Source organism: Pseudomonas sp. GW822-FHT05A08 (assembly GCF_058800485.1).
In genome coordinates this window covers 1698540-1755618 of sequence record NZ_CM179511.1, presented here as the reverse complement: position 1 = coordinate 1755618, position 57079 = coordinate 1698540, and the positions used below count along the sequence as shown (strand labels likewise).

50 protein-coding genes (2 of these 50 only partly in view) are annotated in these 57079 nt (G+C 63.6%); 17 read left to right on the top strand and 33 right to left on the bottom strand.

Translation table 11 applies throughout. From position 1 onward, the window contains the following. From AC3RCP_RS07955 to AC3RCP_RS07940, 4 genes are all read right to left on the bottom strand, one after another. Nucleotides 1-687, bottom strand: the 5' portion of a protein-coding gene (locus AC3RCP_RS07955) for a class I SAM-dependent methyltransferase (protein WP_492569508.1). Its footprint begins 531 nt before the window's first position; only the first 687 of its 1218 coding nucleotides appear in the window; the start codon lies at nt 685-687; the stop codon falls past the left edge of the window. 237 nt (nt 688-924) lie between these two features. Then, nucleotides 925-1542, bottom strand: coding sequence for a TPM domain-containing protein (locus AC3RCP_RS07950; RefSeq protein WP_007927435.1), 618 nt, complete (start codon nt 1540-1542; stop codon nt 925-927). 29 nt (nt 1543-1571) lie between these two features. Next, nucleotides 1572-2336 (bottom strand): TPM domain-containing protein, encoded by a 765-nt coding sequence (locus AC3RCP_RS07945; protein ID WP_492569506.1) that lies wholly within the window; start codon nt 2334-2336, stop codon nt 1572-1574. A 73-nt stretch (nt 2337-2409) separates the two neighbouring features. Next, complete coding sequence (locus AC3RCP_RS07940; RefSeq protein WP_007927437.1) at nt 2410-3018, bottom strand: LemA family protein; 609 nt, start codon at nt 3016-3018, stop codon at nt 2410-2412. A 254-nt stretch (nt 3019-3272) separates the two neighbouring features. On the opposite strand from AC3RCP_RS07940, the gene bglX reads away from it, so the two are divergent. Beyond that, nucleotides 3273-5594 (top strand): beta-glucosidase BglX, encoded by a 2322-nt coding sequence (bglX, locus tag AC3RCP_RS07935; protein WP_492569504.1) that lies wholly within the window; start codon nt 3273-3275, stop codon nt 5592-5594. A 138-nt stretch (nt 5595-5732) separates the two neighbouring features. Here the strand turns inward: bglX and AC3RCP_RS07930 are convergent, their stop codons facing one another. The 9 genes from AC3RCP_RS07930 to AC3RCP_RS07890 form a co-directional block, all read right to left on the bottom strand. Next, a complete protein-coding gene (locus AC3RCP_RS07930) occupies nt 5733-6890 on the bottom strand; it encodes a phospholipase D-like domain-containing protein (RefSeq protein WP_492569503.1) in 1158 nt (385 codons plus the stop codon). Nucleotide 6891: 1 nt separating this feature from the next. Further along, nucleotides 6892-7482, bottom strand: a complete 591-nt coding sequence (locus AC3RCP_RS07925) for a YceI family protein (protein ID WP_009042522.1) — start codon at nt 7480-7482, stop codon at nt 6892-6894. Nucleotides 7483-7667: 185 nt separating this feature from the next. Continuing rightward, entirely contained in the window at nt 7668-8435 is a 768-nt protein-coding gene (locus tag AC3RCP_RS07920) for an IclR family transcriptional regulator (RefSeq protein ID WP_007927441.1), read from the bottom strand. Nucleotides 8436-8521: 86 nt separating this feature from the next. Then, on the bottom strand, nt 8522-9979 hold the full coding sequence (locus AC3RCP_RS07915; protein WP_492569502.1) for an amidase: 1458 nt from the start codon (nt 9977-9979) through the stop codon (nt 8522-8524). Beyond that, the gene (locus AC3RCP_RS07910) at nt 9979-11289 is read right to left on the bottom strand and encodes a citrate-proton symporter (protein ID WP_101337052.1); all 1311 of its coding nucleotides are present in this window, start codon (nt 11287-11289) and stop codon (nt 9979-9981) included. The genes AC3RCP_RS07915 and AC3RCP_RS07910 overlap by 1 nt, the downstream gene beginning before the upstream one ends. Before the next feature lie 108 nt (nt 11290-11397). Further along, nucleotides 11398-12573 carry a M20 aminoacylase family protein gene (locus tag AC3RCP_RS07905; RefSeq protein WP_492569500.1) on the bottom strand — a complete coding sequence of 392 codons (1176 nt, stop codon included), beginning with the start codon at nt 12571-12573 and terminating at the stop codon, nt 11398-11400. 212 nt (nt 12574-12785) lie between these two features. Then, a complete protein-coding gene (locus AC3RCP_RS07900; protein WP_101337050.1) occupies nt 12786-13115 on the bottom strand; it encodes an amidase in 330 nt (109 codons plus the stop codon). After that, nucleotides 13112-14209, bottom strand: coding sequence for a serine hydrolase domain-containing protein (locus AC3RCP_RS07895; RefSeq protein ID WP_101337049.1), 1098 nt, complete (start codon nt 14207-14209; stop codon nt 13112-13114). The genes AC3RCP_RS07900 and AC3RCP_RS07895 overlap by 4 nt, the downstream gene beginning before the upstream one ends. 89 nt (nt 14210-14298) lie before the next feature. Beyond that, a complete protein-coding gene (locus tag AC3RCP_RS07890; protein ID WP_492569498.1) occupies nt 14299-15174 on the bottom strand; it encodes an acyl-CoA dehydrogenase family protein in 876 nt (291 codons plus the stop codon). Between the two features lie 140 nt (nt 15175-15314). Here AC3RCP_RS07890 and olsB point away from each other — a divergent pair, with 140 nt between their 5' ends. Together olsB and AC3RCP_RS07880 are read left to right on the top strand one after the other, a co-directional pair. After that, nucleotides 15315-16070, top strand: a complete 756-nt coding sequence (gene olsB, locus AC3RCP_RS07885; RefSeq protein WP_007926556.1) for an L-ornithine N(alpha)-acyltransferase — start codon at nt 15315-15317, stop codon at nt 16068-16070. After that, entirely contained in the window at nt 16070-16864 is a 795-nt protein-coding gene (locus AC3RCP_RS07880; RefSeq protein WP_101337047.1) for a lysophospholipid acyltransferase family protein, read from the top strand. Before olsB ends, AC3RCP_RS07880 begins: the two co-directional genes overlap by 1 nt. A gap of 27 nt (nt 16865-16891) precedes the next feature. Here the strand turns inward: AC3RCP_RS07880 and AC3RCP_RS07875 are convergent, their stop codons facing one another. Further along, nucleotides 16892-17473, bottom strand: coding sequence for an acyl carrier protein phosphodiesterase (locus tag AC3RCP_RS07875; RefSeq protein ID WP_007926560.1), 582 nt, complete (start codon nt 17471-17473; stop codon nt 16892-16894). A gap of 153 nt (nt 17474-17626) precedes the next feature. Between AC3RCP_RS07875 and AC3RCP_RS07870 the strand changes: the two genes are divergently transcribed. The 3 genes from AC3RCP_RS07870 to AC3RCP_RS07860 are packed head-to-tail and all read left to right on the top strand — an operon-like array spanning nt 17627 to nt 20199. Further along, on the top strand, nt 17627-17941 hold the full coding sequence (locus tag AC3RCP_RS07870) for an ArsR/SmtB family transcription factor (RefSeq protein ID WP_007926562.1): 315 nt from the start codon (nt 17627-17629) through the stop codon (nt 17939-17941). A gap of 13 nt (nt 17942-17954) precedes the next feature. Beyond that, nucleotides 17955-19121: an MFS transporter gene (locus AC3RCP_RS07865; protein ID WP_007926564.1), complete on the top strand. Its 1167-nt coding sequence runs from the start codon at nt 17955-17957 to the stop codon at nt 19119-19121. Between the two features lie 28 nt (nt 19122-19149). Further along, nucleotides 19150-20199, top strand: a complete 1050-nt coding sequence (locus AC3RCP_RS07860; RefSeq protein WP_492569495.1) for an alkene reductase — start codon at nt 19150-19152, stop codon at nt 20197-20199. 77 nt (nt 20200-20276) lie between these two features. Here the strand turns inward: AC3RCP_RS07860 and AC3RCP_RS07855 are convergent, their stop codons facing one another. Continuing rightward, a complete protein-coding gene (locus AC3RCP_RS07855) occupies nt 20277-21164 on the bottom strand; it encodes a DMT family transporter (RefSeq protein ID WP_101337046.1) in 888 nt (295 codons plus the stop codon). A gap of 162 nt (nt 21165-21326) precedes the next feature. After that, nucleotides 21327-21959 carry an efflux system transcriptional repressor EmhR gene (gene emhR / locus AC3RCP_RS07850; protein ID WP_101337045.1) on the bottom strand — a complete coding sequence of 211 codons (633 nt, stop codon included), beginning with the start codon at nt 21957-21959 and terminating at the stop codon, nt 21327-21329. A 264-nt stretch (nt 21960-22223) separates the two neighbouring features. On the opposite strand from emhR, the gene emhA reads away from it, so the two are divergent. The 4 genes from emhA (at nt 22224) to AC3RCP_RS07830 (ending at nt 29553) form a co-directional block, all read left to right on the top strand. Further along, complete coding sequence (gene emhA / locus AC3RCP_RS07845) at nt 22224-23381, top strand: efflux RND transporter periplasmic adaptor subunit EmhA (protein WP_009047413.1); 1158 nt, start codon at nt 22224-22226, stop codon at nt 23379-23381. Nucleotides 23382-23384: 3 nt separating this feature from the next. Continuing rightward, a complete protein-coding gene (gene emhB, locus AC3RCP_RS07840) occupies nt 23385-26531 on the top strand; it encodes an efflux RND transporter permease subunit EmhB (protein WP_101337044.1) in 3147 nt (1048 codons plus the stop codon). After that, nucleotides 26528-27988 (top strand): AdeC/AdeK/OprM family multidrug efflux complex outer membrane factor, encoded by a 1461-nt coding sequence (gene adeC, locus AC3RCP_RS07835; protein WP_053259877.1) that lies wholly within the window; start codon nt 26528-26530, stop codon nt 27986-27988. The genes emhB and adeC overlap by 4 nt, the downstream gene beginning before the upstream one ends. Nucleotides 27989-28287: 299 nt before the next feature. Beyond that, nucleotides 28288-29553, top strand: a complete 1266-nt coding sequence (locus tag AC3RCP_RS07830; RefSeq protein WP_101337043.1) for an OprD family porin — start codon at nt 28288-28290, stop codon at nt 29551-29553. Between the two features lie 223 nt (nt 29554-29776). Here the strand turns inward: AC3RCP_RS07830 and pcaC are convergent, their stop codons facing one another. The 11 genes from pcaC to pcaR all read right to left on the bottom strand — a co-directional run bounded on the left by pcaC (nt 29777) and on the right by pcaR (nt 40782). Then, nucleotides 29777-30169 (bottom strand): 4-carboxymuconolactone decarboxylase, encoded by a 393-nt coding sequence (gene pcaC / locus AC3RCP_RS07825; protein ID WP_007926582.1) that lies wholly within the window; start codon nt 30167-30169, stop codon nt 29777-29779. Nucleotides 30170-30179: 10 nt separating this feature from the next. Then, complete coding sequence (pcaD, locus tag AC3RCP_RS07820; protein ID WP_101337042.1) at nt 30180-30980, bottom strand: 3-oxoadipate enol-lactonase; 801 nt, start codon at nt 30978-30980, stop codon at nt 30180-30182. 11 nt (nt 30981-30991) lie between these two features. Beyond that, the gene (locus tag AC3RCP_RS07815) at nt 30992-32356 is read right to left on the bottom strand and encodes a 3-carboxy-cis,cis-muconate cycloisomerase (RefSeq protein ID WP_492569492.1); all 1365 of its coding nucleotides are present in this window, start codon (nt 32354-32356) and stop codon (nt 30992-30994) included. A gap of 47 nt (nt 32357-32403) precedes the next feature. Further along, the gene (locus tag AC3RCP_RS07810; RefSeq protein WP_492569490.1) at nt 32404-33699 is read right to left on the bottom strand and encodes an MFS family transporter; all 1296 of its coding nucleotides are present in this window, start codon (nt 33697-33699) and stop codon (nt 32404-32406) included. A 130-nt stretch (nt 33700-33829) separates the two neighbouring features. After that, the gene (gene pcaG / locus AC3RCP_RS07805; protein WP_150049365.1) at nt 33830-34396 is read right to left on the bottom strand and encodes a protocatechuate 3,4-dioxygenase subunit alpha; all 567 of its coding nucleotides are present in this window, start codon (nt 34394-34396) and stop codon (nt 33830-33832) included. Nucleotide 34397: 1 nt separating this feature from the next. After that, nucleotides 34398-35102 (bottom strand): protocatechuate 3,4-dioxygenase subunit beta, encoded by a 705-nt coding sequence (pcaH, locus tag AC3RCP_RS07800; protein WP_007926590.1) that lies wholly within the window; start codon nt 35100-35102, stop codon nt 34398-34400. 29 nt (nt 35103-35131) lie between these two features. Then, the gene (gene pcaF / locus AC3RCP_RS07795) at nt 35132-36337 is read right to left on the bottom strand and encodes a 3-oxoadipyl-CoA thiolase (protein ID WP_492569765.1); all 1206 of its coding nucleotides are present in this window, start codon (nt 36335-36337) and stop codon (nt 35132-35134) included. Further along, the gene (locus AC3RCP_RS07790) at nt 36334-37116 is read right to left on the bottom strand and encodes a CoA-transferase subunit beta (RefSeq protein WP_172833204.1); all 783 of its coding nucleotides are present in this window, start codon (nt 37114-37116) and stop codon (nt 36334-36336) included. Before AC3RCP_RS07790 ends, pcaF begins: the two co-directional genes overlap by 4 nt. Beyond that, a complete protein-coding gene (locus AC3RCP_RS07785) occupies nt 37113-37970 on the bottom strand; it encodes a CoA transferase subunit A (RefSeq protein ID WP_009042497.1) in 858 nt (285 codons plus the stop codon). Before AC3RCP_RS07785 ends, AC3RCP_RS07790 begins: the two co-directional genes overlap by 4 nt. Before the next feature lie 312 nt (nt 37971-38282). Further along, the gene (gene pcaK, locus AC3RCP_RS07780) at nt 38283-39629 is read right to left on the bottom strand and encodes a 4-hydroxybenzoate transporter PcaK (RefSeq protein ID WP_492569488.1); all 1347 of its coding nucleotides are present in this window, start codon (nt 39627-39629) and stop codon (nt 38283-38285) included. 310 nt (nt 39630-39939) lie between these two features. Beyond that, nucleotides 39940-40782, bottom strand: a complete 843-nt coding sequence (gene pcaR, locus AC3RCP_RS07775; protein WP_007926599.1) for a pca regulon transcriptional regulator PcaR — start codon at nt 40780-40782, stop codon at nt 39940-39942. Between the two features lie 626 nt (nt 40783-41408). Here pcaR and AC3RCP_RS07770 point away from each other — a divergent pair. Both AC3RCP_RS07770 and AC3RCP_RS07765 read left to right on the top strand, forming a co-directional pair. Beyond that, on the top strand, nt 41409-41609 hold the full coding sequence (locus AC3RCP_RS07770; protein ID WP_009042495.1) for a hypothetical protein: 201 nt from the start codon (nt 41409-41411) through the stop codon (nt 41607-41609). Between the two features lie 353 nt (nt 41610-41962). Further along, on the top strand, nt 41963-43438 hold the full coding sequence (locus AC3RCP_RS07765) for an inorganic phosphate transporter (protein ID WP_007926602.1): 1476 nt from the start codon (nt 41963-41965) through the stop codon (nt 43436-43438). A gap of 152 nt (nt 43439-43590) precedes the next feature. Here the strand turns inward: AC3RCP_RS07765 and ccoM are convergent, their stop codons facing one another. The 3 genes from ccoM to AC3RCP_RS07750 all read right to left on the bottom strand — a co-directional run bounded on the left by ccoM (nt 43591) and on the right by AC3RCP_RS07750 (nt 44584). Beyond that, nucleotides 43591-43707 (bottom strand): cytochrome c oxidase subunit CcoM, encoded by a 117-nt coding sequence (ccoM, locus tag AC3RCP_RS07760; protein WP_007926603.1) that lies wholly within the window; start codon nt 43705-43707, stop codon nt 43591-43593. A gap of 145 nt (nt 43708-43852) precedes the next feature. Then, on the bottom strand, nt 43853-44026 hold the full coding sequence (locus AC3RCP_RS07755) for a hypothetical protein (RefSeq protein ID WP_007926604.1): 174 nt from the start codon (nt 44024-44026) through the stop codon (nt 43853-43855). Between the two features lie 210 nt (nt 44027-44236). Next, entirely contained in the window at nt 44237-44584 is a 348-nt protein-coding gene (locus AC3RCP_RS07750) for an aspartate-semialdehyde dehydrogenase (RefSeq protein ID WP_492569487.1), read from the bottom strand. A 219-nt stretch (nt 44585-44803) separates the two neighbouring features. Between AC3RCP_RS07750 and rapA the strand changes: the two genes are divergently transcribed. Beyond that, a complete protein-coding gene (gene rapA / locus AC3RCP_RS07745; protein WP_492569486.1) occupies nt 44804-47650 on the top strand; it encodes an RNA polymerase-associated protein RapA in 2847 nt (948 codons plus the stop codon). 77 nt (nt 47651-47727) lie between these two features. Here rapA and AC3RCP_RS07740 read toward each other — a convergent pair whose 3' ends face one another. Beyond that, entirely contained in the window at nt 47728-49074 is a 1347-nt protein-coding gene (locus AC3RCP_RS07740) for a spinster family MFS transporter (protein WP_492569484.1), read from the bottom strand. Between the two features lie 337 nt (nt 49075-49411). Here AC3RCP_RS07740 and AC3RCP_RS07735 point away from each other — a divergent pair, with 337 nt between their 5' ends. After that, the gene (locus tag AC3RCP_RS07735) at nt 49412-49771 is read left to right on the top strand and encodes a YkgJ family cysteine cluster protein (protein ID WP_007926609.1); all 360 of its coding nucleotides are present in this window, start codon (nt 49412-49414) and stop codon (nt 49769-49771) included. A gap of 143 nt (nt 49772-49914) precedes the next feature. Next, a complete protein-coding gene (locus AC3RCP_RS07730; RefSeq protein ID WP_492569482.1) occupies nt 49915-52203 on the top strand; it encodes a putative bifunctional diguanylate cyclase/phosphodiesterase in 2289 nt (762 codons plus the stop codon). On the opposite strand, the gene AC3RCP_RS07725 is transcribed toward AC3RCP_RS07730, so the two are convergent. Beyond that, complete coding sequence (locus AC3RCP_RS07725; RefSeq protein ID WP_492569481.1) at nt 52094-52990, bottom strand: NAD(P)-dependent oxidoreductase; 897 nt, start codon at nt 52988-52990, stop codon at nt 52094-52096. The two genes, AC3RCP_RS07730 and AC3RCP_RS07725, sit on opposite strands and share 110 nt — an antisense overlap. 192 nt (nt 52991-53182) lie before the next feature. Between AC3RCP_RS07725 and AC3RCP_RS07720 the strand changes: the two genes are divergently transcribed. After that, complete coding sequence (locus tag AC3RCP_RS07720) at nt 53183-55366, top strand: hypothetical protein (protein ID WP_150049353.1); 2184 nt, start codon at nt 53183-53185, stop codon at nt 55364-55366. A 268-nt stretch (nt 55367-55634) separates the two neighbouring features. Here the strand turns inward: AC3RCP_RS07720 and AC3RCP_RS07715 are convergent, their stop codons facing one another. Then, complete coding sequence (locus AC3RCP_RS07715; RefSeq protein WP_009042488.1) at nt 55635-55946, bottom strand: DUF2288 domain-containing protein; 312 nt, start codon at nt 55944-55946, stop codon at nt 55635-55637. A gap of 339 nt (nt 55947-56285) precedes the next feature. Between AC3RCP_RS07715 and AC3RCP_RS07710 the strand changes: the two genes are divergently transcribed. After that, nucleotides 56286-57079 carry the 5' portion of a branched-chain amino acid ABC transporter substrate-binding protein gene (locus AC3RCP_RS07710; RefSeq protein ID WP_007926614.1) on the top strand. It continues 334 nt past the right edge of the window, so 794 of the gene's 1128 nt are visible here — the first part of the coding sequence; the start codon lies at nt 56286-56288; its stop codon lies beyond the right edge, outside the window.

Genomic DNA, 57079 nt, shown 5'->3' with positions numbered 1-57079 from the left:
CAGCTCCACGCCGGTCACCTGCCCTTGCGCCTGCAAGGTGTTGCACAGGTAGTCGTGGATGGCGAAGGTCAGGTAGCCCTTGCCGGAGCCGAAGTCCGCCACCCGCACCGGCTGTTGCAGATCGATCGGCGACGAGCTCAGCGCATGGCTGAAAACCTCGATGAACTTGTTGATCTGCTTCCACTTGCGTGACATCGCCGGGATCAGTTCGTGCTGCTTGTTGGTCACCCCCAGGTCGGTGAGGAACGGCCGGCTCAGCTCCAGGTAGCGATTCTTTTCGCGGTTGTGCTCGGCGGACGGCACTTCGCGCTGCTGCTGGGCCTTGCCCTTGAACAGCGAACTCTTGCCCTTCTTGCTGTATTCGAGCTGCACCTCATCGGTGAGCGACAGCAGGTGCGCGTTCTTGAACGACGCCGGCAGCAGCCCGGCGATCAGCGCCACGCCTTCATCGAGGGGGAAGTTCTTGGTGATGTCGCGGGTCTTGTAGCGGTAGACGAAGGACAGGCACGGCTGCTCCTTGACCGTCAGTTGCTTGATGATCAGCCGCTGCAAATCCGCCTCGGCCCCCACATGCTTGGCCAGCACCAGTTTGATAAAGGCGTTCTGCGCCAGGCTGGTTTCCAGCAATTCGAGAAACTGGGCGTGATGATCCGGCGCGAGGCTGGCGGGGGTTGCGGTTGCAGACATGTAAAAGGTGCCTCGGGCGATGCGGGGTGTGAATCGGGGAATGGCGGGTATTTTAGGGGGGATGGCCCGCCGGGGCACGGAGTTATTTACCCGACGGCGCAGAATTCCAGGCGATGGGGCCTCCTGTAGCCGCTGCCGAAGGCTGCGATCGGCCGAAAGGCCGTGGCGCTCTCAAGATCGCTGGAGGTCCTGCGGACCTTGCGCAGCCTACGGCAGCGGCTACAGGGATGGGGGAAATCAGGCCAGGACCACCAGGCGGTTGGGCAGTTCGTTGCGCACATGGGTCACCGGCACATGCACCTTAAGCAGTTCGCCGCAGGCCTCGATGCAGTTGATGAAGCCTTGCAGGGTCTGCCCCTGCTTCACCTGCTGGGTGAAGGCCTGGACGATGGCGTCCCAGGTCTTGTCGTCGAGGCGCCTGGAAATGCCCTCGTCCACCAGGATTTCCACATAGCGCTCGGCTTCGCAGACGAAGATCAGCATCCCGGTGCTGCCGACGGTGTGGTGCAGGTTCTGTTCGAGAAACTGGCGGCGGGCCAGGTTCGAGGCGCGCCAGTGGCGTACCGAGCGCGGAATCAGGCGGGTGGTGATCCGCGGGATGCGAAACACTAGGCAGAGCACGATAAAGGTCACCCATTGCACCAGCAGCAACAGGTGCATGCTCATCCAGCCGGTGGCGTAATGCACCACGCCCGGCACGATCAGCGCCAGCAGGCTGGCCCAGAGCAACGGGATATAGGCGTAGTCGTCGGCGCGGGCGGCCAGCACGGTGACCAGTTCGGCATCGGTCTGCTGTTCGACCCGGGCGATCGCCTCGGCGACCTGCCGTTGTTCGTACTCACTCAGTAGTGCCATGTCTTCCCATACTCATCGATTATTGTTAGTCACCAGCCGCCTGACGATCCGCCGCCGCCAAAACTACCACCGCCGCCGCTGAAGCCCCCACCGCCTCCGCCGCCAAAGCCTCCGCCACCCAAACCGCCCCCGCCGAAGCCTCCGGAACCGCCACGCCCGCCGCCACCGCTGGGCAGGATGCCAAGCAACTGGCAGACGAAGATCGTCACGATAAACAGCAGCACCAGGAACACCAGGGCGCCGGGATGCCGCTCGAAAAACTCACTGCCACGCTCGCCGCCACCGTCATAGGCAGCGCTCGGTTCGTCCAGCGGATTGCCGCCCAGCACCAGCAGCATGGCCGATACGCCATCGCTGATGCCCTTGCTGAAATGGCCGGCCTTGAAGGCCGGGGTGATGACCTGGTTGATGATCACCGAACTTTGCGCGTCGGTCAGGCGATCTTCCAGGCCGTAACCGACTTCGATGCGCAGCTTGCGATCATCGCGGGCGACGATCAACAAGGCGCCGTTGTTCTTGTCCTTCTGGCCGATGCCCCAGTAGCGCCCCAGCTGATAGCCGAAGTCCTCGATGCTGGTGCCTTGCAGGTCCGGCAGGGTCACGACCACCACCTGCTCGCCGGTGGACTGTTCGTGGGAGGCCAGCTCCTGGGTCAGTTGCTGGCGCACCGCCGGCTCGATCATCTGGGCGTTGTCCACCACCCGCCCACTCAGCGCCGGGAACTTCAGCTCGGCCTGGGCCGTTATCGCAAACACCCAGAGCAACAGCACCACACCCACTCTCAACACGCGCATTGGAACCTCATCCGTGGTAACGCCGGGGCGGATCCCGCGGCCGCTCGCGCGATCCGCGGGTAGCCGCGGCTGATCAGAACTTCACTTCTGGGGCTTTGTCGGCGTCGGGGCTGGTGGCCTCGAAGGTCTCGCGCACCGGCAGGTTGCTGTACATCACGCTGTGCCACAGGCGGCCGGGGAAGGTACGGATCTCGGTGTTGTACTTCTGCACCGCGAGGATGAAATCGCGACGCGCCACGGCGATGCGGTTCTCGGTGCCTTCGAGCTGCGACTGCAGGGCCAGGAAGTTCTGGTTGGCCTTGAGGTCCGGATACCGCTCGGACACCACCATCAAACGGCTCAAGGCGCCGGTCAGCTGGTCCTGGGCCTGCTGGAACTGCTTGAGTTTTTCCGGGTTGTCCAGGGTGCTGGCATCGACCTGGATCGACGTCGCCTTGGCCCGCGCCTCGATCACCGCGGTCAGGGTCTCCTGTTCGTGCTTGGCGTAGCCCTTGACCGTTTCCACCAGGTTGGGGATCAGGTCGGCGCGACGCTGGTACTGGTTCTGGACCTGCCCCCAGGCCGCCTTGGCCTGTTCGTCGAGGGTCGGGATGTTGTTGATCCCGCAGCCGCTGAGCAGGCTGCCAAGCAGCAGCAATGCCATCACGGGCCAGCTTGAGCGAAGGCTCTGTCGTACGTTCATGGTGGTGACGCTCCTTGCAACCTAGGGGATGGAACCTGTAACCCTTTGAATCGAGTGCATCGGGCATAATCTGCCGCCACCACTGGATTGCATCGGGCCAATCGGCTAAAAGATGCCCAGCGCGAAAAAGAGTTCAGAAGTGTGCTGCATTTATCCGAACAACAATAGTCGTTCCTTTATTAGCCGCTCTCCCAATTTTCGGCCGCTCGACGCGTACTGATCGCGTCTGTCTTAGGCCCTAGAGAACAATATTCATGAAGAAGCTGTGTTTGCTGGGTTTGCTGATCAACCTGGCCAGTCACCCTGCCCTCGCCGCCACCACGCCGGTATCGGCCCAGGAAAAACCCTTTTCGGACGCGGTCCTGCAGAACAAGGACGCTTTCATCGACAACCTGCTCAAGCAGATGACCCTGGATGAAAAGATCGGCCAGTTGCGCCTGATCAGCATCGGTCCGGAAATGCCCCGCGAGCTGATCCGCAAGGAAATCGCCGCCGGGCGCATCGGCGGCACCTTCAACTCCATCTCCCGCCCGGAAAACCGGCCGATGCAGGACGCGGCCATGCGCAGCCGGCTGAAGATCCCGATGTTCTTCGCCTATGACGTGATCCACGGCCACCGCACGATCTTCCCGATCCCCCTGGCCCTGGCGTCGAGCTGGGACATGGACGCCATCGGCCGCTCCGGGCGCATCGCCGCCCAGGAAGCCAGCGCCGACAGCCTGGACATCACCTTCGCGCCAATGGTCGACATCTCCCGCGACCCACGCTGGGGCCGCACCTCCGAAGGCTTCGGCGAAGACACCTACCTGGTCTCGCGCATCGCCAAGGTCATGGTCAAGGCCTACCAGGGCGACAGCCCGAAGAACGCCGACAGCATCATGGCCAGCGTCAAGCACTTCGCCCTGTACGGCGCGGTGGAAGGCGGTCGCGACTACAACGTCGTCGACATGAGCCCGGTGAAGATGTACCAGGACTACCTGCCGCCCTACCGCGCCGCAATCGACGCCGGTGCCGGCGGGGTAATGGTGGCGTTGAACTCGATCAACGGCGTGCCGGCCACCTCCAACACCTGGCTGATGAACGACCTGCTGCGCAAGGAGTGGGGCTTCAAGGGCCTGGCGGTGAGCGACCACGGCGCCATCGTCGAGCTGATGCGCCATGGCGTCGCCAAGGACGGCCGCGAAGCCGCCAAGCTGGCGATCAAGGCCGGCATCGACATGAGCATGAACGACTCGCTGTACGCCAAGGAGCTGCCGGGACTGATCAAGTCCGGCGACGTCAGCCAGCGCGACCTGGACAACGCCGTGCGCGAAGTGCTGGCCGCCAAGTACGACATGGGCCTGTTCGCCAACCCGTACCTGCGTATCGGCAAGGCCGAGCAAGACCCGGCCGACACCAACGCCGAAAGCCGCCTGCACCGCAGCGATGCCCGCGATGTGGCGCGCCGCAGCCTGGTGCTGCTGAAGAACGCCAATGAAACCCTGCCGCTGAAAAAGGCCGGCAAGATCGCCCTGGTCGGTCCGCTGGCCAAGGCGCCGATCGACATGATGGGCAGTTGGGCCGCCGCCGGCGTACCGGCGCAATCGGTCACCCTGTTCGACGGCATGAGCCGCGCCCTGGGCGACCAGGCGCAGCTGATCTACGCCCGTGGCTCGAACATCACCGCCGACAAGGCGGTGGTCGACTACCTGAACTTCCTCAACTTCGATGCCCCGGAAGTGGTGGACGACCCGCGCCCGGCCCAGCAGTTGATCGACGAAGCGGTGAAGGCCGCGCAGCAGGCTGACGTGGTGGTGGCGGCGGTAGGCGAATCGCGGGGCATGTCCCACGAATCCTCCAGCCGTACCGACCTGCACATCCCGGCCAGCCAGCGCGAGCTGATCAAGGCCCTCAAGGCCACCGGCAAGCCGCTGGTACTGGTATTGATGAATGGCCGGCCGCTGGCGCTGCTCGACGAGAACGAACAGGCCGACGCGATCCTGGAAACCTGGTTCAGCGGCACCGAAGGCGGCAACGCCATCGCCGACGTGCTGTTCGGCGACTACAACCCGTCCGGCAAGCTGCCGATCACCTTCCCACGTTCGGTGGGGCAGATCCCGACCTACTACAACCACCTGACCATTGGCCGGCCGTTCACCCCGGGCAAGCCAGGCAACTACACCTCGCAGTATTTCGACGACACCACCGGTCCCCTGTTTCCGTTCGGTTATGGCCTGAGCTACACCACCTTCAGCCTGTCGGACATGGCCCTGTCGTCGACCACGTTGAACAAGAGCGGCAAGCTCGACGCCAGCGTGACCCTGAAAAATACCGGCAAGCGCGACGGTGAAACCGTGGTGCAGCTGTATATCCAGGATGTCGCCGGCTCCATGATCCGCCCGATCAAGGAACTGAAAAACTTCCAGAAAGTGCAGCTCAAGGCCGGCGAACAGAAGGTGATCCACTTCAGCATCAGCGAAGACGACCTGAAGTTCTACAACGCCCAGCTCAAGTACGCCGCGGAACCGGGCGAGTTCAAGGTCGAGATCGGCCTGGACTCCCGGGACGTCAAGCAACAGAGCTTCGAACTGCTGTAACCCTCCCCCTCGGCCTCGCTCCTGCCCCCCCATGTAGGAGCGAGGCTTGCCCACGATAGCGATTCTGCTGACACACCGCGTTGCCCGTATCGCCAGCAAGCTTGGCTCCTACAGAAGCCAAAGCCGCGCCGGGCCGGGTCAGTCGCGGCGATTGAGCAGGTTGACCACCAGCCGGTCCACCCAGCCCCAGATCCGTTGCTTGATCCGCCGCCACAGCGGGCGGTTTTTCCAGGCTTCTAGGCTGACTTCCTGGCTCTGGTCGAAGTCGGCGAGGAAGCTTGCAAGCACCGCATCGGTGAGCGGCAGGTCGAGGGCTTCGAGGTTGGCCTCGAGGTTGAAACGCAGGTTCCAGTGATCGAAGTTGCACGAGCCGATGCTCACCCAATCGTCGATCAGCACCATCTTCAGGTGCAGGAAACGCGGCTGGTATTCGAAGATCTTCACCCCGGCCCGCAGCAGGCGCGGGTAATAACGATGCCCGGCATAACGCACCGACGGGTGATCGGTGCGTGGCCCGGTCAGCAGCAGGCGCACGTCCACCCCGCGTCCGGCAGCGCGGCGCAGTGAGCGGCGGACCTTCCAGGTCGGCAGGAAATACGGGGTCGCCAGCCAGATTCGCCGGTGCCCGCTGTTCAGCGCGCGCACCAGCGATTGCAGAATGTCCCGGTGTTGCCGGGCGTCGGCATAGGCCACCCGGCCCATGCCCTCGCCCTGGGCCGGCACCCGCGGCAGGCGTGGCAGACCGAAGTTCGACGCCGGCTTCCAGGCGGTGCGATAGCGGTTGGCGATCCACTGCCGGTCGAACAGCATCTGCCAGTCGAGCACCAGCGGGCCGCTGATCTCCACCATGACTTCATGCCAGTCGCAGCTGTCTTGCAGCGGGTTCCAGAATTCATCGGTCACCCCGGTGCCGCCGACCACCGCCAGTTCCTGATCCACCAGCAACAGTTTGCGGTGGTCGCGATACAGGTTGCGCACCCCGCGACGCCAGCTCAGGCGATTGTAGAAGCGCAGTTCGACCCCGGCGCCCGTCAGGCGCTGGCGCAGACCCAGGGTGAAGGCCAGGCTGCCGTAGTCGTCGAACAGGCAACGCACCCGCACCCCGCGCTCGGCGGCCTGGGTCAGGGCCTGGACCATGGCCTCGGCGCAGGCGCCCGCCTCCACCAGGTACAGCTCCAGTTCCACCTGCTCACGGGCCCGGGCGATCGCCACCAGCATCCGCGGGAAAAAACTCGGACCGTCGATCAGCAACTCGAAGCGATTGCCTTCACGCCAGGGAAAGACCGCGCCCGCCATATCAGCGCGCCGTGAAGATCAGCACCGCACCCACCGGCACCGACAGACTGATCGCCGACAGGCCGGCCGCCTTGCGCAAGGTTTCGAGCCCCGGCACCAGGTCGAAATCGGCGGCGTTGAGCACCAGCGGCTCCAGGGTCACCACCTGGAAACGCCGATCGTCCAGGCGCGTGGCCAGGAGCTCGGCGCTATATTCGTGCTGTTTGCCGTGCAGGGTGACATTGACCGGCAAACGCAATTCGATCTGCGCGCCGGGCGCCAGGTCGTTGATCGGGCGCAGGTTGATCTGTGCGTTGATCAGGGCATCCGGATGCCGCTCGATTTCGAACAGCTCCTTGCGCATGCGCTCGTCGCGCAGCGGAATCCCGCTGTTGATCGAGTCCAGCTCGACTTCCAGCTGCGCCATGCCCTTGGCGTCGACCTTGCCGTGCAGGACCAGGAAGCGCTGGACTTCGGAAACATTGGCGTTTTTGGTGGTGACGAACGACAGGCGCGAGGACTCGTTGTCCAGGTACCAGTTGGCCTGGGCCGGCCAGGCCGCGCAGGCCAGCAGCAAAGCGCCCAGGGCTTTGGGGAAAGAAGCGTTGAACATGGAAGACTCATGGGGTCGAGAAATCTGAGCCGAACCTTAACCGGCCCGCGCGCGCTTGCAAACAGCGACCAGCCCCGAACGGTGAATTCCGTAGCCGCTGGCGCAGGCTGCGAAAGGTCCGCAGGACCTCCTGCGCCCGCGAGAATGTCACGGCCGTGCCGGCCGATTGCAGCCTGCGGCAGCGGCTACAGGCTGCGCTCGACATCGTGGACAGTCGCCGCGAGGCTGTCCAGGTGCAAACTCAGCACCCGCTCCACCGGCGCCTGGTCCATCGGCCAGTGCAGGGCCATGCTGCCCACCAGCCGGCCCTGGTCACGAATCGGCAAGGCCACGGCGCGGATCAGGAACGGCAGCCGCACCGGGTACTCCCAATAACCTTCGGTGCGCTGGCCGAAACCCTGATGCTGGGATTGCTCGCAGGCGCGGTACTGGTCCTCCTGGGGCACCCGCTCGCGGACGGCCAGGCGCTGGACCTGCTCGTGATCCAGCTCGGCCAGGCACGCCTTGCCCATCGCCGAATGGAACAGGCTCGAATAGTGGCCGACGATCTGACAGTTATGCGGATAACGCTTGCGCAGCACCGCCGGGATCGAACTTTCCATGACCTCCAGGCGCTCGCCGTCGAAACACGACAGGTCGACCACCAACCCGGTGCGCTCGCTCAACGCCTGCAACCAGGGCGCGGCGCGCTCCACCAGTTGCCGCTTGAAGCGTTGCTGCTGGTCGCCGAACAGCCGCCTGGCGCACAGCCGGTAACGCCGGTCGCTCAGGCCGCGATAGATCCAGCCCTGCTCCTGCAACGTCAGGAGCATGCGCGACACCGTGGCCTTGGGCAGCGCCGTCAGGTAGTGCAGTTCCTCCAGGCCCAGGGCCTGGTGCTGGCCCAGCAGTTCGACGATCGCCAACGCCCGTTCGACCGAACGCACACTGCCGGTTTCTACCTTGCTGGCCATATGCCGACCTCCCTGATAAGCGGATGGATGAGCGTTTTACGCAGCAAGATGCGGGCCCGATAAACCCGCACACCCCGGTTCGAGGGTTACAACGGATGACCCGGCGGCCGGCGCCTGACCCACTGCGTCAGTTGTTCGTGGGCATGACCGAGCTGCAACACCGCCCGGTCGGCCTGGGCCGGGCCGATGATCTGCACGCCCATGGGCAAGCCCGCCGGGTTGAAGCCGACCGGCACGCTGAGGCTCGGCAGGCCGGCCAGGGTCGGGCCGATCACCACTTCCATCCAGCGATGGTAAGTGTCCATTTCCCGCCCTCCGACAAGGCGCGGCCAAGGCACCCCTGCATCGAAAGGGAACACTTGGGCGCTGGGCAACAGCAGGAAATCGTAACGTTCGAACAGGCGCTCCAGGGCCCGGTACCAGTCGCTGCGAATCTGCGAGGCCTGGTAGACATCCGCCGCGCTCAGGCGCAGCCCGCCCTCGACTTCCCACTGCGCCTCGGGCTTGAGCAGTTGGCGCTTCTGCGGGTCGGCATACAGCGGCCCCAGGTTGCCCTGGACCAGCCAATGCCGGTGCACCAGCCAGCACTGCCACAGCGCCGCCATGGAAAACGCCGGCTGGCAGGCCTCGACCTCGCAGCCCAACTGGCGAAAATCCCCCAGCGCCGACTCGCACAGCGCCAGCACGCCATCGTCCATGGCCAGATAGCCGTCGTAGTCCCCCAGCCAGCCCAGGCGCGTGCCGCGAAAGTCCCGCTGCAAAGGCTCGTTGAAGATCGCCGGGTCGTCCTTGAGCGACAAGGGCACCCGCGAGTCGTACCCGGCCTGAGTGGCCAGCAGGCGCGCGATATCGACCACGCTGCGGCCCATCGGGCCCTCGGTGGCCAGTTGCTGGACGAACAGCTCCGGCGCCGGGCCGTGGGGCACCCGGCCCTGAGACGGGCGCAGGCCGAAGACATTGTTGAAGGCCGCCGGGTTGCGCAACGAGCCCATCATGTCGCTGCCATCGGCCACCGGCAGCATGCGCAGCGCCAGGGCCACCGCCGCCCCGCCACTGCTGCCGCCGGCATTCAACGTCGGGTCGTAGGCATTGCCGGTGGTGCCGAACACCTTGTTGTAGGTCTGCGAGCCCAGGCCGAACTCCGGCACGTTGCTCTTGCCGACGATGATCGCCCCGCTGGCCCGGACCCGCTCCACGCAGATGGCGTCATGGGCCGGGATCTGTTCGGCGAACAGCGGCGAGCCCAGGGTCGTGCGCAGCCCGGCGGTGGCCGCCAGGTCCTTGATTGCCTGGGGCATGCCGTGCATCCAGCCCAGGGACTGGCCCCGGTCCAGATGGCGGTCGCGCGCCTCGGCCTCGGCCAGCAGTACCTGGCGCTCGCGCAACGACACCAGGGCATTGACCCGGGGGTTGCAGCGCTCGATCCGGTCCAGGTAGGCCGACATCACTTCGCGGCAGGAAAACCTGCGGGCGTGGATCGCCCGGGACAGCTCGACGGCGCCCAGCTCGACAATGGGTCCAAGGTCTTGTATTGCGATATCCATCAAGGCTTCACCCCGAAATTCAGTGTGCTCGGTTTCTTCTCTTTGGGTGCCTCATGCAGGCAATAAGTGCCCAGCAGCGTCAACACGCAGGCAAACAAGACATAAAACGCCGGGGCCACCGGGGTGCCCAGCACCTTGCTGAGCCAGGTCACGATCAGCGGGGCGAAGCCGCCGAAGACCATGACCGCCACGTTGTAGGCCACCGATACCCCGGTGGAACGCACCTGCACCGGGAACTGTTCGGCCAGTGCCGTCGGCGCCGGGCCGAAGAAGCCGCCGATGGCGCTGCACAGCAGCACCTGCATCACCAGCAGCCGCTCGATCGAGGGCGCCGCGGCGACCCAGACATACAGCGGGTACACCATGACGAAAAACGCCAGGGTGAAGGCCAGCAATACCGGGCGCCGCCCCAGCCGGTCCGACAGAGCGCCGGACAATGGAATCACCACCGTCATCAGCGCCACCGCGAACATCTGCACCAGCAACACCTGGTCCAGCGGCAAGCCGAGGTTCTTGTGGGCGAAGGTCGGCATGTTCACCAGCACCACGTAGAACGACACCGTCGCCCCGCAGGCCAGGCCCATGGACACCAGGATGCTGCGCCGGTGCTCGCGCAGCACCTGCATCAGGCCCGGGCCGTTGCCGCGCACCTGCCTGCGAGCCTCGACGAAGGCTTCCGGCTCCTCCATGTACTTGCGGATCCACAGGCCCACCGGGCCGATCAGCAAGCCGATGACGAACGGCAGGCGCCAGCCCCACAGATCGAGGTCCTCGGGCGAGAACAGATGGGTGACCAACGCCACCATCGCCGCCCCGGAGAACACCGCCAGGCATTGCCCGACCAATTGCCAGGAGCCATACAGGCCCTTGCGGTGCGCCGGCGCGCTTTCCACCAGGAAGGCCGTGGCGCTGGCGTATTCGCCGCCGGTGGCGAAGCCCTGCAGCATCCGCGCGACCACGATCATCAGCGGCGCGCCCATGCCGATGGCCGCGTAGTTGGGGGCAAAGGCGATCAGGGCGATGGAGACGGTCATCAGGCGGATGATCAGTTGCATGGCGGCCTTGCGGCCTTTGCGGTCGGAATACATGCCCAGCAGGATGCCGCCCACCGGGCGCATGAAAAAGCCCACGCCGAAGGTGGCCAGGGCCATCAGCAACGAGGCGTATTCGTCGTCGGAGGGAAAAAACTGCCGGGCGATGATGCTGGCCAGAAAGCCGTAGACGATGAAGTCGTACCACTCCAGGGCGTTGCCGATCACCGCGGCGACCACTTGCCGGGTACGCGAAACACTGGAACTCGAGGTGTGCATGAGCGCTGTCCTTCTATTCTTGTCGGGCCTCTCGGGTAACGAGTCGGGCCCTTATGGGAAGTGCCGGGCGCCACGGCGCCCGATTCAGCGGCAGAAGAAAGGGAAAACTCAGGCCGGCTCGAGCCAGCTCTCGGCCAGCGCGGCCCAATAGGCGGCGCCGGTCAGCAGGATATCGTCGTTGAAGTCGTAGCCGGGGTTGTGGACCATCGGCCGGGACAGGCCGTTGCCGATGAACAGGTAGCTGCCGGGGCAGCGTTGCAGCATCCAGGCGAAGTCTTCACTGCCCATCAGCTTGCGCGTATTGCCGTCGACCGCCTGCTCGCCCAGCAGCGCCACCCCGACCTGGCGGGCGAATTCGGTCTGCTCCGGGCTGTTGACCAGCACCGGATAGGCCGGGCGGTGTTCGATGCTGGCCGAGCAGCCAAAGCTCTGGGCCTGGGTGTGGATGATCGCCTTGACCCGTTCGAGCATCTGCTCGCGCACCGGCGCGTTCAGCGCCCGCAGGCTCAGGCGCAGCAGCGCCTGTTGCGGGATGACGTTGGCCGCCTCGCCGGCCTGCAGCGCACCGACCGTCACCACCACCGCCTCCTGGGCATCGATGTTGCGCGCCACCACGGTTTGCAAGGCCATCACCACACTGGCCGCCGCCACCAGCGGGTCGACCGTCAGGTGCGGCATCGAGCCATGCCCGCCCACGCCTTCAAGGGTCACGGTGAGCAGGTCCTGGGAGGCCATCATCGGCCCTTCACGAAAGCCCAGGTGACCGGCCGGCAGCCCCGGCATGTTGTGCATGCCGAACAGCGCATCACAGGGGAAACGCTCCAGCAGGCCGTCGGCGAGCATCGCTTCGGCGCCGCCCTGGCCTTCTTCGGCCGGCTGGAAAATCAGGGTCAGGGTGCCGTCGAACTGGCGCGTGGCCGCCAGGTAACGCGCCGCGCCGAGGAGCATGGCGGTGTGGCCGTCGTGCCCGCAGGCATGCATGCAACCGCGGTGGCGGCTGCTGTAGGCCACGCCGCTGTTCTCGATGATCGGCAAGGCGTCCATGTCGGCGCGCAGGCCAAGCCTGCGCGGGCTATTGCCATTGCGCAGCACAGCGACCACGCCGGTCTTGCCGATACCGCTATGCACTTGGTAACCCCACTCCTCCAGGGAGCGGGCGACCAGCGCCGAGGTGCGGTTCTCCTCGAAACCGAGCTCGGGATGGGCGTGGATGTCCTGGCGCACGGCGCGCAGGTCGCTGGCGACGTCGTCGAGCCAGGCAAAGATATGCGGGAAACGGGTCATGACGTATCTCCTCGGGCCGGGTGTAATCCCGTTCTTTTTTCGGAGCGTCTCACGGTGCGGCAAGGCGTGATCGCGGCGTGCCCTCAGATAACCGCGAGCCGTCGCCCGCGACAATCAAATGTGGTTCCACAGGGTGGAACCTTGTGTGGGGAGCCAATAAGCATGGGGCTGGAAGCCCCGGGAAAGGATTACCGATCTTTACGCGGTGCCGTTCAGGGTTCCAGTCGACAGCCCTGGCGTTCGCCCAGCCAGACCGCGCTGTGGCTGCGTCCCAGGCCGCTGGCGCTGACCCGCTTGTGCTCGGCATCGTCCTGCAGGCTTTTCAGTGGCAGGTACTGCTGCACATAACCTTCGCAGTACTCGGCGGCGTTGTGCATCACGTACCGGCAGGAGCAGTACTCCTTGGCGCTGTAGGCGCTGAGGATGTCCGGGAAGGCCCGCAGGGCGACCCGCTCACTCCAGCCCCAGCCGAGCAAGACCAACAGCGCCAGCAACAGCAGGCCGGCAAAGGGATGGCGCAGGAGCCATGGATGCCGGCTCATGGCTGCACCTGCCGGGCGAAGGCCGCCTGGGCCAGCTTGAGCAATGTGTTGTGGCTATAGCTGCCGTCGCGGTCGTCGGCATAACGCACGATCACCAGCCCGGCGCTGGGGATCACGTACAACGCCTGCCCCCAATGCCCCAGTGCCGCGAAGGTATCGGCTGGCGCATCCGGCCAGGGCGGCGGAGCTCCGCCAACGGCGCGGTTGAGCCACCAATGGCCGCCAGGCACCAACTCGTCCTGATTGGCCTGATAACCGGCGAACGGCGTGCGATTGAACTCGACCCAGTCCCTGGGCAGCAACTGGCGCTCGCCCCAACGCCCGTCGCGCAGCATCAACAAACCGACCCGCGCCAGATCGCGGGCAGTGAGGTAGGCATAGGAGGAACCGACGAAGGTGCCGGTGGCGTCGCTTTCCCACACGGCGTGGGTAATGCCCAGGGGCTCGAACAGCGCCTGCCACGGGTAATCGGCATAACGCTGGGCGCCCAGCATGCCTTTCAGGGCCGCCGACAGCAGGTTGCTGTCGCCGCTGGAATAGCGAAACACCTGCCCCGGCGGGCTGAAGGCCGGGTGCTCGGCGGTAAAGCTCGCCATATCGCCGTGGCCGCGGGTGTAGAGCATGGCCACCACCGAGGACTTGAGGGGCGCGTACTCGTAATCCTCCTGCCAGTCCAGGCCCGAGGCCCAGTGCAGCAGGTCGGCCATGCGGATATCCGGGTGCTGGCGCAACGCCGGAAGAAAGCGGACGGCCTTGTCCTGCAACTGGAAACGCCCTTCGCCATAGGCCACGCCCAGCACCGCGGCCAACAGGCTCTTGCTGATGGACCAGGTCAGGTGCGGGGTGTCGGCGTTGGTCGGGCCGGCGTAACGCTCATAGATCAACTGGCCGTCGCGGATCACCAGCAAGGCGTCGCTGCGGATGCCCAGGCGGGTCGCGTCGTTGCGGGGGGCGAAGGCATAGGCCTCCAATGCCTCAAGGGCCGGGCCGCTGGCCGCGGGGCCCTTGCTCCATTGCGCGCCGGGCCAGTTCTCGGCCCAGGCGGGTGGGAGCATCAACAGCAACGCAAGCAGCAGGGTCGAGCCTTTGAGCATGGCGGGAACTCGGGCAAGGGAACCCGCTGAGGGTAGACCAGGGAGATGACAGTTTTTGTCCGGCCGGCGCTCCCGCGACTCCCTTCTATTTATAGAGCCAGCGCCTTGGCCAGGCGTTTGCTCCGCGCCCCCGCCGCCAGGTCCAGCACCGCCCGATCGCGCTTCCACAATTCTGCCCATTGCGGCGGGCCATCGGCAAAGGCCTGCTCAAGGGCCGGTTTGAGCCCGTCAAACTGGGCGAACAGGCCACCCAGCAACACATGCCCGCTGCCCAGCGAGGGGTTCTGCCGGCTGACTTCCGCGCAACCGGCGAGCAAGGCCAGCAATTGCAGGAGCAGGGTCTGCGGCCAGTCGTTGTCCTGGCCGACGCCATACAGCCAGGCGGTCATGGCGCTGAGTACATAGATGTCTTCCAGGGTGCGGAAGGGTTTGACGTAGGCATCCCAACCGTCGCCCGCCAACAGCTCGCACAGGGCGTTATCCAGTTGCAGGCGGCCGTGGCTGATGTCCGGCATCAGCGGGATCGCCGGCAGCTTGTCGACCTTGACCCCGGGCTCGCCAGCATGGACCACCGCCAGGCTCAGGCGCGGCGACTCGCCTGGCGCTTCGCAGCGGGCGGCGATCAGCAGCCAGTCGGCGGCATCGCCGGCGGTGACAAAATCCTTGCGCCCGTTCAGGTGCAGGTCCTGCAGGCGGGTCTGCATGTCGGCCGGGCGCAGGCTGCGCTGCTCGGTGGCGCACAGCGCACCCAGGCTCAGCGGCGCGCTGGGCCAGAGCATGCGCAAGGCCGCCTGGTAGCCCACCAGGAAGGCCAGACCCGGGGTGGCCATCAACCGTCCGCCGCGCACCGCCAGTTCGAAGGGCGTCACTGGCCCCAGCTCCTCCAACAACGCGGCATAACCTTCGGCCAGGTCCAGGTGGGCGGGCAGTCGGCGACGGCTGTGCAGCAGGGCTTGCCAGGGCATAAGCGGGTCCTCAGGGGCTGTCATATAAGCATCACCAAAGCTTCATGGCGATGACACCGGGGCTACATAGCCTGACTTTGCACAACAAAGTCGATCGGCTGCAACCCAAGGCGGGTCAGTGGCCCGCACGGAGATTCACAATGACTCAGATCGCCCGCATCAGCGACACCGGCAATGAACGCCGCCTGCAAGCCGAGCGCCTGGTGGGCGCCGCGGCCCTGCAAGAAGCCCAGGCCCTGCGCTTCAACGTCTTCAGCGGCGAGTTCAACGCCAAACTGAAAGGCGCGGAACTGGGTCTGGACATGGATGACTATGATGTCCACTGCAGCCACATCGGCGTGCGTGACTTGAACAGCGGCCGCCTGGTCGCCACCACCCGCCTGCTCGACCACCAGGCCGCCAGCAGCCTGGGGCGCTTCTACAGCGAAGAAGAATTCAGCCTGCACGGCCTGGTCCAGCTCAAGGGCCCGATCCTCGAGATCGGCCGGACCTGCGTCGACCCGGCCTACCGCAACGGCGGCACCATCGCCGTGCTCTGGGGCGAGCTGGCCGAAGTGCTCAACCAGGGCGGCTACAGCTACCTGATGGGCTGCGCCAGTATCCCGATGCAGGACGGCGGCGTGCAGGCCCACGCGATCATGCAGCGCCTGCGCGAACGCTACCTGTGCACCGAGCACCTGCGCGCCGAACCGAAGAACCCGCTGCCGAACCTCGATATCCCGTCCAACGTCATCGCCGAAATGCCGCCGCTGCTCAAGGCCTATATGCGCCTGGGCGCGAAGATCTGCGGCGAGCCGTGCTGGGACCAGGATTTCCAGGTGGCCGACGTGTTCATCCTGCTCAAGCGCGATGAGCTGTGCCCGCGCTACGCCCGTCACTTCAAGGCGGCCGTGTGATGCGCCGGCTACGGGTCTACGGGCGCATCGCCCGGGTGCTGCTGGTGGTGGCGCTGGGCCTGAGCATGGCCAGTGTGTTCGGCGTGTTCGAGCGCCTGGGCGTCGCCCATTCCATGGTCCGGCGCCAGCGCTGGTCGCGCTTTTTCATGGCGCGCCTGAGCAATGCCCTGCCCTTCGGCGTGACGGTGCACGGCGAGGTGCCGAAGCAGCCGATGCTGTGGGTCAGCAATCACGTGTCCTGGACCGATATCCCGTTGCTCGGCGCACTGACACCGCTGTCGTTCCTGTCCAAGGCCGAAGTGCGCACCTGGCCGGTCGCCGGCTGGCTGGCCGCCAAGGCGGGCAGCCTGTTTATCCGCCGCGGTTCGGGCGACAGCCAGTTGATCCGCAAGCAGATGACCCGCCATCTGCAGCAGACCCACCCGCTGCTGATGTTCCCAGAAGGCACCACCACCGACGGCCGCAGCTTGCGTACGTTCCACGGTCGCCTGCTGGCCAGCGCCATCGACGCCGATGTGGCGTTGCAGCCGGTGGCCATTCGTTACCTGCGCGATGGCGATATCGATCCGCTGGCGCCGTTCATCGGCGACGACGACTTGCTGTCGCACCTGATGCGCCTGTTCGCCAACGATCAGGGCCGGGTGGAAATCCATTTGCTGCAGCCGATTGCCTGTCAGGGCCAGGAGCGCGCCGCGCTGGCGTTCCAGGCGCAACAGGCGGTGCAGAAGGTTCTGTTTGGCGACATCGCCCAGCCAGCCGAACCACGGCGTGCCGGCGACCTGATCGCTGCCTGAGCCTGGAGGAGCCGGCCTTGCCGGCTCCTACCGCGGCTGCATATGTTGCGCGGCGAATGCCTGCAACTGCGGGTAGAACGCCCGGAAGTCTTCGCTCAACGGCTGATACAGCCGCTCCAGCTCGCCCATCGCCGCCGCCAGTTCTTCCGGGCGTGACAGGCGCCGGGCAATCCCCCGCAACACCTGCTCCAGCACCTCGAACTCGCGGTAGGAACCCAGCCAGTCATGGGCGGCCATATGCGGTGCGATCTGCGCCAGACGCCCAGGCAACCGGGGTTCGGCCGCCAGCACCCGGTACACATCCGAAGTGAACAACTCCAACGGCCGGTCGGCATAAAGCGCCCAGTCCCGGGCCAGGCAGTGGTCGAAAAACACGTCCAGCACGATGCCGGCATAACGCCGGCGGGTCAGGGAAAAACGCGACAGCGACTCGCCCACCAACGGATGGCGGTCGGTAAAGATATCGATGCTGCGATGCAGCTGGATCGCCGCCTCGATTTCCGGGTCGAACTGGCCCTGCAGGCGCCCTTTGACAAAGTCGCCATACAAACTGCCGAGTAATTGACCGGGGCGCTGGCCGCCGAGATGCAGATGTGCGAGATAATTCATTCGCGCAGCTTAGCACCGCGCCTAACATATCGTTATAACCCGATATACCGATTAACGCTGATCTCAGATCAAAATCATATTGGTATATCGCGAAATAGCGATTTAAAGTTCGCCTCATCGCGATATAACGTTTTACGGAAAACGAGCACCGCCATGTCCATCGACCTCGACGAAATAATAAAAGCCCTGGCGCACCCAGTACGACGAGACATCCTTATCTGGCTCAAGGACCCGAAGGTCCAGTTCCCCGATCAGACCCACAACCACGAGTACGGCATCTGCGCCGGACAGATCGACCAACGCTGCGGCCTGTCGCAGTCGACCGTCTCCGCGCACCTGGCGACCTTGCAGCGGGCCGGCCTGATCAGCAGCCAGAAAGCCGGCCAATGGCACTTTTTCAAACGCAACGAAGATGTGATCCAGGCCTTCCTCGAGAAGCTGACCGCAGAACTTCGCATCAAAGACTGACAAGGACCCGACAATGCCCCTCTCGCTTCTCATCCTGGCCTTGAGCGCCTTCGCCATCGGCACCACCGAGTTCGTCATCATGGGCCTGCTGCCCGATGTGGCGAACGACCTGGGTGTGTCGATCCCCGGCGCCGGCTGGCTGGTGACCGGCTACGCCCTGGGCGTGGCGATCGGCGCGCCGTTCATGGCCCTGGCCACCGCCAGGCTGCCGCGCAAGGCCGCCCTGGTGGCGTTGATGGGGATTTTCATCGTCGGCAACCTGCTGTGTGCGCTGGCCAGTGACTACGACGTGCTGATGTTCGCCCGTGTGGTCACCGCCCTGTGCCATGGCGCCTTCTTTGGTATCGGTTCGGTGGTCGCGGCAGGCCTGGTGCCCGCCAACAAGCGTGCCTCCGCCGTGGCCCTGATGTTCACCGGCTTGACCCTGGCCAACGTGCTCGGCGTACCGCTGGGCACCGCCCTGGGCCAGCAGGCCGGCTGGCGCTCGACCTTCTGGGCGGTGACCGTGATCGGCGTGATTGCCCTGATCGGCCTGATCCGCTTCCTGCCCGCCAAGCGCGACGAAGAGAAGCTCGACATGCGTTCGGAACTGATCGCCCTCAAGGGCGCCGGGATCTGGCTGTCGCTGAGCATGACCGCGCTGTTCTCCGCCTCGGTGTTCACCCTGTTCACCTATGTCGCCCCGCTGCTGGGCGAGGTGACCGGCGTCTCGCCCCAGGGCGTGACCTGGACCCTGGTGCTGATCGGCCTGGGCCTGACCCTGGGCAACATCATCGGCGGCAAGATGGCCGACAAGAGCCTGTCGGGAACCCTGGTCGGCGTGCTGATCGCCATGGCCGTGACCAGCTCCGTGCTGACCTGGACCAGCGTCGCGCTGATCCCCACCGAAGTCACCCTGTTCCTCTGGGCCACCGCCTGCTTCGCCGCGGTGCCCGCCCTGCAGGTCAACGTGGTGACCTTCGGCAAGGCCGCGCCGAACCTGGTGTCCACGCTGAACATCGGCGCCTTCAACATCGGCAACGCCCTGGGCGCCTGGGTCGGCGGCAGCGTCATCGCCCACGGCTACGGCCTGGTCAACGTGCCGTTGGCGGCCGCCGCGCTGGCGGTCCTGGCCCTGCTGGTGACGCTGATTACCTTTCGCCAGGGCGGCAATGCCGAACTGGCTCCTGCCACCAACTGATACGTTCATCTATAGAAGGGTGTATTCCATGACGACTATTTTCGATCCGATCAAACTCGGCGACCTCGAGCTGGCCAACCGCATCATCATGGCGCCGCTGACCCGCTGCCGCGCCGACGAAGGCCGCGTGCCGAACGCGCTGATGGCCGAGTACTACGTACAACGCGCCTCCGCCGGCCTGATCCTCAGCGAGGCCACCTCGGTGACCCCAATAGGCGTGGGTTACCCGGACACCCCGGGCATCTGGTCCAACGACCAGGTGCGCGGCTGGAGCAACGTGACCAAGGCCGTTCATGGCGCGCGCGGCAAGATCTTCCTGCAACTGTGGCATGTGGGCCGGATCTCCCATCCGAGCTATCTGAACGGCGAAGCGCCAGTCGCGCCCAGCGCCATCCAGCCCAAGGGCCATGTCAGCCTGGTGCGTCCGCTGGCCGACTTCCCGACCCCGCGTGCCCTGGAAACCGCTGAAATCGCCGACATCGTCGACGCCTACCGCGTCGGTGCCGAGAACGCCAAGGCCGCCGGCTTCGACGGCGTGGAAATCCACGGCGCCAACGGCTACCTGCTCGACCAGTTCCTGCAAAGCTCCACCAACCAGCGCACCGACCAGTACGGCGGCTCCCTGGAAAACCGTGCGCGGCTGATGCTGGAAGTGACTGACGCGGCGATTGAAGTCTGGGGCGCCGGCCGTGTGGGCGTGCACTTGTCGCCCCGTGCCGACTTGCACGACATGGGCGATGAGAACCTCTCGGAAACCTTCACCTACCTCGCCCGCGAGCTGGGCAAACGCGGTATCGCCTTTATCTGCTCGCGCGAAAAAGAAGGCGCCGACAGCCTCGGCCCACAACTGAAAGAAGCCTTCGGCGGCCCCTACATCGCCAACGAACGCTTCACCAAGGACAGCGCCAACGCCTGGCTGGCCAGCGGCAAGGCCGATGCCGTGGCCTTCGGTGTGCCCTTCATCGCCAACCCGGACCTGCCGGCCCGCCTGAAGGCCGATGCGCCGCTGAACGACGCGCGTCCCGAGCTGTTCTACGCCAAGGGCCCGGTCGGCTATATCGACTACCCGACGCTGTAACAGGCCTCAATAAAAAAGCCCCGGATTCGCAAGAGCCGGGGCTTTTTCATGCACGTTCACCTGAAGGTGGGGCGCGATCAGCCGCGTTTGCGCTGGCCCCAGGCCACGGCCAGGCCGCTGAGGCAGATCACCGCGATCCCGACTATGGCGAAGCTGTCCGGGGTGTGATCGAAAATCAGGTAGCCGTACATGCCGGCGAACAGGATCTGCCCGTAGCTGAATGGCGCCAGCATCGCCGGCGCTGCATGGCGGAAAGCCTGGGTCAGCAACAGGTGGCCGAGCATGCCGCAGGTCCCTAGGCCGATCATGAACAGGGCATGCCCCAGGGTCGGCGTGCTCCAGAAGAACGGCAGCGCCGCGCTCATGATCAGGCTGTTGAGAATCCCGGTGAGGAAGTTGCTGGTGGTGGGGCTGTCGACACCGCTGAGCTTGCGGGTGAGTAACTGATAGAAGCCGAAACACAAGGCCGAGCACAGCGGCAGCAGGATCGCCGGGGTGAACAAGGCGCCGCCCGGACGAATCACGATCAATACCCCGACGAAACCGGCCAGCACCGCCAGCCACTGGCTGCGGGTCACCCGCTCGCCCAGCAGCGGCACGGACAAGGCGGTAACCAGCAAAGGCGCGAGGAAGTTGACCGCGGTGGCCTCGGCCAGGGGGATATAACGCAGGCCGGTGGTGAAAAACAGGCTGGTGCCGATCAGGCACAAGGCGCGCAACAGTTGCAGGCCCGGACGCTTGGTACGCACCACGGCGGAGAAACCGCTGCGCGGCACGAACACCACCAGCATCAACAGCGTGTGCACCACATACCGGGCCCAGACCACCATGACGATGGGATAGAACCCGGACAGGTATTTGGACAGGGTGTCATGACTGGCGAACAGCAAAACCGCCAGGCAAATCAGTGCTATACCTTTGACCGGTTGCTCGGTGCCCTTGTAAGCCGCGGTACTCACACTCATTCACATACTCGCAACAATTTCCCTACAAAATACGTAGCTCGCTATCTATCAAGATAAGGTCGGCACGTATATAAAGGCATCCCGGTGAGCCGTGACGAATGAAACATCGCGTTTTATAACGCGCAAACGTTGACATCTGCCGACGTAATTCCGCATTTTGTCTCAATTACGCAGGCTGGGACTCAGGCGCAGCATGTCCAATCCGGTATCGATCCAGCGCTCCGCTTCCTTATGGAGTTCGAAACTGTCCGGCGCCAACAGCCACTGATAAAGAATGCCATCAATATAGGCGTGGATGCTGATGGCCGCCCGGGCAGTATCGAGGTTCTCGGGCAGTTGTCCCCGCTTCACGGCATTGCGCAACCCCAGCTCGATATGCACGTTGCAATCCAGGCTGGCCGCGCGACGCTGGCGCCGCATGTCGCACATTTCATCGGTGATTTCGCACTTGTGAAACAAAATCTCATTAATGCGTCGGGTTTTCGGGTCCAGGGCAATTTGATGAAACAAATGAATCAGCAGCTTGCGCATGCACCCCAGCGGATCGACTTCTTCTTCGTCTTCACTGGCCCTGGCCATTTCATTCAGCGGCTCGCGCAAGGTATCGAGCATGGCCTGTACCAGATCCGCCTTGTTGCTGAAATGCCAGTAAATAGCTCCACGCGTGACACCGGCCAAAGTCGCGATATCGGCCAGGGTGGTACGCGCCACACCGCGCTCATAGAAGGCTTTTTCGGCCGCCTCGAGTATCTGTTTGCGGGTTTCTTGAGCTTCCTCTTTGGTACGACGGACCATGGCAGTAAACCTCGATCAGGATGTTTCAGCGATGCATGAAGCTCATCTGAATAAATATGGAACGGCATCTCGGGTGCCGTTTGCCCAGCCTACAATTCAACGTTTGCAACGGCTTTTGTAACCGAATGGGTACGCCGCCAAGGTATTTACAAACAACCATGAACGTAAGTATATTCCTTAGCAAGCTACTTATCCACTCAGCACCCGTTTTTTACCCTTCCACTTTTCGAGTGCGCATTTTGCGCGCCTGACCCGAGGATCTTCATGCAACTCAAGCCAGCTGTTACCGCTCTGGTCACTGCCGTCGCCCTGGCATCGCTGCTCAGCGGATGTAAAAAGGAAGAGGCGGCTCCCGCCCCACAAGCCCCTCAGGTCGGCGTAGTCACCCTGCAACCTCAAGCCTTTACCCTGACGTCCGAGCTTCCAGGGCGCACCACTGCGTTCCGGATCGCCGAAGTCCGTCCTCAGGTCAACGGCATCATTCTCAAGCGTCTGTTCAAGGAAGGCGGCGACGTCAAGGAAGGTCAGCAGCTCTATCAGATCGATCCGTCGGTCTATGAGTCGACCCTCAAGAGCGCCCAGGCCAACCTGCAATCGACCAAGTCGATCTCCGATCGCTACAAGCAGCTGGTCGACGAGCAAGCCGTAAGCCGCCAGGAATACGACACCGCCGTCGCCAACCGCCTGCAATCGGAAGCCGCGCTGCAGAGCGCCCAGATCGACCTGCGCTACACCAAGGTGCTGTCGCCGATCTCCGGGCGTATCGGCCGTTCTTCGGTCACTGAAGGCGCATTGGTCAGCAACGGTCAATCCGCCGCCATGGCAACCATCCAGCAGCTCGACCCGATCTACGTCGACGTCACCCAGTCGTCGGTGGAACTGCTCGAACTGCGCCGCGAGCTGGAAAGTGGTCGCCTGCAGAAGGCCGGCGACAACGCCGCCAAGGTCAAGCTGACCCTGGAAGACGGCAGCCAGTACAAGCTCGACGGCAAGCTGGAGTTCTCCGAAGTGTCGGTCGACGAAACCACCGGTTCCGTGACCCTGCGCGCGGTGTTCCCGAACCCGGAACACACCCTGCTGCCCGGCATGTTCGTGCATGCGCAACTGCAGGCCGGCGTGAATGCCGCGGCGATCCTCGCCCCGCAACAAGGCGTGACCCGCGACCTCAAGGGCACACCGACCGCCCTGGTGGTTGGTCCGGACAACAAGGTTGAACTGCGTCAGCTCAAGGCCAGCCGCACCGTCGGCAACCAGTGGCTGATCGAGGACGGCCTGAAGGCCGGTGATCGCCTGATCACCGAAGGGCTGCAATTCGTCCGACCTGGCGTCGAAGTCAAAGCCAGCGAAGCGACCAACGTTCCAGCCAAAAACCCGGCCACTGCACAGGCAACTGACAAAGCTGCAGGCGGCAAAGGGGAGTAAACCATGTCGAAATTTTTTATCGACCGTCCGATTTTCGCCTGGGTAATCGCCCTGGTGATCATGCTGGTCGGGGCTCTATCGATCCTCAAATTGCCGATCAACCAATACCCGAGCATCGCGCCTCCAGCGATCGCCATCTCCGTGACCTACCCAGGCGCTTCCGCACAGACCGTGCAGGACACCGTGGTCCAGGTCATCGAGCAGCAGCTCAACGGTATCGACAACCTGCGTTATGTGTCATCGGAAAGTAACTCCGACGGCAGCATGACCATTACCGCGACCTTCGAGCAGGGCACCAACTCGGACACCGCGCAGGTCCAGGTACAGAACAAGCTGAACCTGGCCACCCCGCTGCTGCCGCAAGAAGTGCAGCAACAGGGTATCCGCGTGACCAAGGCGGTGAAGAACTTCCTGTTGGTGATCGGTGTGGTTTCCGAGGACGGCAGCATGTCCAAGGACGACCTGTCGAACTACATCGTGTCCAACATGCAGGACCCGATCTCGCGGACCGCGGGCGTGGGTGACTTCCAGGTGTTCGGCGCCCAGTACGCCATGCGTATCTGGCTCGACCCGGCCAAGCTGAACAACTTCAACCTGACTCCGGTCGACGTGAAAACCGCCGTGGCGGCGCAGAACGTCCAGGTGTCGTCCGGCCAGATCGGTGGTTTGCCAGCCCTGCCAGGCCAGCAACTGAACGCCACCATCATCGGCAAGACCCGCCTGCAGACTGCCGAGCAGTTCAAGGCGATCCTGCTGAAGGTCAACGCGGACGGCTCGCAAGTGCGTCTGGGCGATGTCGCGGATGTGGCCCTGGGGGGTGAAAACTACTCCGTCAGTGCCCAGTTCAACGGTGCCCCGGCTTCCGGCCTGGCCGTGAAACTGGCCAACGGCGCCAACGCCCTGGACACCGCCAAGGCCCTGCGCAAGACCATCAGCGACCTGGAGCCGTTCTTCCCGGAAGGGATGAAAGTGGTATTCCCGTACGACACCACCCCGGTGGTGACCGAGTCGATCAAGGGTGTGGTTGAAACCCTGGTCGAAGCGATCGTGCTGGTGTTCCTGGTGATGTTCCTGTTCCTGCAGAACTTCCGCGCCACTGTCATCACCACCATGACCGTTCCGGTGGTGTTGCTGGGTACCTTCGGTATCCTTGCGGCCGCCGGCTTCAGCATCAACACCCTGACCATGTTCGGCATGGTGCTGGCCATCGGCTTGCTGGTGGACGACGCCATCGTCGTGGTGGAAAACGTCGAGCGGGTAATGGCCGAGGAAGGCCTGTCCCCCAAGGAAGCGACCAAGAAGTCCATGGGCCAGATCCAGGGCGCCCTGGTCGGCATTGCCCTGGTGCTGTCGGCGGTACTGCTGCCAATGGCGTTCTTCAGCGGTTCCACCGGTGTGATCTACAAGCAGTTCTCGATCACCGTGGTCTCGGCCATGGCCCTGTCGGTACTGGTTGCCCTGATCTTCACCCCGGCCCTGTGCGCCACCATGCTCAAGGCCATTCCCCACGGCGAACACGCCGCGCCGAAACGCGGCTTCTTCGGCTGGTTCAACCGTACCTTCGACCGCAGCGTCAAAAGCTACGAGCGTGGCGTGGGCAACATCCTGCGGCACAAGGCGCCTTATCTGCTGGCCTACGCGCTGATCGTGGTCGGCATGATCTGGCTGTTCGCCCGCATCCCGACTGCGTTCCTTCCGGAAGAAGACCAGGGCGTACTGTTCGCCCAGGTACAGACCCCGGCCGGCTCCAGTTCCGAGCGAACCCAGGTGGTAGTCGATGAAATGCGCGCCTACCTGCTGGACAAGGAAAAGGACACCGTGGCCTCGGTCTTCACCGTGAACGGCTTCAACTTCGCCGGTCGTGGCCAGAGCTCGGGCATGGCGTTCATCATGCTCAAGCCGTGGGACGAACGCTCCGTGGAAAACAGCGTGTTCAACCTGGCCGCCCGTGCCCAGCAGCACTTCTTCAGCTTCCGTGACGCGATGGTGTTCGCCTTCGCCCCGCCGGCGGTACTGGAGTTGGGTAACGCCACCGGTTTCGACGTGTTCCTGCAGGACCGCGCCGGTATCGGCCACGAGAAACTGATGGAAGCGCGCAACCAGTTCCTCGGCATGGCGGCGCAAAGCAAGATCCTGTCCCAGGTGCGTCCGAACGGCCTGAACGACGAGCCGCAGTACCAGCTGGAAATCGATGACGAGAAGGCCAGCGCCCTGGGCGTGACCATCTCCGACATCAACAACACCTTGTCGATTGCCCTGGGCAGTAGCTACGTCAACGACTTCATCGACCGCGGTCGGGTGAAGAAGGTGTACATCCAGGGTCAGCCTAACGCTCGCATGAGCCCCGAGGACCTGAAGAAGTGGTACGTGCGCAACAGCGCCGGGACCATGGTGCCGTTCGCCTCCTTCGCCAAGGGCACGTGGATCTACGGTTCGCCGAAACTGGCCCGTTACAACGGCGTGGAAGCGGTGGAAGTCCTGGGTGCCCCGGCGCCGGGCTACAGCACCGGTGAAGCCATGGCCGAAGTCGAAGCCATCGCCAAGAAGCTGCCGGCCGGTGTCGGTATCTCCTGGACCGGCCTGTCCTACGAGGAACGCCTGTCGGGCTCGCAAGCTCCCGCGCTGTACGCCTTGTCGCTGCTGATGGTGTTCCTGTGCCTGGCGGCGCTGTATGAAAGCTGGTCGATTCCGATCGCGGTCATGCTGGTGGTGCCGCTGGGGATCATCGGTGCGCTGATGGCAACCAGCCTGCGCGGCCTGTCCAACGACGTGTACTTCCAGGTGGGGCTGTTGGTGACCATCGGCCTGGCGGCGAAAAACGCCATTCTGATCGTCGAGTTCGCCAAGGAACTGCACGAAGAGGGCCGCAGCCTGGTGGACGCGGCGATCGAAGCCTGCCGCATGCGTCTGCGTCCGATCGTCATGACCTCCCTGGCCTTCGTGCTCGGTGTGGTACCGCTGGCCATCTCCACCGGCGCCGGCTCGGGTAGCCAGCATGCGATCGGTACAGGGGTGATTGGCGGTATGCTCACCGCGACTGTCCTGGCGATATTCTGGGTACCTTTGTTCTTCGTCACCGTGTCGTCGATGAGCCGCCGCAAGGCAATCGAAGCGCAACCTACCGAAACTCCTGAAGAGGCTGGCCAATGAGCAAGTCGCTACTCTCCCTCGCAATCACCGCCGCCGTGCTGAGTGGTTGCTCGCTGATACCGGATTATCAGCAGCCGCAAGCGCCGGTCGCGGCGCAATACCCGCAAGGGCCGGCCTATTCGCCTGCGGAGGCTGCCAACCAGGCAGCCGCCGAACAGGGCTGGCGGCAGTTCTTCCATGACCCTGCCCTGCAGCAGCTGATCCAGACCGCGCTGGTGAACAACCGTGACCTGCGGGTCGCGGCGCTGAACATCGACGCTTACGCCGCGCAGTACCAGATCCAGCGCGCGGATCTGTTCCCGGCGATCTCGGCCAACGGCAGCGGCAGCCGTCAACGCACCCCGGCACGGCTGTCGCAGACCGGTGAAGCGGCCATCTCCAGCCAGTACTCGGCAACCCTGGGTGTCAGCGCTTATGAGCTGGACCTGTTCGGTCGCGTTCGCAGCTTGAGCGAGCAGGCCTTGCAGACCTACTTCTCCAGCGAAGAAGCCCGGCGCAGCACGCAGATCAGCCTGGTGGCCAGCGTGGCCAACGCCTACCTGACCTGGCAGGCCGACAAGGAACTGCTCAAGCTGACCCAGGACACCCTGGCGGCCTACGAGGAGAGCTACCGCCTGACCTCGCGCAGCAACGAAGTTGGCGTGGCCTCGGCCCTGGACCTGAGCCAGGCACGGACCTCGGTGGAAAACGCCCGGGTACAACTGGCGCGTTATACCCGCCAGGTGGCCCAGGACGAAAACAGCCTGACCCTGCTGCTGGGTACCTCGATCCCGGCCAACTTGCCGAGCCCGCAGCCATTGTCGGCCGACCTGCTCAGCGAGTTGCCCGCCGGCCTGCCGTCGGAACTGCTGCAACGCCGTCCGGACATCCTCGCCGCCGAGCACAACCTGAAAGCCGCCAACGCCAGTATTGGCGCGGCACGCGCGGCGTTCTTCCCGAGTATCAGCCTGACCGCCAATGCCGGGACCTTGAGCCCGGATATGGGCGGCCTGTTCAAGGGCGGCTCGGGCACCTGGTCGTTCGCGCCGCAGATCAATATCCCGATCTTCAACGCCGGCAGCCTGCGCGCCAGCCTGGATTACTCGAAAATCCAGAAAGACATCAACGTCGCGCAGTACGAGAAGTCCATCCAGACCGCCTTCCAGGAAGTCTCCGATGGCCTGGCCGCACGCCAGACCTACAACCAGCAGTTGCAGGCCCAGCGTGACTTCGTCAATGCCAACCAGGATTACTACCGCCTGGCCGAGCGTCGCTACCGCATCGGTGTCGACAGCAACCTGACCTTCCTCGACGCTCAGCGCTCGCTGTTCAGCGCGCAGCAAGCGTTGATCACCGACCGGCTTGCGCAGCTGACCAGCGAGGTCAACCTGTACAAGGCCCTGGGCGGCGGTTGGAACGAGCAAGGTTCGCAGCAAGCGGAAGTGAGCAAAGAGGCACCGCCACTGAAGCTGTTCTGAGTGCATGACGCTTGAAAAAAACCCACCTTGCGGTGGGTTTTTTTATGGGCCGCAGACCGCCGTCACTTGTGTTCGTTAATCGCCCAAAACCCGCCAAGGCCAATTGAACAGGGCCGTTGATCCAACGCACCATTCCCCGCACCTACAAAAACCAATAACAACAGGTTCGTCATCATGACCCCGCGCCCTGCCCGCTCCGGCTGATTCCGTTCCCTCCACCCTCCCGGTTTCAACCTTGTCTGCAACCTGACGTTGCGGCAGCGCCCAGCCTCACCCCTAACAATTAGAGAGCCCGATCCATGAAGCCATCCACTCGCACTCCCTATTCACTGCTGCCCAGCCTGCTGGCTGTCAGCATCGCCAGCACGGCCCTGCCGGTCATGGCCGCGGAGTCCGGCTTTCTCGAAGACACCAAGGTCAACCTGAACCTGCGCAACTTCTACATCAACCGCAACTTCACCAACCCGGGCAAGGCCCAGGGCAAGGCTGAAGAATGGACGCAGAGCTTCATCCTCGACGCCAAGTCCGGCTTCACCCAGGGCACCGTCGGGTTCGGCATGGACGTGCTGGGGCTGTATTCGTTGAAGCTCGATGGCGGCAAGGGCACCGGCGGTACCCAGTTATTGCCGCTGGATCACGACGGGCGCCCGGCCGACCACTTCGGCCGCACGGGCGTGGCATTCAAGGCCCGCCTGTCGCAGACCGAGCTCAAGGTCGGCGAATGGATGCCGGTGCTGCCGATCCTGCGCTCGGACGACGGTCGCTCCCTGCCCCAGACCTTCCGCGGCGGCCAGGTCACCTCGAAGGAAATCGACGGCCTGACCCTCTACGGCGGCCAGTTCCGCGCCAACAGCCCGCGTGACGACAGCAGCATGAGCGACATGTCGATGACCGGCAAAGCGGCCTTCACCTCCGACCGCTTCAACTTCCAGGGCGGCGAATACAGCTTCAACGACAAGCGCACCCAGGTCGGGGTGTGGAACGCCCAGCTCAAGGACATCTACAGCCAGCAATACCTCAACCTGATCCACAGCCAGCCGCTGGGCGACTGGACCCTGGGCGCCAACATCGGCTTCTTCTACGGCAAGGAAGATGGCAGCGCTCGCGCCGGCGACCTGGACAACAAGACCTGGTCGGGCCTGTTCTCGGCCAAGTACGGCGGCCACACCTTCTACGTCGGCCTGCAGAAGCTCACCGGCGACAACGCCTGGATGCGCGTCAACGGCACCAGCGGCGGCACCCTGGCCAACGACAGCTACAACGCCAGCTACGACAACGCCCAGGAAAGATCCTGGCAGCTGCGTCATGACTACAACTTCGTCGCGGTCGGCATCCCCGGCCTGACCCTGATGAACCGCTACATCAAGGGCGACAACGTGCACACCGGCACCATCACCGACGGCAAGGAATGGGGACGCGAGAGCGAGCTGGCCTACACCGTGCAAAGCGGCACGCTCAAGAACCTCAACGTCAAATGGCGCAACTCGACCATGCGCCGCGACTTCAGCACCAACGAGTTCGACGAGAACCGCCTGATCATCAGCTACCCGATCAGCCTGCTGTAAGCCCACTCGCTCGCCCACACCAAAAACAAGGCCAGCCCCGTTCCCCGGGGCTGGCCTTGTTTTTGTAGGAGCGAAGCTTGCTCGCGATGATCGTCGACGATGGCGCGTATTGACGGGCTGAACGCGGCACCCTCAGGTTCATCGCGAGCAAGCTCGCTCCGACAGGGAAAACGCAGCGGCGCCGAGTTGCTCGGCGCCGCGTTTGTTTATAGGTCGTGGGTTATCAGCCGCGGGATTCGACGCCCAGTTCGTCCCACACCGACTCGGCGAGATGGAAGGTCGCGTTGGCCGCCGGAATGCCGCAGTAGATCGCGCTCTGCATGATCACTTCCTTGATCTCGGCGCGGCTCACGCCATTGTTCGCGGCGGCGCGCAGGTGCAGCTTGAGCTCTTCGTTGCGGTTCATGCCGATCAGCATGGCGATGGTGATCAGGCTGCGGGTATGGCGCGGCAGGCCCGGACGCGTCCAGATATCGCCCCAGGCATGCCGGGTGATCATTTCCTGGAACTCCGAGTTGAACTCGGTCAGGGTGCTCAGGCTGCGATCGACATGGGCATCGCCCAGCACCGCGCGACGCACTTGCATGCCTTCGGCGTAACGTTGTTTCTCGTCCACGGGGGGCTCCTTAAATACGCTGGTCGGCCAGCAAAAATGCCACGACCCGCTCGCTGAACGCAGCGCCAGCCTGGACGTTGGACAGGTGCGCCGCATGGAACTCGGCGTATTCGGCGCCGCGCACGCGCTCCTGGATAAAGTGCCCGCCCGCGGGCGGCGTGACCGCGTCTTCAGTTCCGGACACCACCAGGGTCGGCGCCTCGATCGCCGACAATTGATCACGGAAATCCGCATCGCGCACCGCCGCGCAGTTGGCGGCATAACCCTCGGGCGAGGTGGCCGCCAGCATGTCGGTGATCAGCTTGGCCTGGTCCGGGTGCGCCGCGGCGAAGTCCGGGGTGAACCAGCGGGCGATCGAGGCATCGCGCAATGCGACCATGGCCGCCTGGCCATCGCGCAGCACGGTTTCGATGCGTGGATTCCATACCGACGGGTCGCCGATCTTCGCCGCGGTGTTGCATACCACCAGTTTGTTCAGGCGCTCGCCGGCATTGATACCCAGCCACTGGCCGATCAACCCGCCCATGGACAGGCCGCAGAAATGCGCGCGCTGGATATGCAGCGCGTCCAGTAGCGCCAGCACATCGTGCCCCAACTGCTCGATGCTGTAGGGGCCCTCGGTGACCAGGGATTTGCCGTGGCCACGGGTGTCGAAACGCAGCACCCGGAAGTGCTTGGTAAAGATCGGAATCTGGATGTCCCACATGTGCAGGTCGGTACCCAGGGAGTTGGACAGGACCAGCACCGGCGCATCGGCCGGGCCGTCCAGTTGGTAATGCAGTTCGCCATCGGCGAGTTGTACGAATCCCACGGCAGTCTCCTTCAGGCGTTCAAAGCTAAATGTTCGGCCACGGCGCGCTCGACCCAGGCGTGCGCCTGGCCGAGGTAATGCGCCGGGTCCAGCAGGCGATCCAGTTCCGCCGCCGACAGCTCGGCGGTCACTTGCGGCTCGTCCCCCAGCACCGCGCGCAGATGCCGCTGTTCGGCCACCGCGCGCTTGCAGCATTGCTCCAGCAGATGGTGCGCGGTCTCGCGGCCCAGGCGCTGGGCCAGGGCGATGCTCACGGCTTCCGCCAGCACCAGCCCCTGGGTCAGGTCGAGGTTCCTGGCCATGCGCGCAGCGTCGACTTCCAGCCCGTCGGCCACCAGCAGCGCCTGTTGCAAGGCGCCGGACACCAGGCAGCAGATCTCCGGCAGGGTTTCCCATTCGGCGTGCCACAGCCCCAGGCTGCGTTCGTGCTCCTGGGGCATGGCGCTGAACATCGTCGCCAGCAGCCCGGGAACCCGGGTCGCCGCGCCGATCAACACCGCCGCGCCCACCGGGTTGCGCTTGTGCGGCATGGTCGAGGAACCACCCTTGCCCGGCGCCGACGGCTCGAAGACTTCCGCCGCCTCGGTCTGCATCAGCAGGCTGATGTCACGGCCGAGCTTGCCGAGGCTGCCGGCGATCAGGCCGAGTACCGAGGCGAACTCCACCAGCCGGTCGCGCTGGGTATGCCAGGGCTGTTCCGGCAGGCTCAATTGCAACTCCTCGGCCAGGGCCTGGGCAATCGGCAGGGCCTGCTCGCCCAGGGCAGCGAGGGTGCCGGAGGCCCCACCAAACTGCAGCACCAGCAGGCGTGGCTTGAGCTGCGCCAGACGCTCGCGGCTGCGGGTCAGCGCCCCCAGCCAGCCGGCGATCTTCATGCCGAGAGTGACCGGCGTGGCATGTTGCAGCCAGGTGCGGCCGGCCATGGGGGTGGTGGCATAGCGCTGGGCCTGCGCGGCCAGGATGCCGCCCAGGCGCGCCAGGTCGTTGTCGATCAGGCTCAGCGCCTGCCGCACTTGCAGGACCAGCCCACTGTCCATCACATCCTGGCTGGTGGCGCCCAGGTGCACATAACGCTCGGCGCTGGCATCGCTCTTGGCGATCTGCTTGCCTAGGGCCTTGACCAGTGGAATCGCCGAATTGCCCGCCGTGGCGATGGCCTGGCCCAGGGCGGCAAAATCATAGAGCCCGGCCCGGCAGGCCGCCTCGATCGGCGCCACCGCGGCGGCCGGGATCACCCCGACCCGGGCCTCGGCCCGGGCCAGCGCGGCCTCGAAGTCGAGCATGGCCTGGACCCGCCCCTGGTCGCAGAACACCGCGCGCATATCGCGGGTGGTGAAGTAGGCATCGAACAGTTGGTTGCTCGCCGGTGTGCTCATAAACAATCCTTTGGGGCGTGCGTCCGCGACGGACGCACGCGGACAGGTCACAGATCGTGGTGCAGGTACGCCGCCTGTTTCGGCAGGCGCAGGCTGAACAGGAAGGCAATCGCCATCATCGCCGTCACGTACCAGTAGAAGGTGTTTTCCATGCCCAGGGATTTCAGGCCCAGGGCCACGTATTCCGCCGAACCGCCGAACAGCGCGTTGGCCACCGCATAGGCCAGGCCTACCCCCAGCGCCCGCACTTGCGGCGGAAACATCTCGGCCTTTACCAGGCCGCTGATGGAGGTGTAGAAACTGACGATCGCCAGGGCCAGGGTGATCAGCACAAAGGCCAGGAACGGGCTGGTAATGGTTTTCAGGGTCAGCAGGATAGGCACGGTGCACAGCGTGCCCAGCGCGCCGAACCAGAGCATCGAGTTACGCCGGCCGATCTTGTCCGCCAGCATGCCGAACAGTGGCTGCATGCACATATAGAGAAACAGAGCGCCGGTCATGATGTAACTGGCGGTCTTGGCGTGCATGCCGGCGGTGTTCACCAGGTATTTCTGCATATAGGTGGTGAAGGTGTAGAAAATCAGCGAGCCGCCGGCGGTGTAGCCCAGCACGGTGACAAAGGCCTTCGAGTGATGCTTGAACAGCGCGGCCACGCTGCCGGCGTCCTTGTCTTCACGCATTTCCTTGCTGGTGGTTTCTTTCAGCGAGCGCCGCAGCAGCAGGGAGATCAGGGCCGCAATGGCGCCGATCACGAACGGAATCCGCCAGCCCCAGGCCTTGAGCTGCGCCTCGTCGAGAAACTGTTGCAGGATCACCACCACCAGCACCGCCAGCAATTGCCCGCCGATCAGGGTCACGTACTGGAAGGACGCGAAGAACCCGCGCTGGCCCTTGAGTGCGACTTCACTCATGTAGGTCGCGGTGGTGCCGTACTCACCGCCCACCGACAGGCCCTGGAACAGCCGCGCCATCAACAGCAACGCCGGCGCCCAGGCGCCGATGCTGGCGTAGGTCGGCAGGAAAGCGATGACCAAGGAGCCGGTGCACATCATCAGCACCGAAATCATCATGGAATTCTTGCGCCCGTGCTTGTCGGCCACCCGGCCGAACAGCCAGCCGCCGATAGGACGCATCAGGAACCCGGCGGCGAACACGCCGGCGGTATTGAGCAGTTGCACCGTGGGGTCGTCGGAGGGGAAAAACGCCGGGGCGAAATAGATCGCGCAGAAGGCGTAGACGTAGAAGTCGAACCATTCGACCAGATTGCCGGAGGAAGCGCCGACGATCGCGAAGATCCTCTTGCTGCGCTCCTCGGTCGTGTAGTGACTGGTTAACGTTGTCATGGGTTTTCACTCTTTGGGGACGTGGTGAGTCTAGACATACTTTGTAACAGTCCCGTTCCGCAAGACGACCTTGGGGGAAGCGACCGGTTCAGCCTTATCGCGAACCAGCTCGCGATCCCCCCAGGCACACTCAATAATCGAAGAACACCGTTTCCGCGTCGGTCCCCTGCAGGATCACGTTCCACTGGTAGTGGCCCGCGGCATCCGCCTTGGCCAGCAAGGTGGCGCGACGCTCTTCGGGCACGCAGGCCAGCAGCGGATCGGCGGCGTTGGCCGGCTCGCCGTCGAAGTAGATACGGGTCAGCAGGTGCTTGACCAGGCCCCGGGCAAACACCAGCACCACCAGGTGCGGCGCCTGGGTCGAGCCTTTCAGGCCAGGTACGGTACCCGGCTTGATGGTGGTGAAGCGGAAACGCCCTTCCCCATCCACCGGCACCCGGCCGAAGCCCTGGAAGTTCGGGTCCAGGGCCTTGGCCTGATCGTCTTCCGGGTGGTCGTACTTGCCGGCCGCGTTGGCCTGCCAGATTTCCAGCATGGCGTCGTTGACGAAATCGCCGTTGCCGTCCACCACCTGGCCGCTGATCGCCACCCGCTCGCCGAGGGTCTCGGCCCGGGTCAGGTCTTCGCGGTTCAGCCAGGTCAGGCCGATGTGGTAGTACGGGCCGACGGTGTGGGATGTGGTCGCAGTCAGCGTCATCTTATTTCTCCATCGGCGTGGCATCGCGGCCGCGCAAGACGATGTCCCAACGGTAGCCGAGGGCGTAGGACGGAATGGTTTTCTCCAGGTCGAAGCTGGCGATCAGGCGTTCCTTGGCGCGGGTGTCCGGCACGCAGTTGTAGATCGGGTCGTAGGCCAGCAGCGGGTCGCCGGGGAAGTACATCTGGGTCACCAGGCGCGTGAGAATGCTCGGGCCGAACAGCGAGAAGTGGATATGCGCCGGACGCCAGGCGTTGTGGTGGTTACCCCAGGGGTAGGCACCGGGCTTGATGGTCTGGAACTGGTACCAGCCATCGGCATCGGTGACGGTGCGCCCGGTGCCGGTGAAATTCGGGTCCAACGGTGCGTCATGCAGGTCGCGGTCGTGGTTGTAGCGACCGGCGGCGTTGGCCTGCCAGATCTCCACCAGGATCCCCGGCACCGGCAGGCCGTTCTCGTCCAGCACCCGGCCGTGGATGATGATGCGTTCGCCCTGAGGCTCGCCGGCATGCTGGGCAGTCAGGTCGTTGTCCTTGTCCTGCAGGTAATCGGCGCCGATGGTCGGGCCGGTGATTTCCGACAGCGAATGGGGCAGGAACACCAGCGGCTTGGACGGCGAGCGGGTGTTGGTGGATTTGTAGGCCGGGTGCAGGTAATCAGGCTGAGTACCTGGTTGCGGGCGCCGGTAACCGGGCTTGTCGGTCATGCTCGTTCCTCGTTCTTATAAGAAGCGCGTCAGACGCGCTCGATGGCCAATGCCAGGCCCTGGCCGACACCCACGCACATGGTCGCCAGGCCTTTTTTGCCACCGGTCTTTTCCAGGTGGTGCAGCGCGGTCAATACCAGGCGCGCGCCGCTCATGCCCAGCGGATGGCCGAGGGCGATGGCGCCGCCGTTGGGGTTGACCTGTGGCGCGTCGTCCGCCAGGCCCAGTTCGCGCAATACTGCCAGGCCCTGGCTGGCGAAGGCTTCGTTGAGTTCGATCACATCGAAATCGCTGACCGCCACGCCCAGGCGCTCGGTCAACTTGCGCACCGCCGGCACCGGGCCGATGCCCATCACCCGTGGCGCCACGCCGGCGCTGGCCATGCCCAGCACCCGGGCACGGGCGGTCAGGCCGTGCCTTTTCACCGCTTCGGCCGACGCCAGGATCAGCGCCGCCGCCCCGTCGTTGACGCCCGAGGCGTTGCCGGCGGTGACGGTCTTGTCCGCGCCGTTGACCGGCTTGAGTTTGCTCAGGGTTTCCAGCGAGGTATCGGCCCGCGGGTGCTCGTCCTGCTCGATAACGGTCTCGCCCTTCTTGTGGACGATACGCACCGGAACGATTTCCTCGGCGAAGAACCCGGCGGCCTGCGCCGCGGCGGTGCGCTGCTGGCTGCGCAGGGCGAACGCATCCTGGTCGGCACGCGACACCTGATAATCGTCGGCGACGTTGTCGGCGGTCTGCGGCATCGCATCCACGCCGTACTGAGCCTTCATCAGCGGGTTGATGAAGCGCCAGCCGATGGTGGTGTCTTCCAGCTTCATGTTGCGCGAAAAGGCGGTGTCGGCCTTGCCCATGACAAAGGGCGCGCGGGACATCGACTCGACGCCGCCAGCGATGGCCAGCTCCATCTCGCCACTGGCGATGGCGCGGAAGGCGGTGCCGATGGCATCCATGCCCGAAGCGCACAGGCGGTTGAGGGTCACGCCCGGAATGGTGTCCGGCAGCCCGGCCAGCAGCAGCGCCATGCGCGCCACGTTTCGATTGTCTTCGCCGGCCTGGTTGGCGCAGCCGAGGAACACCTCGTCCACCGCGCTCCAGTCCACCGACGGGTTGCGCTCGATCAGCGCCTTGATCGGCGCGGCGGCCAGATCGTCGGCCCGCACCGTCGACAAACCGCCACCAAAGCGGCCGATGGGGGTACGAATGGCGTCACAGATAAACACTTCGCGCATCAGGCTTCTCCCGGGGTTTGGCCATGGGCCGCGGCGGTGCGGGCTTCCAGGTCACGCAAGGCGGTCAGCTCGATCTCGGTCGGGGCGGCGGTTTCCGCCACCTGGTCGGCGAAACGGATCGCCCAGCCAGTGGCGGCGACCACCTGCTCGCGGGTCACGCCCGGGTGCAGCGAGGTCACCACGAATTCATGGGTGCCGGCTTCCGGCTCCATGATGCACAGGTCAGTGATGATCCCCACCGGCCCGGCCCCTGGCAGGCCCAGGCGTTTGCGCGAGTCGCCGCCTTCGCCGTGACCGACCGAGGTGATGAAGTCGAGCTTGTCGACAAAGGAACGCGACGATTGCTTGAGGATGATCAGCACGCTCTTGGCCGAGCCGGCGATCTCCGGCGCACCGCCGGCGCCCGGCAGGCGGACTTTCGGCTGGTGGTAATCGCCGACCACCGTGGTGTTGATGTTGCCGAAACGGTCGACCTGGGCGGCGCCGAGGAAACCGACGTCGATACGCCCGCCTTGCAGCCAGTAGCGGAAGATCTCGCCGGTCGGCACCACGGTGTCCGCGGTCTCGGCCAGCTCGCCATCACCGATGGACAGCGGCAGCACGCTGGGCTTGGCGCCGATCGGACCGGACTCGTAGATCAGCACCACGTCCGGCGACGAAGTCAGGCGCGCCAGGTTGGCGGCCTTGGACGGCAGGCCGATCCCGACAAAACACACCGAGCCGTTCTGCAGGCGGCGGGCGGCGGCAACGGTCATCATTTCATTGGTGGAGTAAGTCATTATTTGGCCCCCGTTGCTGCGGCCAGCTTGGCCTGGAATTCACTGAAGTCAGCACTGCCGCGGATGTATTCGTTGATCCAGGCGGTGAAGGTTTCACGGTCGCGGGCGATCGGGTCCCAGGCCTGGTAGAAGATGTTGTCGCGCTCGGTATAGCCGTGGGCGTAGGACGGATGGGCGCCGCCCGGCACATGGCAGACCGCGCTCAGGGCCCAGGTCGGCAGCACGCAGGCGTTCATCGGGGCGTTCAGGTCGTCGACGATTTCTTCCACGGTGACGATGCAGCGCTTGGCGGCCAGGGCGGCTTCCTTCTGTACGCCAAGAATGCCCCACAACAGCACGTTGCCCTTGCGGTCGGCTTTCTGCGCATGGATCACGGTGACGTCAGGACGTACCGATGGCACCGCCGCCAGCACTTCACCGGTGAATGGGCAGGTCACGCTCTTGATCAGCGGGTTGACCTTCGGCAGGTCGGAGCCGGCATAAGCGCGCAAGACCGCGAATGGCAGGCCCGAGGCGCCCGCCACGTAGGCATTGGCCAGGTCGGCGTGGCTGTGTTCTTCGATTTCCAGGGGGTGCGGCCATTGCTTCTCGACCGCATCCCGCAGGCGATGCAGGGAGCCGACGCCCGGGTTGCCGCCCCAGGAGAAAATCAGCTTGCGGGCACAACCGGCACCGATCAACTGGTCGTAGATCAGGTCAGGGGTCATCCGTACCAGGGTCAGGTCTTTTTTGCCCTGGCGAATGATTTCATGACCCGCGGCCGTGGGGATCAGGTGGGTGAAGCCTTCGAGCGCGACGGTATCGCCGTCGTTGACGAACTGCTTCACCGCGTCGTGCAGCGAAAGGATTTCAGCCATGGGGGATCTCCCGATTGTTATTGAGCGACTGGAAGAAAAAGGCGCCGAAGGATGCGCCGGAGTGACTGAAGATTAAGCCGAGGGAAAAACCCAAACAATCCGATAATCGACTGAGCGTTCGCTTATCGAACAGATTGTTGTCTGACTATCGATTGTGCTGTGGCCGCTGCCGCAGGCTGCGATCGACCCGGGCCGCGTTCGGAGAACGGTCGCGAAGATCTCAGGATCGCTGAAGGCCTTCGGCCTTATCGCAGCCTGCGGCAGTGGCTACAGGTATTCAGCGCTCCCTTGAGGAGCGCCTTGCTGATTCGATCAGGTCGCATCCGCATGGCTGACCATGCCCTTGATCACCACCGCCGTGGTCGCCAGCGCGGCCGGGATCACCAGCGCGGTCAGCACTTGCTCGAAATTCCAGCCCAGCCCCAGCAGCGTGGCGCCCATCCAGGCCCCGAGGATCGCCCCGAAGCGACCGATGCCAAGCATCCACGACACGCCGGTGGCGCGGCCCTGGGTCGGATAGAAGCGCGCGGCCAGGGATGGCATCGCCGATTGCGCACCGTTGACGCACATGCCGGCGATCAGCACCAGGGTCGCCAGCAAGGTGATGTTACCCAGGCTTTGCCCGACCGCGTAGGCGAAGACCCCGGCCAGCAGGTAGAAAGTGCCGATGACCTTGTGCGGGTTGAAGCGGTCCATGGCCCAGCCCACCACCACGGCGCTGAGTACCCCACCGAACTGGAACAGCGCGCCGATAAAGGCCGCCTGCTCCATGCTCGCGCCGCTGTCGCGCATCAGGGTCGGCAGCCAGCTGGTCAGCAGGTACACGATCACCAGTCCCATGAAATAGGTCAGCCACAGCAGCAAGGTGCCTGCGCTGTAGGTCCCGGAGAAAATCACCGCAAACACATTGCGCGCCTTCACCGTCTTCTGTTCCGGCACGCTGAAGCTCGCGGCCTGGCCGACCGTGCCCGGCTCGATGGGCGCCAGGGCCTTGCGCACCTTGTCGGTGCCACGATTGCGCACCACCAGGTAACGCGCCGACTCCGGCAGCCAGACCAGCAGCACCACTGCCAGGATCAGCGGCAAAATCCCGCCGATCAGCAACAGGCTGTGCCAGCCAAATGCCGGGATCAGCTTGGCGGAAATGAAACCGCCGCCGGCCATGCCCAGGTTGAAACCACAGAACATGCTGGTCACCAGCAACGACTTGTGGCGCTCGGGGGTGTATTCGGACAGCAGCGTGGTGGCATTCGGCATGCCGGCGCCCAGGCCCAGGCCGGTAAGGAAACGCAGCACCAGCAACTGGTCGACATTACTGCTGTAGGCCGACGCCAGGCTGAAGGCACCGAACAGCAGCACCGCCCCCACCAGCACCACTTTGCGCCCGAAGCGGTCAGCCAGCGGGCCGGAGCCCAGCGCCCCGAAGACCATGCCGATCAGCGCGGCACTCATCACCGGGCCGAGGCTGGCGCGGTCGATGCCCCAATCCTGGGACAGCGCCGGCGCGATAAAGCCCATGGCCGCGGTATCGAGGCCATCGAGGAAGACAATCAGGAAACACAGGATCACCACCCGCCACTGATAGCGCGACAGCGGCTGGGTATTGATAAAGGACTGCACATCGAGGCAGTTCCCTACAGCGGATTGAGGCTGGTTCATTATTTTTATTCCACGCGAAAAACGCAGGCGCACAGGTGCCAGCCAGAGCTGGTCGGTTCAGATCGAAAAGGGTCTTGCGGGATCAGGCCGTCGGCAGGCGAAGGCAGAATAGAGGAGCGCGGCTGGGCGCGCGGGCGATGCTCATGGGGGGTTGGCCTCTTCATTATTATGGGGGCGTCACGCGGCCATTGCAGAGGCGGTGCTCCAGTGGCCGGATGACGCTGCCGCGACATTAATGAGGCAAGGGAAAGAGCGTCAATTCAGCAAGCGCGTATCTGTGCGTTTATCGAACAGCTTAAGCAGGCAGCCCTCAAGCGAACAATTGGGCGCTGAGGTCGCGACTGGCGCTGAGCAGGCCCGGCAAGAAGCGCTGCTCCAGCTCGGCGCGGCTGACGCGGCCGGCATGGGTACTGACGTTGAGCGCAGCCAGTACCTGGCCCGAAGCGTCGTACACCGGTACGGCGATCGAGCGCAGGCCTTGTTCCAGTTCCTGATCGACGATGCACCAGCCCTGCTGCCGGACCTGTTGCAGGCATTCGAGCAGCGCCTGCGGCGTGTGCAGGGTACGGCTGGTCTTGGCTTGCAGGTCGGCATGGTCGAGGTATTCGCGCAACGAGGCGTCATCCAGCGCCGCCAGCAGGATCCGCCCCATGGATGTGCAGTAGGCCGGCAGGCGCCCACCCACCGAGAGATCGACCGAGATCAGGCGCTGGGTGGTGGCCGAACGGGCGATGTACAGAATGTCGTCGCCTTCCAGGGTGGCCATGTTGCAGGCTTCGTGCAGTTGCTCGCTCATGCGGTCCAGGTAAGGCTGGGCCGATACCGCCAGCGGTGTGGAAGACAGATAGGCATGCCCCAGCGTCAGCACCTTGGGCAGCAACGAATAGGTGCGGCCATCGGTGGTGGCGTAACCGAGCTTGATCAAGGTATGCAGGCAGCGGCGCACGGCGGCACGGGGAATCTCCGTACGGTGGCTGATCTGGGCGATGGTCAGATGGCGCTTGCGCTCCTGAAAGGCCTGGACCACCGCCAGGCCGCGAGCCAGAGAGGTCATGAAATCCGGATCACCCGTCAGCGCCTGAATCCGCTTGGCCGGCGAAGCGACAATCGGCGGCGCGGCGGAAGCGAAGGAATTACGCAATTGATCGTTCATTTCAGGTTCTCTGCGACGGAAGTCCGGCTTATTACAAGCCGTACTGGAGAGGATGCACAAGCCTGCACGGCCAACATTGGGCGATTATCGAACCATCGACCGATAATCGCAATCCATCGCGATAAATGCCTGCCAGGCGATGTGCCGCTTTTTCGTCGCCAATAAAACTCTTCCGCATTAGTCCAGGCAACTTGTCAGGCCTTGTTACAGAACTGCTCTCGTCATCCGGATTAAAACTTTCGTGTAACAAAACCCTGATATCAAGTTGATGATTTTTAACTTATTGCCGATAGAGTTATTCATGGCCGCCGCTATAATGAGCAAAGTGATCACCGACGCTTTTCTGCGTCCGGCAGCATCATCAGGCTGCGTAGAGTAAATGACGCCTCCTGCAGCAAGCGCTTGACGCTCATCTCAATATGCCCGGCCAATGCGTTTGCAAAAAAGTAACTGTTGCTACGACAGCTGTTCTTGTCCGGTGGCGTGGCCGCATGCAACAAGAAGCGGTTTGGCGAGCCCCATCGCAATCCTGGCTCCTTTAATCGAGCCGAGTACGAGGCGGTTTGATAAACCCGATCTAGGCAATGCGTATCATCGGGATAATCTCAACTCAGTTAGGTAACACTGTGACGAAAGACGAACTGCGCGCGGAACTTGAGCGCCAGGAACAACGTTACAAGGAAGTTTACGGAGGCGAAGTCACCACCTACGCCGCCCAGCCTGAACCGGAACGCAAACCCTGGCGCAAGCGCGCCAGCGTTCTCGACCAGGCCTTCACCCAAGAACTGCAAAAGATGGAAAAAGAGCTCAAGGCAGACCAGCCGTGACGCTGTTCGCCTGAAACTTTCGCACGGCTCGATGCCCTTGCAGATAAAGGTCGATCGCAAGGTCGGCCTGGCATCCGCCGTGTTGCAGCGAATGGCCCCAAAGGGCTCAAAAAGTGTCATGGCACTGAAATTTCATACAAACGTTTGAGACGTTTGGCCCAGCGTTGTGCCCCTGGCCATAAGGATGAGCCCCAGTAAAATCAATGGCTTGCCCATGCCCCGAAAAAAGGCATGGCCATTGGCCTGCCTCCGGCTTTTTCGTTGAAGAATGTTACCAACCAGCACCTAGTGCATCGATTACCAGGGTTTTCTGGCATAATCGCGCCCCCTTATGACCGGGTCAGAAAACCTTCATGATCGATTTATTCAGCGGACTGGATGCTTGGGTGCTTGTGAGCCTCTTGCTCGCCCTGGCTTTTGTCCTCGCCTACGAGTTCATCAACGGCTTTCATGACACCGCAAATGCGGTTGCCACTGTTATCTACACCAAAGCCATGCCGCCGCACCTGGCCGTATTCTTTTCCGGTGTATTCAATTTCCTCGGCGTGCTGCTGGGCGGTGTCGGCGTGGCCTATGCCATCGTCCATCTGCTGCCGGTCGAGCTGCTGATCAATGTCAACACCGGCCACGGCCTGGCCATGGTCTTCTCGTTGCTGGCCGCGGCCATCACCTGGAACCTGGGCACCTGGTACTTCGGTATTCCCGCCTCCAGTTCCCACACCCTGATCGGTTCGATCCTCGGTGTCGGCCTGGCCAATGCCCTGCTCAACGACATCCCGCTGGGCGATGGCGTGAACTGGCAGAAAGCGATCGACATCGGTGCTTCCCTGGTGTTCTCGCCCATGGCCGGTTTCCTGATTGCCGCCCTGGTGCTGATCGGCCTGAAGTGGTGGCGCCCGATCTCGAAGATGCACAAGACCCCGGAACAACGCCGCAAGGTCGACGACAAGAAACACCCGCCCTTCTGGAATCGCCTGGTGCTGGTGATCTCGGCCATGGCCGTGAGCTTCGTGCACGGTTCCAACGACGGCCAGAAAGGCATCGGCCTGATCATGCTGGTACTGATCGGTATCGTGCCCGCGCAGTTCGTGCTCGACCTGAACAGCACCACCTATCAGATCGAGCGTACCCGCGACGCCACCCTGCACCTGAGCCAGTTCTATCAGCGTAACGAGGACTCCCTGGGCGAGTTCCTGGCCCTGGGCAAAAGCGTGAAAGACGACCTGCCAGGCAAGTTCCGCTGCAACCCGCAGCAGACCGAACCGACCATCGCCGCGCTGCTGGGCACCCTCAAGGGTGTCGCCGACTATCACTCGCTGCCGGCCGAAAGCCGTATCGAAGTGCGTCGCTACCTGCTCTGCCTGGATGACACCGCGAAGAAAGTCGGCAAGCTGCCGCACCTCGCGGCCCGTGAAAAGGCTGACCTGGACAAGTTGCGCAAAGACCTGACCGCCACCACCGAGTACGCGCCGTTCTGGGTGATCCTGGCCGTGGCCCTGGCCCTCGGCCTGGGGACCATGATCGGCTGGAAACGTGTGGTACAGACCATCGGCGAGAAGATCGGCAAGCAAGGCATGACCTATGCCCAGGGCATGTCGGCGCAGATCACCGCCGCCGGCCTGATCGGCATGGCCAATATCTTCAGCCTGCCGGTATCGACCACCCACGTGCTGTCGTCGGGCGTGGCGGGAACCATGGTCGCCAACAAAAGCGGCCTGCAAAGCGGCACCATACGCACCATCCTGCTGGCCTGGGTGCTGACCCTGCCGGCAACCGTGGCGCTGTCGGCCGGTCTGTTCTGGCTGGCCTCGAAAGCCCTCGGGACCTGATTCGTTCAGTCCGCGACAAAAAAGGTGCGCCCCTCGGGTCGCACCTTTTTTTGTGCCTGAAATAAATGAGGGCTTTGCCACAAAACACACAGGCAAAAAAAAGGGCAACCGAAGTTGCCCAAAATGCCTTGCGTGCTCGTTACCGGAAAGACTTAAGGTTTTTTGCGTTTATGCGCATCTTTCCAGATGAAAAATCCAAACCCGGCGAAAAACAGAACCATGAGGCCGACAGTCAGCACTCCGGCGATCACCACATTGTCGAAAAACATGACTGGCCTCCTGCTCTTGCCCTGTTGCGATGGGGCTAAGTTAACCAAAGAGGCGGCGGGGAAAATTGACCGGGGTCAATGGTCGCCCAAGACAGGACGACAGGGAGGGGAAATAACTGACTTACATCAACAGATCGCGCCCGGTTCAGCGCTTTTTCGGCTTTTTCGGTTTCTTCTTCGGTTTGCCCAGGGGCATTGCCTGCTCGAATGCCTGGCGCACTTCGTTCAGGCGCTTTTCCTTCAAGTCATGCACACGCTTGGCACGTTCGGCGTTCAGGTCGATCAGGTTGTCGTCTTGGCTCATGGCGTTGGCTTGCATCGTTCAGGTCTATGTCGACCGGAGCCTCTATATAGAGTGTGGCTACGGCCCTTGCGGGTTTGCCAATAATGCGGCGTGACACGGCGGCTGACCAGTGATCGGCAGATATTCAGCGCAATTAAAGGTGGAGGCCCGTCGTTTGACCAGCACCGCGCGGATTGCGGTGTGTGATCCCCTGCTCCGCTGTCGCAGGTATTTAAAGAGCGGTATCTAAACCTCGACGTCGACCCACAGCCCCTGGCGTGGCGCGTCCTCGATCAGCGGCGCCACCGGCACGGTGTTGTCGGCATTCAACTCGTCCCCGGGCACAGCCAGGTGCAGTTCGGGATCGTCCGCAGCCTCGGCTTCGCGCTGGCGTTTGTGCCTTTGCTGCTGGCGCTGCTGTTCTTCGCGCAGCAGTAGCGCCGACTGTTCGGTATCGCGCTTTTGCAGGTCGATGGTGCTTTCGTTGGAACTCTGTTGCACCGGCACCACCGGCGGGATATCCGGGCGCGGCCGGATCGGATCCTGCTGGGAGGTCACGGGCACGGCACTCAAGGGCAGCATCGGGGGCAGCATATTATTGGTCTCCTGTCGGCAGGCTGTCGGCTGCTGCGGGGGCGACTTGAGCCATCGGTCGCAAACTTGTGACCCAGTCGTCACCCGATAGTGCCCCGAGCCCCGACAAATGCGCCCGATACGCTACCTTCCAGCGTAGTTGTTTTTGTTAGAGTCCTTTGGCCTGAGGCCGCCGATCCGTTAACATAGTCGGCTTTTTCAAGGCGGGAGTCAGGCAGCATGGCGCAGCAGTATCAACCGGGGCAACGCTGGATTAGTGACAGCGAAGCCGAGCTAGGTCTAGGCACCGTTCTGGCACAGGACGGCCGCTTGCTGACCGTGCTCTATCCGGCCACTGGCGACACTCGCCAGTATGCGCTACGGAATGCGCCCCTCACTCGCGTGAGGTTTTCCCCGGGTGACACCATCACCCACTTCGAAGGCTGGAAAATGACCGTGCGCGAAGTCGACGACGTCGACGGCCTGCTGGTCTACCACGGCCTCAACGGGCAGAACGAAGTCGTCACCCTGCCGGAAACCCAACTCTCGAACTTCATCCAGTTCCGCCTGGCCAGCGACCGTCTGTTCGCCGGGCAGATCGACCCCCTGGCCTGGTTCTCCCTGCGCTACCACACCCTGGAACACACCAGCCGCCAGCTGCAATCGTCGCTGTGGGGCCTGGGTGGCGTACGCGCCCAGCCGATCGCCCACCAGCTGCACATTGCCCGTGAGGTCGCCGACCGTATCGCGCCGCGGGTTCTGCTGGCGGACGAAGTGGGCCTGGGCAAGACCATCGAAGCCGGCCTGGTGATCCACCGCCAGCTGCTGTCGGGCCGCGCCAGCCGCGTGCTGATCCTGGTCCCGGAGAACCTGCAGCACCAGTGGCTGGTGGAAATGCGCCGGCGCTTCAACCTGCAGGTTGCGCTGTTCGACGAAGAACGCTTTATCGAAAGCGATGCCGCCAACCCCTTCGAAGACACCCAGCTCGCCCTGGTGGCCCTGGAATGGCTGGTGGACGACGAGAAGGCCCAGGACGCGCTGTTCGCCGCCGGCTGGGACCTGATGGTGGTCGACGAAGCGCACCACCTGGTGTGGCACGAAGACCAGGTCAGCCCGGAATACGCGCTGGTGGAACAGCTGGCCGAGGTGATCCCCGGTGTCCTGCTGCTCACCGCCACCCCGGAACAACTGGGCCAGGACAGCCACTTCGCCCGTCTGCGCCTGCTCGACCCGAACCGCTTCCACGACCTGGCCGCCTTCCGCGCCGAGAGCGAAAACTATCGCGCGGTGGCCGAAGCCGTGCAGGAGTTGCTGGATAAAGGACGCCTGTCGCCCGAAGCGCACAAGACCATCCACAACTTCCTCGGCAACGAAGGCGAAGCCCTGCTCGCCGCCGTCAACGACGGCGACACTGAAGCCAGCGCGCGTCTGGTGCGCGAGTTGCTGGACCGCCACGGCACCGGCCGCGTGCTGTTCCGCAACACCCGCGCCGCGGTGCAAGGCTTCCCCGAGCGCAAGCTGCACCCGTACCCGCTGCCATGCCCGGACGAGTACCTGGAACTGCCGCTGGGCGAGCACGCCGAGCTGTACCCGGAAGTCAGCTTCCAGGCCCAGCCGGACGCCAGCGAAGAAGAGCGCTGGTGGAAGTTCGACCCGCGCGTCGAGTGGCTGATCGACCAGCTGAAAATGCTCAAGCGCACCAAGGTCCTGGTGATCTGCGCCCACGCGGAAACCGCCATGGATCTGGAAGACGCCCTGCGCGTGCGCTCCGGTATCCCGGCCACGGTATTCCACGAAGGCATGAACATCCTCGAGCGCGACCGCGCCGCCGCCTACTTCGCCGACGAAGAGTTCGGCGCCCAGGTGCTGATCTGCTCGGAAATCGGCAGTGAAGGTCGCAACTTCCAGTTCGCCCACCATCTGGTGCTGTTCGATCTGCCGTCGCACCCGGACCTGCTGGAGCAGCGGATCGGCCGTCTCGACCGGATCGGCCAGAAACACGTGATCGAGCTGCATGTGCCGTACCTGGAAACCAGCCCGCAAGAGCGCCTGTTCCAGTGGTACCACGAAGCGCTGAACGCCTTCCTCAATACCTGCCCGACCGGCAACGCCCTGCAGCATCAGTTCGGCCCGCGCCTGCTGCCGCTGCTGGAAGAAGCCGACGACGGCGAGTGGCAAGCACTGATCGACGAGGCGCGCACCGAGCGCGAGCGCCTGGAAGCCGAGCTGCACACCGGCCGCGACCGTCTGCTGGAGCTCAACTCCGGCGGTGCCGGCGAAGGCGATGCACTGGTGGAAGCGATCCTCGAGCAGGACGACCAGTTCGCCCTGCCGATCTACATGGAAACCCTGTTCGACGCCTTCGGCATCGACAGCGAAGACCATTCGGACAACGCGCTGATCCTCAAGCCGAGCGAAAAAATGCTCGACGCCAGCTTCCCGCTGGGCGACGACGAAGGCGTGACCATCACCTACGACCGCAACCAGGCGCTGTCTCGCGAAGACATGCAGTTCATCACCTGGGAGCACCCGATGGTGCAAGGCGGCATGGACCTGGTGCTGTCCGGTTCCATGGGCAACACCGCCGTGGCGCTGATCAAGAACAAGGCGCTGAAACCCGGCACCGTGTTGCTGGAACTGCTGTATGTCAGTGAAGTGGTGGCACCGCGCTCGCTGCAACTGGGCCGCTACCTGCCACCGGCTGCCCTGCGCTGCCTGCTGGACGCCAACGGCAACGACCTGTCGGCGCGCGTCGCCTTCGAGACCCTCAACGACCAGCTGGAAAGCGTGCCACGGGCCAGCGCCAACAAGTTCATCCAGGCCCAGCGCGACCAGCTGACGCCGAAGATCAACGCCGGCGAAGCGAAGATCGCCCCGCGTCACGCCGAGCGCGTGGCCGAGGCGCAACGGCGCCTGGCCGCCGACACCGACGAAGAACTGGCGCGCCTGACCGCGTTGCAGGCGGTCAACCCGACCGTGCGCGACAGCGAACTGGTGGCCCTGCGTCAACAACGCGAACAAGGCCTGGCGATGCTTGAGAAAGCCGCGCTGCGCCTGGAAGCGATCCGGGTCCTGGTGGCGGGCTGATCCCCCCTGCTCTGCCGGTAAATGAAAAGGCCCGCACAATGCGGGCCTTTTTTTATCTGCTTCTGTAGAAGCACTGTTCAAGCCGCCACCGCCGCCCCCGCCGGCTCGCCCGGTACCAACCCGTCCTTCATCCGCTGCGCATCGTGCACGAAGCAGCGCGAGGCCAGGAACAGGAACAGCATGGTCAGCAGCAACGCCACCGGGATCAGGTACATGGCGTCATGCAGGCCGACTGCCTTGAACGCCTCGGTCATCTGCCCGGCTCCTGCGGCGTACATCGCCGCATGGGCGAAGTGATCGGACAGCGCCCCCACCACCACCGGCCCCAGGCCTCCGCCCAGCAGATACAGGCCGGCGAAGAACAGCGCCATGGCCGTGGCCCGCAGACGTGGTTCGACCACATCCTGGATCGCCGTGTAAACGCAGGTATAGAAGTTGTAGGCGAACAGCCAGCCGACACTGAATACCGCGACGAATACCCCGATCTCGATGCGCCCGGCATGCAGGGCCCAGGCGGTGCACAGGGTCGAGATCAACATGCTGAAGGCGGCGAACAGCAACCGGCCATTGGCGACACGCTGGTGAATCTTGTCGGCGACCCAGCCGCCCAGGGTCAGGCCGAACAGGCCGGTCACCCCAACTATCACCCCGGTCGCCACCGCGGCTTCCTGTAACGGCATCAGGAAGTAGCGCTGCAACATCGGCACCAGGAACGAGTTGCAGGCGTAGGTGGCGAAGTTGAAAGTCAGCCCGGCCAGCACCAGCCAGAGAAAGGTCGGAATCGCCAACACCCGGCGGATCGGCCGGTCGACGCGCTCCTGGGAGACCTTGACGGCTTCCGCCGCCCCACGCTTGGGCTCCTTGATGAAGAACATGAACACCGCCAGCAACAGCCCCGGCACCGCGGCGATAAAGAACGGCGCGCGCCAGCTGTCGAAGGCCTTGACCATGGCGCCGATGGTGAAGAACGCCAGCAACAGGCCCAGCGGCAGGCCAAGCATGAAGATGCCCATGGCCCGGGCCCGGCGATGGGCCGGGAACAGGTCGCCGATCAGCGAGTTGGCCGCCGGCGCATAGCTGGCTTCGCCGATGCCGACGCCCATGCGCACGACGAGGAAACTCCAGAAGCTGCCCACCAGGCCGTTGACCGCGGTCAGCCCACTCCACACCGCCAGGCCCCAGCCCATGAGCTTGCTGCGCGACCCGGTATCGGCCATGCGCCCCAGGGGCAGGCCGGCAATGGCGTAGACGATGGTGAAGGCGGTACCGATGATGCCGATCTGGAAGTCGCTCAGGTGCCACTCCATGCGGATCGGCTCGATGATGATGGCCGGAATGGTGCGATCGAAGAAGTTGAACAGGTTAGCCAGGAACAACAGGAACAGAATGCGCCAGGCATTCGCCGCTTGGGTCGAGTTCTGCATGGGTCGGTCTCTTTATTGTTATTCGGCCAGACGCAACCGAGCCTGGAAGTTGCAATCTAGTCAGCCCCGCCGCGCTTGTCTGTAATGATTCGTAAGGCTGATACCAGGCAATCCGAAGCACAGGCCATCGACCGCGCTCGACGGCCGCCCGAACAACGCCATCGCCCCCGCCAAATTCGCCGAAAGCCCCCGGATACCGGGGCTAAAGCCCGATTTTTCAAGGGCTTGCACAGGGCCTGAAAAATACCTCGCGCGCCCCCTTCCCAAGGCCGTTGCGAAGCCTAGAATAGCGGCCTTGCTGCCCCCCTCATCAACCTCCTCCCCTTTGAATACGCCCATGTCCGAAGCCAGTCCGTGTCTGAATTGCGGTGCCTGCTGTTCACACTTTCGTGTGTCTTTTTTCTGGGGTGAATGCGCCTCTTCCGGCGGTACGGTCCCCGACGATCTGGTGGCGTCCATCAGCCCCAGCCGGGTCGCCATGCTCGGTACCGATTGCAAGCCGACCCGCTGCACCGCGCTGACCGGCGAGGTCGGCAAGGAAGTCAGCTGTTCGATCTATCACCAGCGTTCCAGTACCTGCCGCGAGTTCGAGGCGTCCTGGGAAAATGGCCAACAGAACGTCGATTGCGACGCCGCGCGCGCGGCATTCGGGCTCGCGCCCCTGGAGCCGACGCTGTACTTCGAACAGAGTGCTTAGCTCGATTGGCTATGGGATGAATTCCAAAATCATTTAAGTCAATCTGCCACCATCGCTCCCGGCCTTGCCTCGGCTCCCTATACTCACTCCCATTGGTCAGCCATCAGGGCTGGCCCTGGATGACTCAAGAAACGGGGCCTGCGATGGAATGGCTTGGTCTGCATTTTTTTACCGAGCTCCCCGAAGGCGGGCAGGTATTACTCACCTGCAGCCACAACCCCGTGCTGGTGATCCTCGCCTATCTGGTGGCCTGCGCTGGCAGCTTCGCCACCCTGGACATGGCCGAACGGGTGCGCCACGTCGACCTGGCAGCCGCCCAGCAACGCTGGCGCTGGATCGGCGCCTTCTGCCTGGCCGGCGGCATCTGGGCCATGCATTTCATTGGCATGCTGGCACTGCAAATCCCCATCGAAACCCATTACGACCTGCCGATGACCCTGCTGTCGCTGCTGATCGCGGTGATTGCATCCTGGCTGGCGATGAAGACCCTCAGCCATACCCAGCTGCAACTGTGGCGCTACCTGCTGGCGTCGATCTGGATCGGCCTGGGCATCTGCGTCATGCATTATGTCGGCATGGCGGCGATGCGCTCACAAGCCACGGCCTACTACCAACCCGACCTCTTCGGCCTGTCGATTGCCATCGCCATCAGCGCGAGCCTGGTCGCCTTGCTGCTGTCCCGCTACCTGAGCAATGGCAGCGGCGTGCTCCACCAACTGCTCAAATACGCGGCCAGCCTGCTGCTGGGGGGCGGCATAGTCGCCATGCATTTCACCGGCATGTGGGCGCTGAAACTGGTGATGCCAGTGGCGGGCACGCCTTCGATAGCGGTGGACGACAACCCCTTGCAACTGGGCCTGACCATCGCCGTCATCGCCCTGTTGATCATCGGCAGCAGCATCAGCGCGGCCCTGGCGGACAAGAAACTCCAGCACAAGGAACAGGACCTGCGCCGGGTCAACACCCTGTTGAGCCAACTGGACCAGGCCCGGGTGGCGCTGCAACAGGTGGCGCATTACGACGCCCTGACCAACCTGATCAATCGTCGTGGCTTCAATCAGTTGTTCGCCGAAAAGCTCATCGAAAAGACCGTGCAGAGCGGCATGCTGGCGGTGATGTTCCTCGACATCGATCACTTCAAGCGGATCAACGACAGCCTCGGCCACGATGCCGGCGACGAACTGTTGAAGGTGATTGCCGGCCATATCAAAAGCTCCACCCGCAGCCATGAAGACGTGGTGGCGCGTTTCGGTGGAGACGAGTTCTGCATCCTCATGAGCTTGAGCCACCGCGACGAAGCCCAGCACATGGCGCAACGCATCATGAACAAGATGAAGGAGCCCATCGAGCTGGCAGGAAGGCGCATGGTGATGACCACCAGCATCGGCATCAGCGTCTTTCCCGACGATGGCACAACCTGCGAAGAACTGCTCAAGCATGCCGACCTGGCGCTCTATCAATCCAAGGGCAGCGGTCGCAACAGCCTGCATTTCTTCAGCACCAACCTGAAGACCCGGGCGAGCCTGGAACTGCAACTGGAGGAAGAATTGCGCAACGCCCTGCGCCACGAAGCCGGATTGACCCTGTATTACCAACCCATCTACGACCTGGGCAGCCGCAAGGTCAGCAAGCTCGAAGCGCTGGTTCGCTGGCGGCATCCGTTGCACGGGCTGCTGGCCCCGGATCGCTTCATCGGGATCGCCGAAGCCAACGGGCTGATTGCCGAACTGGACAACTGGGTCCTGCGCAAGGCCTGCGAGGACCTGGCCGCCCTGTCCCGCCACGGCTTTGCCGAGCTGAAAATCGCGGTGAACTGCTCGGCCCTGAACCTGGCGCGGGAGGAGTTGGCCGAGGAGATCGCCAACACCCTGAGCAGCGCCGGTGTCGCGCCCCAGCGCCTGGAACTGGAAGTCACGGAAAACGCCCTGATGGGTAACATCGACAGCACCGTGGCCCTGTTGCGGCAGATCCGCAATCTCGGGGTGTCACTGTCGATCGACGACTTCGGCACCGGTTATTCGTCCCTCGCCTACCTCAAGCGCCTGCCGCTCAACACCCTGAAGATCGACCGCTCGTTCATCCAGGACGTGCCCCAGTCGACCCAGGACAAGGAAATCGTCCAGGCGATCATCGTCATGGCCCATACCCTGCACCTGCAGGTGGTGACCGAAGGCGTCGAGAGCCTGCAGCAGTACGAGTTTCTCGCCCAGTACGGCTGCGACTTCATCCAGGGTTACCTGCTCAGCCGGGCGCTGCCCCTGGAAGAGTTGCCCGGGGTGATCGACGAGATCGAGCAGCGCATGCTGCCCGCCGTCGCCGCGGTCAGCCCTCTGACGTCGGTTCGCGATACAGGCGGATCAGGGTCGCGGGATCCTGCTCCAGATAGCCCTGGCCGCCATGCAGGCGCATCAGTTGTGCAGCCAATCCGCTGATCGGCGTGGCCGAGCCCTGCTCGCGGGAGAACTTCACCGCCCCGTCCAGATCCTTGAGCAGGGTGCGCACATGCCATTTGATCGGTTCGAAGCGGCTTTCGGCCATCTGCGGGGCGAGAATCTGCAACGGCCTGGAATCGGCGAAACCACCGGCCAGCGCCTCGGCCAGCAATGACGCATCGACCCCGGAACGCTCGGCCAGCGCCACCACTTCGGCGATCACCAGGGCATTGCAGGCGACGATCATCTGGTTGCAGGCCTTGGTCACCTGGCCGGCGCCGACGCCGCCCATATGAGTCACCCGTTGCCCCAGATTGAGCAGGACCGGGCGCACCCGCTCGATATCCGCCGCCTCGCCGCCGACCATGATTGCCAGGCTGCCGGCCTCGGCACCGGGCGTGCCGCCGGACACCGGGGCATCGACCCAGCCCATGCCGGTGCTGCTGGCCAGTTGCGCGGCCATTTCCCGGGTGGCGGTCGGCTCCAGGCTGGAAAGGTCCACCAGCAGTTGGCCGGCCCGGGCTCCCTGGGCGATACCCTCGGCACCGAACACCACCTCGCGCACCACCTCGGTATTGGCCAGGCACAGCAGCACCAGGTCCGCGGACTCGCACAGCTGGACCGGAGTCTCGGCCAGTCGCGCGCCCGCCTCCAGCAGCGGCGCGCATTTTTCCCGGTTGCGGTTCCACACCACCAGGGGATAACCCGCCGCCAGCAGACGGCGACACATGGGCAAGCCCATCAGGCCAATACCGGCGAACCCGAGGGTGGGTAATGTTGCCATCATCTTGCCTCCTTTTGATTAAAGATCACCAAAATCTGGCCGATTTATCTGGGCTTAGGAAAGGATTCCCCCTAGCGGCCATCAGACTTATCCCTATCGCTGGGGCCAATATCGCGCTGTAAAGTCGCGAGATCCCACTTGATGGCTCTTTGATATCTTGTCACCGAGCCGACCAGTCCAGACACACGGCGCACAATGACTTCTAAAAACAATTCTGCCAACGCAGTATCCGAACTGACGCTGACCCCGGGCAGCCAGAGCTTTTCAGATTCGAAGCCATTGTCCAGCTCGCGCCCGCAGGCGCCCCAGCAATACCTCTACTTCACCGAAACCAACACCGACCGCATCCTCGACAACCTCGACGGCCTGCGCGACTCGGTATTTCCCCGCGCGCCGCACCTGGAAGACGAACTCGAGGCGCGCCGCGAGCAGGAGTTTCCCTCGGTCTGCCTGATCGGCCTGGGCCGCTGCGGGTCGAACATCGCCCTGGATGTGGCGGAGCTGGTGTACAACGCCCGCAAGTTCTACCTCAACGAATTCAACACCGACGACAAGGCCTATGCCGACAAGGGCTACAGCCCCGCCCAGTGGATCCGCCACAACCTGCGCCTGGGCCAGAGCAAGGCCAGCAAACCGGTGTTCCTGGTCGAGCCGCTGGTGATGCTGGGCGACCTGGACAAGGACATCGCCGGGCGCATCCGCTTCTCGCGCAAGGGCGAAAAAAGCGGCTTCATCCGCGACTACAGCAAAATGAAGATCATGGACCTCTCGGAAGTCCATGCCGGCGGCGCCGGCAACGCGCCGATCCTCGGCCAGTACCTGGCCAAGATCATCCTCAACAAGGACACGCAGCGCTTCTCCAGCCCCGACTGGAAAATGATCCACTCGTACCTGATCGACTCCTGCGGCATCAAGGCCAACCAGTCGCGCCTGTACTTCTCGATCTTCAGCGCCGGCGGCGGTACCGGTTCGGGCATGGCCTCGGAGTTCGGCCTGGCCCAGCAGTACTCGTACATGAACAAGACGTTCGACACCAAGCCAATCGACGAGCACGACAGCAAGAGCGGCCACTCCTTCGTCTTCGAGCCGATCTTCACCAGCGGCATCTGCGTACTGCCGAACATCTCCGATCACCGCAGCGAAATGTCCGAAGCGTTGCACATCAACGCCGGACGCTTGCTGTGCAAATACCTGTCGGAAGAATGGGACTTCTCCTACAACTTCGATAACGAAGACAGCAGCGAAGCCAGCGTCATGGGGCGCATCCGCCCATGGAACGCGATGATGCTGATCTCCAACGACATCATGCGTTATGCCGAAGAGAGCGATGACGGCAACATCCAGAACATCGACGTCAACGCCATGGAGAAGCACGCCAACCAGTACATCTCCCAGCAGATCTTCAACATCCTCACCGCCCAGGCGGTGACCACCGACTACGACCAGAACTACTTCCGCCGCGCCGGCATCGACATCGGCGAGACCATCCGCCTGGATGCCAACGACCTGTTCATGAGCCTGGCCGGCCCGGTGGCGATCGCCTATGCCGAGTCCGTGGTCCCGGAAACCCCGGTGCCGAGCGGCGACAAGTTCAAGGTGTTCGAGAAAGAGCCGCAGCGCCTGAACATCGACGACCTGTTCTTCCGCTCCATCGACCTGCCGCACTTCAACAAGGTGACCCAGGCCATCGAAGGCATCAGCCTGCTGCCGATCGAGTCCAAGCGTTATCGCGCGGCGCTGGAGCAATACAAGGCTTCCGGTTACGACGCCGCCGCGCTGCACGACCTGCACTTCTTCAAGAACTGCTCGTCGGTGGTGTCGATCGTCTCCCTGCCCAAGGACTACAAGCTGTCGTACATGGACCTGAACCGGCTCAAGACCCACCTCAACAGCCTGTTCCCCAACACCACCCTCAAGCGTTACGCGCTGGTGATCGGCGCCTCGGCCAACCTCTCGCTGACCACCCTGATCGCCAAGAGTCCGTGCCTGTCGGACGACTTCCTGACCCTGATCGTGGCCTTTATCAAGCGTTGCTTCGCCCGCAACCCGTACCGTTTCGACGAGACCCTGGACAACTCGATCCTCGACTTCATCGTCAGCGAGGCATTCGATGAAGGCCGCATCGACGAGTTGCTCAACGAGTTCGAGAACCCGGCGAAGATCCTCGATACCAACTGGTACGCGATCAAGCCGATGTACGAGAAGAAGTACCGCGAGCTGATCAACGACAAGGACAAGTTCGTCTCGATCAACGACATCCGCCTGTCCCGCGATTGCGTGAAGAAGGCCATCAAGTACCTGCGCGAGATCTACCGCCACCGCATCGGCAAGACCAAGGTCATCTCGCTGAACAACCACACGGGCAGGACCGCTTACTGACCGCCGGTCGCCTCTGCAGGTGCCGCCGGTCGATGGCTTTCGCCAGCGTCCGACCGACGGTTTCTGCAAGGCGATATATAGAAGGACGGTAGTCTCCAGGAACAATCAGGCAGCCCTCGGGCTGCCTTGCAAACTGTTCCCATTCCGCTTACGTCACCGTCAGCCTGAAATGGGTGGGGCCTTTCTCCACGGGCAACTTGCCATCACCCTGATCGCGGTTACTCGGCTACACACTTTCAACCGGAAAAACCAGGCACTATTTTGGTGCTCAGCCTTCGCCCTGCGCCCTTTCCTGGACCAGAATCCACGGCGAAACCACCACCGCCCACAGCAGCGGATCGCGCTCCACCAGATCCAGCGCCCGCGTCGCAGACACCTTGCCCACCTTCTCGGCGGCCAGCCAGGCAGAGACTTTCTCGGCCTGGTTCTCGGCCATGGCCTCGGCTGCCTCGATCAAATCCAGGCTGGCGTCGACCCACAATAGGGCACCCTTGGCGAAGAACGGTTCCAGCTCCTTCCAGGTAATGGATGCGGTTTCACCAAGCAGCTTGGCATAGAGGGTGCTAGGTTCTTGAGTCATGGGCCTGTCCCGAAAAGAAATCGGCGCAATGATAACGTCGGTGCTCTGGCAGACAAACCCGGTTGCAATTGCGTCAACGATAGAGAAGTGCAGGAGAGCCAGGGATTGCTCGCTGAATACGGTCAAAACCCCGCCGCGATTCTGTCTTTTTCTTTCAATAAAGCGACACCCCCTGATTTTGCCCCCTGGCGCCAGCTTCCCAGGCTAACAATCGGCGCTCTACACTGTACCGGTACAGTTGCCGGGGGCATTTTCCGGGGATATCCAAGAGATATCTGACCCGGTTCTGCTGCTACGGCGCCAGGACTATAAAAATTACAACAGTAAGAGTGGAGCACTATGAATAAGGCTACTAAGCAGATTTCCAAACTGTTTGCCGCTATGGTTCTGGCCGGAGTCGCCAGCCATTCGTTCGCAGCTGACACCATCAAGATCGGCATCGCCGGCCCCAAGACCGGCCCTGTAGCCCAGTACGGCGACATGCAGTTCAGTGGCGCCAAAATGGCCATCGAACAAATCAACGCCAAGGGCGGCGTCGATGGCAAGCAGCTCCAGGCCGTCGAATACGATGATGCCTGCGATCCGAAACAAGCCGTCGCCGTAGCCAACAAAGTCGTCAACGACGGCGTCAAGTTCGTGATCGGTCACCTGTGCTCCAGCTCCACTCAACCGGCTTCGGACATCTACGAAGACGAAGGCGTGGTCATGATCACCCCCGCCGCCACCAGCCCGGACATCACCACCCGTGGTTACAAGATGGTGTTCCGCACCATCGGCCTGGACAGCGCCCAGGGCCCTGCCGCCGGCAACTACATCGCCGACCACGTGAAACCGAAAATCGTTGCCGTGCTGCACGACAAGCAGCAATACGGTGAAGGCATCGCCACCGCCGTTAAACAGACCCTCGAGAAGAAAGGCACCAAGGTTGCCGTGTTCGAAGGCATCAACGCCGGCGACAAGGACTTCTCCTCGATGATCGCCAAGCTCAAGCAAGCCAACGTCGACTTCGTCTACTACGGCGGCTACCACCCTGAGCTGGGCCTGATCCTGCGCCAGGCCCAGGAAAAAGGCCTGAAGGCCAAGTTCATGGGTCCGGAAGGCGTGGGTAACGACTCCATTTCGCAGATCGCCAA

What these genes read in the sequence shown, in the direction of transcription:
- AC3RCP_RS07715 (WP_009042488.1), bottom strand. Translation starts at nt 55,946, where the DNA reads ATGACTCAAGAACCTAGCACCCTCTATGCCAAGCTGCTTGGTGAAACC.
- AC3RCP_RS07930 (WP_492569503.1), bottom strand. Translation starts at nt 6,890, where the DNA reads ATGGCGGGCGCGGTCTTTCCCTGGCGTGAAGGCAATCGCTTCGAGTTG.
- AC3RCP_RS07900 (WP_101337050.1), bottom strand. Translation starts at nt 13,115, where the DNA reads ATGAGCCGGCATCCATGGCTCCTGCGCCATCCCTTTGCCGGCCTGCTG.
- AC3RCP_RS07865 (WP_007926564.1), top strand. Translation starts at nt 17,955, where the DNA reads ATGCCCCTCTCGCTTCTCATCCTGGCCTTGAGCGCCTTCGCCATCGGC.
- AC3RCP_RS07940 (WP_007927437.1), bottom strand. Translation starts at nt 3,018, where the DNA reads ATGAACGTACGACAGAGCCTTCGCTCAAGCTGGCCCGTGATGGCATTG.
- AC3RCP_RS07725 (WP_492569481.1), bottom strand. Translation starts at nt 52,990, where the DNA reads ATGATGGCAACATTACCCACCCTCGGGTTCGCCGGTATTGGCCTGATG.
- rapA (WP_492569486.1), top strand. Translation starts at nt 44,804, where the DNA reads ATGGCGCAGCAGTATCAACCGGGGCAACGCTGGATTAGTGACAGCGAA.
- olsB (WP_007926556.1), top strand. Translation starts at nt 15,315, where the DNA reads ATGACTCAGATCGCCCGCATCAGCGACACCGGCAATGAACGCCGCCTG.
- ccoM (WP_007926603.1), bottom strand. Translation starts at nt 43,707, where the DNA reads ATGTTTTTCGACAATGTGGTGATCGCCGGAGTGCTGACTGTCGGCCTC.
- AC3RCP_RS07915 (WP_492569502.1), bottom strand. Translation starts at nt 9,979, where the DNA reads ATGGATATCGCAATACAAGACCTTGGACCCATTGTCGAGCTGGGCGCC.
- AC3RCP_RS07945 (WP_492569506.1), bottom strand. Translation starts at nt 2,336, where the DNA reads ATGCGCGTGTTGAGAGTGGGTGTGGTGCTGTTGCTCTGGGTGTTTGCG.
- pcaH (WP_007926590.1), bottom strand. Translation starts at nt 35,102, where the DNA reads ATGACCGACAAGCCCGGTTACCGGCGCCCGCAACCAGGTACTCAGCCT.
- AC3RCP_RS07785 (WP_009042497.1), bottom strand. Translation starts at nt 37,970, where the DNA reads ATGGCTGAAATCCTTTCGCTGCACGACGCGGTGAAGCAGTTCGTCAAC.
- emhR (WP_101337045.1), bottom strand. Translation starts at nt 21,959, where the DNA reads ATGGTCCGTCGTACCAAAGAGGAAGCTCAAGAAACCCGCAAACAGATA.
- AC3RCP_RS07920 (WP_007927441.1), bottom strand. Translation starts at nt 8,435, where the DNA reads ATGGCCAGCAAGGTAGAAACCGGCAGTGTGCGTTCGGTCGAACGGGCG.
- bglX (WP_492569504.1), top strand. Translation starts at nt 3,273, where the DNA reads ATGAAGAAGCTGTGTTTGCTGGGTTTGCTGATCAACCTGGCCAGTCAC.
- AC3RCP_RS07750 (WP_492569487.1), bottom strand. Translation starts at nt 44,584, where the DNA reads ATGCTGCCCCCGATGCTGCCCTTGAGTGCCGTGCCCGTGACCTCCCAG.
- AC3RCP_RS07925 (WP_009042522.1), bottom strand. Translation starts at nt 7,482, where the DNA reads ATGTTCAACGCTTCTTTCCCCAAAGCCCTGGGCGCTTTGCTGCTGGCC.
- pcaK (WP_492569488.1), bottom strand. Translation starts at nt 39,629, where the DNA reads ATGAACCAGCCTCAATCCGCTGTAGGGAACTGCCTCGATGTGCAGTCC.
- AC3RCP_RS07880 (WP_101337047.1), top strand. Translation starts at nt 16,070, where the DNA reads ATGCGCCGGCTACGGGTCTACGGGCGCATCGCCCGGGTGCTGCTGGTG.
- AC3RCP_RS07765 (WP_007926602.1), top strand. Translation starts at nt 41,963, where the DNA reads ATGATCGATTTATTCAGCGGACTGGATGCTTGGGTGCTTGTGAGCCTC.
- AC3RCP_RS07950 (WP_007927435.1), bottom strand. Translation starts at nt 1,542, where the DNA reads ATGGCACTACTGAGTGAGTACGAACAACGGCAGGTCGCCGAGGCGATC.
- pcaR (WP_007926599.1), bottom strand. Translation starts at nt 40,782, where the DNA reads ATGAACGATCAATTGCGTAATTCCTTCGCTTCCGCCGCGCCGCCGATT.
- AC3RCP_RS07740 (WP_492569484.1), bottom strand. Translation starts at nt 49,074, where the DNA reads ATGCAGAACTCGACCCAAGCGGCGAATGCCTGGCGCATTCTGTTCCTG.
- AC3RCP_RS07735 (WP_007926609.1), top strand. Translation starts at nt 49,412, where the DNA reads ATGTCCGAAGCCAGTCCGTGTCTGAATTGCGGTGCCTGCTGTTCACAC.
- AC3RCP_RS07815 (WP_492569492.1), bottom strand. Translation starts at nt 32,356, where the DNA reads ATGAGCACACCGGCGAGCAACCAACTGTTCGATGCCTACTTCACCACC.
- AC3RCP_RS07855 (WP_101337046.1), bottom strand. Translation starts at nt 21,164, where the DNA reads ATGAGTGTGAGTACCGCGGCTTACAAGGGCACCGAGCAACCGGTCAAA.
- AC3RCP_RS07810 (WP_492569490.1), bottom strand. Translation starts at nt 33,699, where the DNA reads ATGACAACGTTAACCAGTCACTACACGACCGAGGAGCGCAGCAAGAGG.
- emhA (WP_009047413.1), top strand. Translation starts at nt 22,224, where the DNA reads ATGCAACTCAAGCCAGCTGTTACCGCTCTGGTCACTGCCGTCGCCCTG.
- AC3RCP_RS07870 (WP_007926562.1), top strand. Translation starts at nt 17,627, where the DNA reads ATGTCCATCGACCTCGACGAAATAATAAAAGCCCTGGCGCACCCAGTA.
- AC3RCP_RS07875 (WP_007926560.1), bottom strand. Translation starts at nt 17,473, where the DNA reads ATGAATTATCTCGCACATCTGCATCTCGGCGGCCAGCGCCCCGGTCAA.
- AC3RCP_RS07860 (WP_492569495.1), top strand. Translation starts at nt 19,150, where the DNA reads ATGACGACTATTTTCGATCCGATCAAACTCGGCGACCTCGAGCTGGCC.
- pcaG (WP_150049365.1), bottom strand. Translation starts at nt 34,396, where the DNA reads ATGACGCTGACTGCGACCACATCCCACACCGTCGGCCCGTACTACCAC.
- AC3RCP_RS07905 (WP_492569500.1), bottom strand. Translation starts at nt 12,573, where the DNA reads ATGACCCGTTTCCCGCATATCTTTGCCTGGCTCGACGACGTCGCCAGC.
- AC3RCP_RS07755 (WP_007926604.1), bottom strand. Translation starts at nt 44,026, where the DNA reads ATGCAAGCCAACGCCATGAGCCAAGACGACAACCTGATCGACCTGAAC.
- emhB (WP_101337044.1), top strand. Translation starts at nt 23,385, where the DNA reads ATGTCGAAATTTTTTATCGACCGTCCGATTTTCGCCTGGGTAATCGCC.
- AC3RCP_RS07720 (WP_150049353.1), top strand. Translation starts at nt 53,183, where the DNA reads ATGACTTCTAAAAACAATTCTGCCAACGCAGTATCCGAACTGACGCTG.
- AC3RCP_RS07910 (WP_101337052.1), bottom strand. Translation starts at nt 11,289, where the DNA reads ATGCACACCTCGAGTTCCAGTGTTTCGCGTACCCGGCAAGTGGTCGCC.
- adeC (WP_053259877.1), top strand. Translation starts at nt 26,528, where the DNA reads ATGAGCAAGTCGCTACTCTCCCTCGCAATCACCGCCGCCGTGCTGAGT.
- AC3RCP_RS07895 (WP_101337049.1), bottom strand. Translation starts at nt 14,209, where the DNA reads ATGCTCAAAGGCTCGACCCTGCTGCTTGCGTTGCTGTTGATGCTCCCA.
- AC3RCP_RS07730 (WP_492569482.1), top strand. Translation starts at nt 49,915, where the DNA reads ATGGAATGGCTTGGTCTGCATTTTTTTACCGAGCTCCCCGAAGGCGGG.
- AC3RCP_RS07830 (WP_101337043.1), top strand. Translation starts at nt 28,288, where the DNA reads ATGAAGCCATCCACTCGCACTCCCTATTCACTGCTGCCCAGCCTGCTG.
- AC3RCP_RS07890 (WP_492569498.1), bottom strand. Translation starts at nt 15,174, where the DNA reads ATGCCCTGGCAAGCCCTGCTGCACAGCCGTCGCCGACTGCCCGCCCAC.